Below are 57671 nucleotides of genomic sequence, written 5' to 3'. Positions count from 1 at the left end.
GCCCTGGTCCGTTCCGTCTGTGGTATCGGTGCCATCTGTGGCATCGGTACCGTCGTGACCGCCATGATCCGTACCATCCGTGGTATCAGTCCCGTCTGTGGAGTCAGTACCGTCGTGATCCGTACCATCTGTGGCATCAGAGCCGTCCGTGGTGTCGGTACCATCTGTCGTATCGGTACCGTCGTGCCCGGAATGATCCGTATCATCTGCGCCGTTTGCCGGATGCGTCAGGCTGTCGCCCGAGATAACTTCGGTCGACCCATTTGTATCGGGACCGCTCCATTCCAATCTGAGGACCTGTTCGCCCCAAATCTCGAAATACCGGATTTCGATGTCGTGTTCGCCCGCTTCCAGATCAAGTGTGACCGGGACGGTTACGCCAGCATGGGCGCCGTCATTGTTGATAACCTGCTCACCATTCAGATAAAGTGCAGAGCCATCATCAGACGTCAGATAAATCGTGTAAGTTCCAGCCGCTGCCACATTCAGTGTGCCAAAATAACGCGCCGCGAACTCATCCTGCACACCGCTCTCCCAGAAGGGGTCATTTGAGCTTTGGAAGTTCAGTTCAGAAACGGAACCAGTGGCATCAGGCGTCGCATCGAAATCGATATCCGCAAGGCTCCAAGCCGCTGTTGGCAATACGAAATACTGAGCGGCAAGACCTCGATTTTGCGTCGCCTGATCGTCCGTGGTGTCGGTACCGTCATGCCCACCTTGATCGGTGCCGTCTGTCGTATCGGTACCGTCTGTGGCGTCTGTACCATCCGTGGTGTCGGTGCCGTCATGCCCACCGTGATCGGTGCCGTCTGTCGTATCGGTACCGTCTGTGGCGTCAGAACCGTCCGTGGTGTCGGTACCGTCATGCCCACCGTGATCGGTGCCGTCTGTCGTATCGGTACCGTCTGTGGCGTCCGTACCATCCGTGGTGTCGGTACCGTCGTGCCCACCGTGATCGGTGCCGTCCGTTGTATCGGTACCGTCTGTGGTGTCAGAACCGTCCGTGGTGTCGGTACCGTCGTGCCCACCGTGATCGGTGCCGTCCGTTGTATCGGTACCGTCTGTGGTGTCAGAACCGTCCGTGGTGTCGGTACCGTCATGCCCACCGTGATCGGTGTTGTCCTGATCCGCATCGGGGGCAGCAGCAGGTTCGCCATGACTCAAGCTGTTGCCACTAATCGGCACTTTGGCACCATCCGTATCCGGACCGCTCCACAGCAGCCTCAGCGTCTGTGCACCTGAGTATTCGAAATACAAAAGCTCAAGATCATGGGATCCCGCGGTCAAAAACAGAGTCTCTTGGATTTCGGTGGTCCCGTGACGTCCGTCATTGTCGATGATCTGCACGCCATCCAGAGACAAAGCTGAACCGTCATCCGATTCCAGATAAATCGTGTACTCGCCCGCCATTTCAACGTTTAGCTGGCCCGTTATCTCTGCAGCAAAACGGCTGCGTGGGCCATCTTCCCACCACGCCTTTCTGCTCTTTTCATAGTTAACCTCGGTCAAGATCTGTTCAGCAATCGGGTCAGCGTCAAAATTGATCTGATCCAACGTCTTATCCCCACGATTAATCTTGACGAACTTAGCTTCAAGACCGGGATTAGTCGTCACCTCGGCTACAGTATCCGGCGCAGCCTCTGCGCTGGCCGCTACGCTGTCGGTGCCCTCATTTGCCGCGTCGGTATCCGCCGGCAAGGAATAGTTAACTACACTGGAGTCGATCAGTTGCAGTTCATTGTCAGTATCGGGTCCGCTCCATTCCAGCTTTAGCGTTTGCGCACCGCCACTTTCAAAGTAGCGGACTTCAATTTCATGAGCACCCGAGCTCAATTCCAGCGAGACCGGAACCAGTTTTGCGCCATGGTTACCGTCATTGTTGATGACCAACTCGCCATCAACATAGAGCGCCGAACCGTCATCCGACGTCAAATGGATGGTGTAAACGCCATCCTCAATCACATTGAGGCTTCCAGTATAGCGCGCGGCGAAGGAATCCTGAGGTCCCCCATCCCAAAAAGCGTCATAGGACCACACCGCATCCAATTCTGTTGCGATCTCGACCGCATCGGGCGATCTGTCAAAGTCAATTTCACTCAGGCTGGAAACCCAATTAGGCAAAACGTAATATTCTGCGACGAAACCCAAGCCTTGAGTTGGGATCCCGAAATTCCGAATATCGATACTGCTCATGACGTTATCCTTGGTTCAGGCAACAAAAGCCGAATTTGGCTCCAATTGATGTGGTGGCGATTACGGGGTACGGAGACACAAAGGCGAAAGTGCGGCGGGACTCTGGCAAATGAACATATCCACGGCGGAATTGTGTCCATTCTGAGTACTCTTTTGATAAGGAATAGCTAATAGCCGCGAAATCGCAGTCATTGTTTTAGGGGCCTTTGCCCAGCTGCAAGCCATCTCTCACACATAGTCCTATTGTGCCCAGCGGTCCGTAACCCCCGGGAATCATGGTCGTTTAAACGCAACGAAGTACTAGTTCACCATCCCTGAACAATGGCATACTCAGGGGGCAAATTGCCCACAACCCAGAAATACTGAATGCCATAAACGCAAGCGGTACATTGCCGAGCGCGCCCAATTTTCCGCCGAATTTATGCCCAAGACGCCGATTTTTCCGTGCGCACAGGCCGTTTGACGCCTATTGCCGCCCAAATTTCATTAATTTTTTCATAGAATCTTCATGTAAGTTGGCAGCAATACACTGCTCAACGCGGGAAACATGCCCTAGCTTTTCAACTACCGGTTTTTTTGGCCCACTGCGTGACAACTTGGAATCGCTTTGTAAAAACCGCCGGAACAATAAACGTATTTTGGCCGCTCCAGCAAAAGCCAGCAACTAACAATAGACAACAACACATTGCTGAGCCATCAAAGGTCATTGGTTCAATAAGAGTGGAATAGTGTTTGTGAATTCCGAAATTGACATTGCGACACAACAAACAGCGCAAGGCCCGGAGTTTCTGTCGCTGATCAGTCAGCCAACAAAAACAGGACTTTTTGAAAGTATCGTCAGCTGCTGGGATAAAAGGCAAGGCTTTACGCTAGCCACATTGAATCTGGACCACATCGTGAAGATGCGTCAGATGCCCGAGTTTCATTCAGCCTATATTGCGCACACTCACGTCGTCGCTGACGGCAATCCCATTGTGTGGCTGTCGCGTCTGGCGGGACGATCCATCGAACTGATGCCCGGCTCAGACCTTATCGCCCCGCTTGCGCGGCTGGCCGCCGAGCACGACATATCCGTCGCACTGCTGGGGGCAACTCAGGACACGTTGGATCGCGCAGCGGACCAACTCGAAAAGGATAATCCCGGGCTCCGCGTCGTGACAAAGATTGCGCCCCCCTTTGGGCTTGATCCCGATGGGCCCGAAGTTGCCACCTATCTTGAAACAATCCACACGGAAGGTGCGCGCCTGTGCTTCTTGGCCCTTGGTGCGCCCAAACAAGAAATGCTGGCGGTCCGCGGGGCGCAGCTTGCACCAGCCTGTGGTTTTGTCTCGATTGGGGCTGGGCTTGATTTTATCGCAGGCAGCCAGACACGGGCACCGTCCTGGGTTCGCAAACTGGCCTTGGAATGGGTCTGGCGCATGGTTAGCCACCCGGTTCGTTTGGCAACGCGCTACGGACGGTGTTTGGTCATCTTGCCAAAGTTGTCGTGGCAGGCCTTGTGGGCGCGTTTCACGCGTTGAGTCTCGCGCCAGCGGACATTGTCTTGCTCAAGCCTGGGCAACCCCACACCTGCTGACAACAATCGTCAGTAGCCGTATTTATCCAGCGTTTCGAGATAACGGCATTTATTCAATACCACGCCCAAGAGATTGCAGCGTGCCGAAATCTCGTCCTTGCACTTCTCCAGCTCCTCAGCGGTAGAATTTTCCGCAGCGGCCACCAGAAGCACGCAGTCAATCTGATCTAGAAAGGCATATGTATCGTCGCAGGTCAGCATGGGGGGCGTATCGAACAACATGATGTCGGGCTGATACCGCTCTTCCATCCGATCAATGACATGGGCCGCATCTTTGTCCTGAAGCAACTCGGCTGACTCCGGAACCGAGTGGCTATTCAGAGCAAAAGCCAACTTTTCATCATAGCAAACGATGTGATCTTCTGGCTGACTTTCACCTTCCAACGCTTTAGCAAAGTGATATTCACCTGTTTGCAGCAACTTGTTAATCGATGGGCGGCGCAGGTCGAGATCGACCAATATCACCCGGGTATTTCGCTGACGCGCAAAGCTAAAAGCTAGATTCAGACACAGAGTTGTCTTGCCACAGGCAGAACCGGGCGACGCGATTGCGACCCGGCGCCAGTTATTACTTTGCATCTGATGCATCATACGTGTGCGCAACACATCGAAGGATACAGATTCTGTAGTCGCCTCGTGGCCGGAAATACGTGCCCGCATCAACTGCTTCGGATTCAATTTATACTTGGGCAGGTCTGCCCACAGCTTTTCCTTAAGTGAAGCAGGAGACCCCTCTGGCTGCAGTGTTTCGACCGGCGTCGGCGCGGAGGTCTGCTCCTTTTTTTCTGCATCAGAAACTCTCCGCGCTTCGCGGGCTTTCTGGATGGCAGTTTGAATACGTTCCATAACCTTCGTGTCCCGTTATCCCAAATTCAACCGATCAAGCAAATATGTCGCGCCAAGCTTTTCGGCGACCTTTTCGATAACAAGATCAAGTGGCAAGTAATATAAGTGAATGAGATACAAAGCCGCAACTGCACCCACGATCGGAAGGCACAGCCCAGCGACAATCATGCTGCGACGGATAGCGATCTCGCGTCTCGTCCACATATATGGCACAGTTCCAAAAACAGGTTCGCCAAGACGCGAGGATATATCGACAGGTCTGCGTACCGTCGAATTGAGGATCTCCAGTAGTACAAACAGCCCCCCTGCCAACGCCAAACCGGCGGCCATCCCAATGGCTGCAACTTTTTTGCGACTAGGTTCCGCTGGGAACGTCGGTACAGTGGCATGCTCTGTCACGGTGATGCGCTGGCCGCGGGATTGCGCCTCGATTTGATCGCCGGTGCGAGCCTCAGCGAGGCTGGCCGTCGCCTGAGTGTATTGCAATTGCAGATTATCATAGTCCCGCTCGAGCGTGCCAAGGGCAATCGCATTAGTTGGCGTGGCCTCGATGGATTGGGCCAGTAATTCCAGTTCGGTATTGATGTCGGTTTTTTGAGCCTCGATGAAATCGATCTGCCCATCGATATCGGAAACTTGGAGGTCGAACGCTGTGAAATTGGGTGCCGTTTCAGTGCCAAGACCCAATTGGATATTGGCCGCCTCCAACGCCGCGATCTGACCGTCCAGCGACCGAATGCGCGGATGATCAGATGAATAGATTACAAGAGCCGAGGCCCGCTCGTCCTGCAATTGCCGCAGACGGCGCTGTTCCGGCGTCAGGCTCTCACCGGCCAGGTCCGAACGCCCAGTCCGTTCGTAGACTTCAACAAGCCGGGAACGGCGGTCGCGCAGACCCGACAGTTCGCGATCCAACTGCAATATACGTTCCTGCAACGAGGACTGGCGTTCACGGCTATAGGTCAGGCTGTCCGGCAAGGCATCTTTATGCGCCTCTTTGAATTCAAGGATCTTGCGGTTTTGCTCTGCCATTTCACCATCCAAACGAGCCACCTCTTGCACAAAAAAGTCCAGCGTTTGCGCCGCAACACCTGTGCGCATTGCCACGTTCTCTTGCAGGATCTGCGTGACCAGTTCGTTGGTAACCCGGGCCGAATTCTCGGCATCCGGCGCCGCAAAAGATACTGTCACAAATGCGGCCTGATTTCGGGTATCAAAGGGTAACTGAAGCTCAATCCGTTCTTCCATATCCCAGACGATTTCGTCCGATGTCAAATTTGGTTGGTCGTCATGCACGCCAAAGCGGCGCGACAATTCCAGCAAATTGGCCCTTGCCATAACCCGTTGCTGGATAACCTGCAGAATTTCGACGACACTAGCCTGCACGGTTGTTGAGGCAAGATCTCCCGGGATCTGCGCAGATTCCACAACCAGCCGGGATTGGGCTCTGTAAACCGGCGGCAGCGTAAATGCCGCGTAAATGCCAGCAAGTGTGCAAAACACAATGATAGGGATAATGAAATAGAGCCTGCGCCACACCAAAGAAAGGTAAAACCGGATATCGTTCGTCATGATGTCAGGCCGTTTTTGTCCGAATCCAAACTCGCGGCGAAAAAGGCACCATCGTTTAGGACCATCTCTACCGTGTGCTGCACGACGCCTTTGCGGCCTCGCGTAAAGGCATAAACCATCGACAGATCGCAAAGCTGATTAACCAAACGCGGCACTCCTTTTGTGGACTCGTAGATCTGATCGGTTGCGGCCGGGCTGAAAAAATTGCGTTCGGCCCCTGCTACATCAAGTCTGTGTGCCACGTATTTGCGCACTGTTTTCTTATCCATTGACTTCAAGTGGAAACTCGACGCCACGCGTTGCGCAAACTGACGCATTTCTGGGCGACGGATGATTTCCTGTAGCTCGGGTTGGCCAACCAGGACCAACTGCAACAATTCATCCTTGTTTGAATTGATGTTCGTGAACATCCTGAGCTCTTCCAGCGATTCAGATGTCAGGTTCTGAGCTTCGTCAAATATCAGGATCACCCGGTGACCTTTGGCATATTCCTCGATCAAATGGGCCTGGAAATTGGCAAAGAGGTCGACATAGGTAGCATCAGCAGGGGCGGGCTGATCCAACGCCATTAAGACCCAGCGCAACAGCTCGCCACGATCGCCGTGGGCGTTTGAGATTAAGCCGATCTTCACATCACTCCCGACGCTTTTCAGAAGATGGTGCAACAGCGTTGTCTTGCCAGCACCCACATCGCCGGTAATCAGGGTGATCGGCGCTCGTGTCAGGATGCCGTACTCCAGCATCGTGTACGCCTGAAGATGAGCTTTCGACCAGAAAATGAATTCCGGGTCGGGTAACAGGGAAAAAGGCCGCTCGGTTAACCCGAAGTGAGCGGAGTAGATGTCAAGCGAACTAGAGTTGTCGCTCGGTGTTTGGCTGGGACGAATATTCAAATCCTCGTACTCATTTACTTGCGCCAACATATCCGAACTCTCGGATATCCCCATAGTGGTTCGGGAATTCAGACTTTTTAGCGCTATACTCTAAACTACAGCTATTATTTACTTACCACCTCTCGTAGCAAACACATGTGATTTAGGCCACAACTTAAGCGGTTTTTCGGGCAACGCGTACAAGACCAATCATCCTGCGGGGATGAGTATAAAGATATCAATCCCGAATCCCCGTCATTGTCTCATAATTCCCTCGCACTTCAGCATAGCACAACCCGAGTATGTGCAAAGTGAACGTTTGCTTCAGCATTTCAAGGGTTTTTGCGTCGCGAACAGACCATGACGCACCCTGGCAAAGCGTCGTAATGTGCCGTAATTCATTAGCAAAGGTTGCTTCACTGGCATCTGCGGTCAGACTCATCGACTGAAATGGCTGCAAATTTGTAGCCTGCATGTCGCGCAGAGCCGCTGAATTTAATTCTAATTCGCCAATGAATTATCGACGCCAATTGGAAACAATCGCGCCCGGATGCCGCTATTGTGAAGAACTCGAGTGCTCGACGAGTCAGCGCTCGATACAGTGTGAGAGTTGTCCGGGCTAAAGCTTCTGCTTAGCCAACTTGGTAGAATCTCCGATAAGGCGCTATCTGAATGGGGTTACCGGCCGGTTCTTTCTCTTTGACAGACCCGAAACCGGGGCATACTCCATTTGTGGCGGTGTCCGATTGCTCTGGCATCATCGTCAACGGGGCCCAGGGGTCAGCCATCTGGCTGGTGCAAGATTACCGGGTTCTGGTTTATTGTGTATCGCTGCGGTCCGTCCGCGATGTAAGTAATGAGTAAAAAGCCGATTGGAGACAATCTGACCATGGCGTTACAATTCAATACCGGCATTCTGGGACACTCTGGCTTTGTTGGTTCAACCCTCGCGAGAGCTCTGCCGGATGCGCATAGGTTTAACTCTCGCACCGTGCAAAACGCCGAAGGCCAGAGATTTGCAACGCTATATTGCGCTGCCGCGCCCGGCTCGATGTTTGAGGCCAACAAGTATCCGGACCGCGACGCCCAACGCATTGATGCATTGATCGCCTCGCTTTCACGGATGCAAGCGCGCAGATTTGTGCTGATTTCAACAATCGCCGTACTGGACCGTTTCGATGGCGGATATACTGAAACTAATGCAAATTATCAGGAAACCGTCGCCTATGGCGTCAACCGCAGAAGGCTAGAGCAAGCCTGTCAGGCCCATTTCCCGCAATGCCTAATCGTTCGCTTACCAGCCTTGTTCGGGCCCGGCTTGATGAAGAACTTCATCTTCGACCTGATGAATCCCATGCCCACAATGCTGAGTTCGGCCGCTTATGAAAAGCTGGAAACCCAGCTTCCGGCCTCATTGACCCCAACGTTAGGTAAAATTTACTCCGCCGATGATGCAGTTGGTATGTATGTGATCGATCGTGCTGCACTGGCAGCATTGCCGGATCGGGCTGAACTGACGGCCGAGGCGGATCACCTTGGCATTAACGCCGTCATGTTCCACAACTGCCAAACCACCTATCAGTTCTATGAAATGACGCGACTGAATTCGGACATCAACCTTGCGCTGGAGGCCGGGTTGGATGTTCTGCACCTTGCGCCGGAACCGCTTATGGCATCCGAAGTTCATCGCGCCCTCATCGGACGGAACATGCCCGAAACTGCCGGAAAGCTTCACCAGGAAGACATGCGCACTCAACACGCTGGGCTTTTCGGCCAAAACGGTCCATACAATCGCTCCGGCGATGATGTACTGGCGGCACTGACCAGTTTCTTCTCAGCCTCGATGGAAGGTTGAGCAATGCAATATGCCGTTTCAAATATCGCCTGGACCGCAGATGATCGCCGCGACGTCTATGCCAGGCTACAGGCTGAGGGCATTACTGGGCTAGAGATCGCCCCTGGCCTACTGTTCAACACTGCAGACGACCCGTTCGAGCCAACCGATGCCCAGATCGCGTCAGTTCGGGACGAACTTGAAGAATTCGGGCTGACACTCGTTTCGATGCAGTCTCTGCTTTTCGGAGTCGAAGGCGCCGATTTATTCGGCGAAGATACTGGACGGATGGCCTTTGAACGGGGATTGAAACGCGCGATCACTTTGGCAGGACAGCTCGAGATACCCAATCTTGTGATGGGCTCACCCAAACAGCGCCAGCGACCACCGGAGATGCAACCGGACGCTGCTGTCGACAGGGCCATCGATATTCTGACACCGCTCGCTGACGCCGCCGCAGCTGCGGGCACAATAATCGCGATGGAGTGCAACCCCGACGAATATGACACCAATTTCCTGATAACACCCGATGAAACGCTTGATTTCGTGAAACGCGCTGATCATGCTGCAATCATGCTGAATTTCGACGTTGGTGCGACGCTGCTGACCGGCACATTTGATCGAGTCAAGGATCAGTTGACTACGGCGGGCCCGATGCTCAGCCATGTCCACATCAGCGAACCTTTTCTCGCCCCGGCACCTGCAAGCCCGGAAGATGCGGCACTGGTGCTGAACACCCTGCGCACGCTTGGATACCAACGCGCGGTTTCGATCGAAATGCGTCGTCCCGAGGATGGGCTGACTGGTCTGGATACCGCGCTGAGAAACCTGTCGGCGGCACGTCATCTCAGCGGAGGCGATCCATGAGCGGACCGAAGCTGCGCGACGACATCCTGATATCAGTATGCTTCACAGACGCCTACGCCCCCGACACTGCGGTTCCGCATATTGCGGCGACTGCGGAAATATTAAAGAATAACTATCGCTATTGGGAAATACTCGTCGTCAACGAAACGGGCTACGATACCGCCTTGGAAGAGGCGCTGATCACGGTCCCGAATGTGCGCTATCTGTCGGTAGTACGCGGATTGGACAACAGTCAACGCCGGGTCATTGCCGCCTCGGAAGCGATCGGAGACTTTGTGGTAATCACCTCGGTGAACGAGGTGAACAGCTTTGACATTCCCGCAATGATCGACAAAGCACAGGACCGCAACGCCGTTGTTCTGGGGCAGCGCAAAGCCATGGTGATGGCCGAACCCTTCATCGCAATTCTTGGCCACGCCAGCGGGTTTCAGGCCAGCACCCGCGACATGCAGACCATTACGATACCGCGTACGGCTCTGAACCGGTTGCTCAACGATGCGAACCCTGTGCTCGCCCTGCGCTTTCCGCCTCGGGACAACTCGTTGACCGTGCTTCGACGCGCGCCCGACGTCAAAGGTGCCGCATCCGTTCACGAATCCACCTGGGTGGCGCGCACAACCAGCCGGTCTGACCTGCTACTGCGGATGGTGACTGAAGCGGGACCTTCACTGCTGAGTGCCGTGGCATTGTTTTCTGCATTCATGTTTGTCAGCGCGGTGCTTTTTGCGATCTATGTGGTGGTCATATATCTCACCAAAACGGATATCGCCGAAGGCTGGACCACCCTGTCGCTTTCGATTTCGGGTATGCTCGCCTTCCTGGGTGCCGCTCTGTTTGCGATTTGTGTGACCCTGCGCAAAGCGATGGAGATCATACGCGGCCGTACAGTCGACTATCTGGTGTCCGAGCGCAGCTCGGTTGATCTGTTTGAAAGCGTGTCTAATGCGCTCAATGTCGATACCGATGGCACCGAAAAGTATGAAGATCGGCAAGAAGCCCCAGCGCCCACCGCATTGGTACAGAAGCGTTCGGCAGGTGGTGCACCGTGACCTCGCCGCGTCGAGTCAAGTATCTGGTGATAGGCGGCGGGTTCTATGGTTGTTGCCTGGCCCTGTTTTTACGTTCCACAACGCGCGATGTCGTTCTGGTCGAGGCGGGATCCGAGATCATGACGCGCGCGTCGCGGGTCAATCAGGCGCGCTTGCACTCAGGCTTTCATTACCCCCGCTCGATGCTGACCGCGTTGAAATCGCGCAAGCTGTGCCATCGTTTCGCCAGTGATTTTCCCGATGCGATCGTATCCGACTTCCAGATGCTCTATGCCGTAGCGCGCCAACGTTCGAAAGTGTCCGCCAATCGCTTTCGCAAAATGTTCGAGAATATGAAGGCCCCGATTGCATTGGCATCCCGTCAGGAAACCGCAATGTTCGATGACGACCAGATCGAGGCGGTGTTTCGCGCGGATGAATTTGCCTTTGACTACTCTGTTCTGGCCAATCAACTGGCAGCCCGGATGGATGCGCTCAATCTCGATTTGCGGCTTGGGACCGAGGTCTTGTCCATCGACGACAACTCAGATGCACATGCAGCGGTCGTTCATTTGTCGGACGGCAGCGAAATTCTTGCAGACCAAGTCTTCAACGTCACTTACGCCCAGATTAACCACGTACTCAGGCAATCTGGGCTGCCTCAGGCTCGGCTCAAACACGAAATGACAGAGCTTGCCCTTGTGGATCCCCCCGACGAGATGCAGGGCTATGCGGTCACGGTGATGGATGGCCGTTCTTTTCGCTCATGCCCTATCCAGCGGCTGGAAAGTATTCGCTGACCCATGTGCGTTACACTCCGCATGTCAGTTGGACGGATCAATCAAGACCGGTTTCACCCTATGAAGCCTTCGCCCGGCTTGAGCCCGAAAGTCGACTCAGACACATGGTTCTGGACGCATCCCGGTATCTGCCCTGCGTTGGCGGCATTTCGGATGGAGAGTCGATCTATGATGTCAAAACTGTTTTGGTGAAAAACGAAGTCGACGACGGACGCCCAATTCTTGTTCACGAAGAACCGCGCGGTGGTCGAGTCACATCTGTGCTGGGCGGCAAGATCGACAATATTTATGATCTGTTTTCCCATCTACGCACCCAGCATGATGCGCTGAAACGAGCGGACTTTCGATATATCCTTGCGGACAGAGACAGCCATGTCACGGAAACGGCATGAGTTTCAGCGATATGGCGCCACGGTGGCGCTTGGCCTGATCGTCGATCTGGCCGCCGCGCGCAGTGCGTTGGCGATTGGTGTCCCGATTGAACTCGCCGCCGTTATCGGTGTGGCCTTTGGTGCGATCTTTAACTTTGTCGTTCTCGATCTTTGGGCCTTTGCCGGGCAAAAGGCGAAAGGCGCCGGCTCGCGACGGCTGCGGTATCTGGGGGCGCTTGGTGTCACCATGGCAGTTCGGGCCGCGGCGGTCTGGGTATTGGCCGCCCTGCTTCCTGCACAGACGGCGCCTATGGTGATCTTGTGCCTGGCAGTCGGCGTGTCTTTCACCGCCAATTTTTTGCTTTCAAAACACTGGGTTTTTCAACGCGACGATCAGCCCCAATCAACATCTGGAGAATGATTGGATGTCCCCCAATACCGACACCGAATATCAGGACGCTGTGCCATCGCTTGCCACCGTTGATGACGCGAGTTGGCAGGTGCCGGACTTCGATAGCCTAGAGTTGAGCCCGAAACAGCATGACGCTGTGCTGGTGATACCTGTCCTGAACGAGGGCGAGCGGATTCAAGGGCAGTTGCGCAATCTTGCCGCGCTAAACCACCCGATTGATATCATTATTGCCGATGGCGGATCTACCGACGGCTCACTGGAAGAGGATTTCCTGCGGGACGTGGGCGTACGCGCACGATTGAACAAAACCGGGCCCGGAAAACTCAGCGCCCAACTTCGCATGGCTTATGCGTGGGCGTTGAAGCAAGGGTACCAAAGCATCGTGACCGTGGATGGCAACGGGAAAGATGGCATGGATGCCGTTCCTCTGTTTTTGCAGAAATTGTCGGAAGGCTATGACTATGTTCAGGGCTCGCGCTATCATCCGGATGGCGCCCACAAAAACACGCCACTCGAACGTACGATTGCAAACCGCATGATCCATGCGCCGATGCTGAGTCTGGCATCGGGCTCGAAGCTGACAGACACAACAAACGGCTATCGCGCCTATTCTGCGCGTTATCTTCTCAATCTTGCCGTGCAGCCGTTCCGTGACGTGTTCAACGCTTATGAGCTATTGTTCTATCTCAGTGTGCGCGCCGGGCAGCTTGGGCTGCGTGTCACCGAAGTTCCGGTGTCACGCAGCTATCCCAAGAGTGGCAAAACGCCCACCAAGATCGCGGGGTTCTCCGGCAAGCTGAAAATACTGCAGCAAACCCTGGCCGCCGCGCTTGGACGGTTTACGCCCAAAAGCTGAGAGCTTCTGAGAAAGTGTCTGCCCCTCAGTCAATCAGTCGCATCAGTAGGCACCCCTTGTCACCGTCAACTGGGGTACGTTTTGTCTGATCGTAATCACGGTCGCCTCGTTCGTACTCTTTCAGGTCGGCGGCGATGATCTAATTGAGGCCAGGAGCCTGACTGAGTACAAACATGGGTCGCGCATCCCGTTATCGTCATCGCTGATGTTAGTGAAACAGCTCAGATCTGTACCGGTCGTAACCGGCCCGCTTCCCGATCGCAGCAGCGGACTACGCCTTGGCACGGTACTCAGGGCATTCTGTCATTACGGGGTGGCTTTGTTCCGGTGCACTCGGACACTACAGTGATCGATACATCGCTTTTAAATCGTTGACAAAAACGCAGACGATACAAACAACTGTATTAGCCCTACTGAGTTTAAACCTGTAGAACCGTGGAACGAGAAGTTTGAAATCATGGACATAAAACCTCTTGATATCCCTGAGATCCAGTTGATCACGCCAAGGCGTTTTGGTGATCATCGCGGCTTTTTTGAGGAAACCTATAACCGCGACAGCTTTGTCAACCATGGCATCGAAACAGTGTTCTTGCAGGACAACCACTCGTTGTCTGGAGCTGCAGGCACAGTGCGCGGTCTACATTTTCAAGCCCCTCCAAGAGCTCAGGCCAAACTGGTGCGCTGCGGACGTGGTCGGTTTTTTGACGTCACCGTAGACATTCGAAAGGGCTCGCCTACCTTCGGCCTGTGGGTTGGTGCGGAACTCAGTTTTGAAAATGGGCGGATGTTGCTGGTTCCGGTTGGATTTGCACATGGCTTCATGACTTTAGAGCCGGATACGGAGATCGTCTACAAGTGCTCAGACACCTACGCTCCGGAAACAGAGGGCGCCATTCGGTGGGATGATCCTGATATTGGAATTAGTTGGCCCCTCGATATGGCCGAACCAAAAATTTCCGATAAAGACAAAACAGCCCCATTTTTACGAGACATGGATTCCCCGTTTACGATTGAGGATGGTTAATGAAGATTATGGTCACGGGCGGCGCGGGTTTTATCGGCTCTGCTGTTATTCGGCGCGCGATTGCCGATGGGCATTCAATCGTGAATGTCGACTCTCTCACCTACGCGGCCTGCTTGGATAACGTCGCTTCTGTTTCAAATACGCCTGAATACGCGTTTGAACATGCGGATATCCGGGATGCGGCAGCTATGTCTGGAATTCTGCACCGTCATCAGCCTGACGCGATCATGCATCTGGCTGCCGAAAGCCATGTCGACCGCTCGATCGATGCCCCTGCGGCCTTTATCGACACGAATGTGACCGGGACCTATGTGCTGTTGGAAGCGACCCGTGCCTATTGGACCGATGCAGGCCGGCCCAACACTTTCCGGTTTCACCATATCTCGACTGATGAAGTTTTTGGCTCCTTAGGCGAGACCGGCTTTTTCACCGAAGATAGCCCATACCAGCCCAATTCGCCCTATTCGGCCACAAAGGCAAGCTCTGATCATCTTGTCCGTTCTTGGCGCGAAACCTATGACCTACCGGTGGTGCTGACCAATTGCTCGAACAATTACGGTCCCTACCAGTTTCCGGAAAAACTGATCCCCGTGGTGATCCTGAACGCACTGTCTGGCAAACCCATCCCAATATACGGGGCGGGTGATAACATCCGCGACTGGCTGCATGTCGAAGATCACGCCGAAGCACTGTTGCTTGTGCTGGAAAGAGGCAAACTGGGCCGCAGTTACAATATTGGTGGTGAGAATGAGATGACCAATCTCGATCTGGTCAGGATGCTCTGTACGATTCTGGACCGGCTGAGACCGGGAAAAGCACCCTATTCCGATCTGATCACATTTGTCACCGATCGCCCCGGGCATGACCGCCGCTATGCGATTGATCCGACCCGAATTCGAAGTGAGTTGAACTGGCGTCCGTCCTACACTCCGGAGACGGGTCTTGAGCAGACTGTGAAGTGGTACCTTGAAAATGACAAATGGCTCAACGCGTTGCGGACCCGAAGTGGAGTGGGCAAACGACTCGGGATTGCTCGATGAAAGCGCTGGTCTTCGGCAATCGCGGTCAGGTGGCGACAGAGCTACGCAGACGCGCGCGTTCGCATGGCGTTAGACTTGAAGCGTTGGATCGATCTCGGGCAGATCTGTCTGATCCAACAGCGTGCGCTGAAATTGTCAGCCGCACAGATGCTGAAGTGATCATCAACGCCGCCGCCTATACGGAAGTAGATCGTGCCGTGGAAGAACCTGGCCTGGCTCAGTTGGTTAATGGGGATGCACCGGGTGCTATGGCACACGCCGCTGCGGAACGGGGCCTGCCCTTCCTCCACATCTCGACCGATTATGTCTTCGATGGATCCGGCGAGTTCCCTCGGGCCATCGAAGACCCGACCGGTCCTCTGGGGGTGTATGGCCGAACCAAACTGGACGGAGAGCGCCAGATATCCGAAGCCGAAGGCTGGCACGCCATTCTGCGTACAAGCTGGGTGTTTTCCGCTCATGGTAAGAACTTTGTCAAAACCATCCTTCGGCTGACCGAAACCCGAAGCGAACTGACCATTGTTGCAGACCAGATCGGAGGGCCAACGCCTGCAGCTGATATCGCCGAGACCCTGTTGGCAATTGCGAAGGCTGGAACTTCAACCGAAGGCGGACTGTTTCATTATTCGGGTACTCCAAACGTTAGTTGGGCCGATTTCGCCCGTGAGATTATTTCACAAGCGGATCTGACGACTCAAATCAAAGATATCCTGACCGTGGACTATCCGACTCGGGTCGCCAGGCCCCTGAACTCGCGTCTCGATTGTTCTCGCCTAAAGGAAGTCTATGAAATCCCACAATCCGATTGGAAAGCTGGCCTGGCCCAAGTTTTGGCCGAACTGAATTCCGCAGACGACTGATATTTGAGAGGATTATCTATGCAGCGCAAAGGTATTATTCTTGCCGGTGGTTCTGGCACACGGCTTTACCCAATCACGATGGCGATCTCAAAGCAGCTGCTGCCGATCTATGACAAACCGATGATCTTTTATCCACTCAGCGTTCTGATGCTGTCGAACATCCGAGAGATCGCAATAATCACTACGCCGCAGGATCAAGAGCAGTTCCAGCGCCTATTGGGCGATGGTAGCCAATATGGCTTGTCCCTGACCTGGATCACGCAGCCCTCCCCTGATGGCCTGGCGCAGGCCTACATCCTGGCCGAAGGGTTTCTGGCGGGCGCTCCATCTGCAATGATTTTGGGTGACAATATTTTCTTCGGCCATGGCCTACCCGACCTTCTGCGTCTTGCCGATGCGTACGAGCAAGGCGGTACAGTATTCGCCTATCGCGTGGCAGACCCAGAGCGCTATGGCGTCGTTGATTTCGACGGAAACAAAGCGCGCGCCATCATCGAGAAACCCAAGGTGCCGCCTTCACACTATGCGGTTACTGGGCTGTATTTTCTGGATGCTGACGCTCCCGCCCGCGCGCGCCATGTCCAACCTTCCGCACGCGGAGAGCTCGAGATCACCTCACTGCTCGAGACTTACCTGGTCGAAGGGCGGCTGGACGTTCAGACCATGGGCCGGGGATTTGCATGGCTGGACACAGGTACTCATGGGTCTTTGCTGGATGCCAGTAATTTCGTGCGCACCTTAACGGACCGGCAAGGCATGCAAACCGGGAGCCTGGATGAAATTGCCTGGGTGAATGGTTGGATTGATGATGAGGCCTTGGTCGAACGCGCAAAACTGTTCGCGAAATCCACCTATGGCGAATATCTTGAATTGCTTCTGAAATAGTGGCCGAGGAAACGAGAAGGGGTCTGCGGCTCCACAGCCTTCGACGGCTTGGGTGCTGATCTGAGGGCTGGCTGAGGTCGGCCTGATACGTCAACGGCAGCGTCGGTGTATCGCCGACATATGCTCGCCCCAATGCTGGCTCTCTGAATGCCTGAGTTGGTTAACTTTTGTCACTCGTTCGTCAGCTGTGCGAATCATTCCAATAGCCTCGTCTCGGGATCAAAACTAGCGAGCTACATACTGACGGCAAGCCACGCATAAGCAGAGCAGGGAATTGAGTTGCAACTTATAATTGTTTGCATTTCTACTGCAGGGAACAATGTCAGGTAATATATCCAATTGTGCTTTAAATATGGCGGAAAAAAGTCGATTGGGCCAAATTCACACTTTGAGATGTCGTTAGAAACTGTATAAACTTGTTCACGTACATAGGGCACAGTTTCGTAGTATGTAGTGCCAATAGCGTTCCGAGTGTGCGGGGATATTTTTGGCCCCATGGGTTGCTGCGTAATAGTGAAGCCGGTTTGGGCTTAAGGTTAAAGGTTGATATGTCTATTCAAGATACGAACATTCGCGCCGATGCCAGGACCTGTGGTTCTGTTATTCAGACCGGTCAGACAGCCAGAAATACACCTCAGCTCTACCGCAATGTGTTTAAACGCCTGTTAGACTTGGCAATTGTCTTGTTAGCTTTGCCAATAGTGGCGCCCATCATTCTGGTTCTGGCTCTCTTTGTTGCTCGCGATGGTTCAAACCCATTCTATGGACAATCCCGTGTTGGCCGCGATGGCCGGACTTTCAAGATGTGGAAATTGCGCTCGATGGTTCCGAACGCACAGTTGATGCTTGATGATTTTCTGTCAGCGAATCCCGCTGCCCGCCGCGAGTGGGACGAAACGCAAAAGTTAAAGGACGATCCCCGGATCACACCTTTCGGTAATGCGCTTCGCAAATCTTCGCTGGATGAACTACCGCAACTGTGGAATGTGCTGACAGGAGAGATGAGCTTGGTTGGACCGCGTCCAATGCTACCTGAACAGCAAAAGTTGTATCCGGGTGAGGCATACTTTTCGCTGCGTCCCGGCATGACAGGGTCCTGGCAAGTATCCGAGCGCAACGCCAGTTCATTCGCAAGTCGAGCCGAATTCGACACCTCTTACGCCAGAAATCTGAACCTTAGAACCGATCTGGGTATTCTGTATTCCACGGTAGGCGTAGTCGTCCGAGCCACAGGAATCTAGGCAACTTTTGCTTCGCTACAATGCAGTTTGTTCCGCGCCAATCTACGACTCCCCTAGGCTGACGCAATAAGCTTTCCTGCTTCAGATTGTAGAATGTTCGGAAACCATCGATCAGCCCTCCTCAACTTTGAGAATCCTTAGCCCAAGGCTCGAAAGCGGTATTTTCCTAGTGTTACAAAGTCCCTGCATCACAGTGATGGGGACCGTGTGCAGCAGAAGCTCAAAAAATTGACACGCACTCGCCACTTTCGTTTGGCAATATCTACAGTGCGACATAAACTCAAACCGGTTTATTAATGGATGGTTCTACAGTGAATACTTCTGCCAGGGACGGCGATATCGCAATCGTTGGCATGGCCGCGCATTTGCCTGGCGCGTCTTCGATTGACACCTATTGGTCCAATCTGCGCGAGGGGGTGGAATCGATCCGCCAACTCTGTAGAGAGCAGCTTATTGCAGACGGGGAAACCCCGCACCTGCTTGAGCGGCCTGACTATGTTCCCTCCGCCGCACCTTTGGATCGGTTCGAGGAGTTTGATGCCGAATTCTTTGGCCTCTCTCCGAAAGAAGCCGCGATAATGGACCCGCAGCACCGCCAGTTTCTGGAGGTCGCTTGGGAGGCGCTAGAAAACGCCGGCCACCCACCAGAGAATTTTTCTGGACCTATCGGAGTGTTTGCCGGTTGTGGGATGGGCAGCTATTTCTATTTCAATGTCTGTTCCAACCAGGATCTGGTTGATGACGTAGGCATGTTCTTGCTGCGCCATACTGGAAATGACAAAGACTTTCTATCGACACGGCTAAGCCACATCCTCGACCTCAAAGGGCCGAGTGTGAATGTGCAGACGGCATGCTCGACCTCGCTGGTTGCGGTGCATTTCGCGACCCAGGCTTTGCTGACCGGTGAATGCGATATGGCGATTGCCGGGGGGGTCACAATCGAACTCCCTCACAATAGGGGTTATGTCTACAAAGAGGGTGAAGTGCTGTCGCCAGACGGCCATTGCCATGCATTCGATCATCGCGCGCAGGGCACGGTGTTTGGCTCAGGCGCGGGCGCTGTCATCCTGCGCCGTCTGTCCGATGCCATTGAGGATGGCGATCACATCTGGGGCGTGATCCGGGGCACGGCGATCAACAATGATGGCGCGGCCAAGGCCGGGTATCTGGCACCCTCCGTTGATGGTCAGGCAGCAGCGATTTCCGAGGCCCATGTGATGGCCGATGTTCAGGCCGACACGGTGGATTACATCGAATGCCACGGCACCGGCACCTATCTAGGTGACCCTATTGAAGTCGCCGCGCTGACGCAGGCGTTTTCGGAAACCACGCAGGAAACGGGGTTTTGCCGGTTAGGATCGGTCAAAACCAATATCGGCCATCTGGATACGGCCGCCGGAGTGGCCAGCCTGATCAAAACCTCGCTGGCACTGCATCACAAGCAGATTCCACCCAGTCTCGGGTATGAAAAGCCCAACCCTGCGATTGACTTCGAGAACAGCCCATTCCGCGTGAATGACACTCTGACCGATTGGGTATCGCACAAAGGCCCGCGCCGCGCCGGGGTGAATTCGCTGGGCGTTGGCGGGACCAATGCGCATGCCATTCTGGAGGAAGCGCCCGAGCGGGCTGCATCCGAGCCGTCGGATTGGCCGTTTCAAATCCTTACGGTTTCTGCGCGAGGCAAAAAGGCACTGGACGCCAACAGCACTGCTTTGGCTGAGCATCTGCGCGCCAATCCCGATCAGGATTTGGCCGACATCGCCTGGACCCTGAAAAACGGAAGACGCGGGTTCGAAAAGCGGCGCGTCATCGTCGCTGAAACCCATGAAGACGCCGCCACGATCCTTGAGGAAAATGATCCACGTCGGGTTTTCACCCATACGGTGATCTCGGACGCGCCTGAGCATGTCTTCATGTTCCCCGGCGGCGGTGCTCAGTACGCCGGGATGGCACGAGACCTCTATGAGACCGAGCCGGTCTTTGCCGACTGGATGGATAGGGGTCTGGATATCCTGCAGGCCAAGCTCGATTACGATATCCGCGCGATCTGGTTGCCCGAACCGGGTCAGGAAGAGGCCGCGGATGAGCGACTGAAAACGCCCTCGGTGCAGCTGCCGCTGATCATGATCACCGAATATGCGCTGGCGCAGCTGTGGATGGAATGGGGTGTTCAGCCCACCGCTCTGGTCGGCCATTCGATGGGCGAAAACGCCGCCGCTTGCGTGGCTGGTGTGATGTCATTCGAGGATTGCATCGGTCTGGTGCACCTGCGCGGGCGTCTGTTTGACACGGTGCCCGCTGGCGGCATGCTGAGCGTCCCCCTGCCCGCCGATGATCTGAGACCGCTGCTGGGAGACGAGCTTGATCTGGGCGCCGTCAACGCCCCGAGCCTGAGCGTTGCAACCGGACCTCAGGCAGCACTGGACGATCTGGAGGAACGTCTGCGCAATCAGGGTGTCGACTGCCAGCGTATACCGATTGATATCGCCGCGCATTCGCGGATGCTAGAGCCGATTCTGCAGGAATTCGGTGACTATCTGCGCTCGATCGAATTGAAGGCACCGCAGATCCCCTTCCCCTCGAACCGCAGCGGCAATTGGATCACCGAGGCCGAGGCCACGGACCCCGAATACTGGGTCGGCCATCTGCGCAACACCGTTCATTTCGCCGACTGTATCACCACGCTGTCTGAAAACCCCGAACGTATTTTCATCGAGGTTGGACCGGGCAAAGCGCTGGCTTCGCTGACCGGCCAGCATGACAAGGTGGACGCCAATCAGGTGATCGGCAGCTTGCGCCATCCGAATGATGACGTGGCTGACGATGCCTACTTCATGGCCATGCTGGGCCGTATCTGGGCGTTGGGCGGAAGCTTTGATTGGGGTCAGATCTGGGGTGAGGCACGCCGGAACAAGGTGGCCTTGCCGACCTATGCCTTCCAGCGGTCACCCTATTTCATTGAGCCCGGCAAAACCAAGGCGGATACGGCCAGTCAATGGCTGATGCGGACCGAGGATGCTGACGACTGGGGCTATCGCGTCGCCTGGACGCCAAAATACGCGGCCTGCGATGTCGATACCACCGGTAATCTTTCGGATGCGCCACAGGAAAGCTGGCTGATCTTTGCGGATGAGGCCGGGCTCTGCGTCAGTCTGGCTGCGCGGCTGAAGCAAGCAGGACACAATGTTATCACGGTTAAACCGGGTGATGCCTTTGTCCGCATCGATGATGATCACTACCAACTGGCGCCTGAGCGGGGGCGTGAAAGCTATGATGCACTGATGCGCGATCTGATCGCGCAGGAACGTATCCCGACCCGGATCGTGCATGGCTGGCTGTTGACACAGGAGGAAACCTTCCGACCCGGCGGCAGCTTTTTCCACCGCAATCTGGAACAGGGATTTTTCAGCCTGTTCTTCCTGGCGCAGGCTATTGGCGATGAAGACCTGCCGATGCCCCTGCATCTCCACGTGCTGAGTTCGGGCGCGTTGCAGGTTCGGGATGAGACCCTGCCCTATCCAGAAAAAGGAACCGTGACCGGTCCGACCCGGGTGATCCCGCGCGAATTCCCTGGCCTGACGTGCGCGTTACTGGATATCGACCTGCCGCAAATCTCAGGTAAACGCCGTCCGCCTTCCCTGCCGGAGGGCCTGGCTGATCAGATTCTCGAAGACCTGCTGGCCCCACCGGCTTCGTTCACCGCAGCAATCCGGTCTGGGAAGCGGTTTGAACTGGGGTATCGCCCACAGGTTCTTGCAGAACCCTCTCTGGATGACCTACCGCTACGCGATGGCGGTACCTACCTGATCACCGGCGGCTTTGGTGGCATCGGCCTGACATTGGCCGAGGCGCTCATTGGCAAGGTCAATGCCAATATCGTCCTGCTTGCGCGCGGTGAACTGCCACCTCGAGACCAGTGGGACAATGTGCTGAGCAACTCAGCCCCACGGGATAAAACCGCCCGCCGCATCCGCGCAATTGAAAAGCTTGAGGCAGCAGGCGGCAAGGTTCTGCCGATGTCGGTCGATGTCAGCAATGTTGAACAGATGCGCCAATGCGTTGAAATCGCAACACAGGAATTTGGCCAGATTAACGGTGTGATCCATGCAGCTGGCCTGATCGACGATGCGCCGATCATGACCAAGACCATGATGGAGATCGAGGATTTATTCACCCCCAAGATCCACGGGACACAGGTCATCGATCAAATCTTCCCGGACGGCGCGCTTGATTGGTTGGTTCTGTTCTCGTCCACCTCGACCGCAACGGCACCAGTGGGTCAGGTCGACTATGTGGCCGCCAATGATTACCTGAACGCCTACGCTCGCTCCCGCGCGGGTGGAAAAACGTGCGTTCTGTCGGTCAACTGGGGTATCTGGGCCGATGTCGGTATGGCCGCAGACGCGATGGAGGCCCGGAGCGGGTCCGTTGAGCCCGCACCCGTGACTTCGGCAAATATGCCGATGCTGGATCAGGCAAGCTTCGATGACACTGGCAACCGCCTGCTGAGCGCGACCTACAATGCTCATGATCGCTGGTTCCTGAATGATCACCGCACCAAGGCTGGCCATGCTTTGGTCCCTGGTACCGGGTATCTGGAGCTGGCCTCCGAGGCCCTGCGTGTTCAGGGAGAAACCGGTCCGTTTGAAATCCGCGATCTGTATTTCCTGCGGCCCCTGTCAGTATTGGATAGCCAAGATCAACAGGTCAAGCTTCTTCTGCCACGCAGCGATGTTGGCTATGATCTGACCGTTGAAAGCGGCACGGATGCGGCTTTCGAGCTCAACGCCCAGGCCCGACTGTCACTGTTGCCGCTGGTTGCGCCGAAGCCTCTGGATATCGCCGGTATAACGACCCGCTGCGGCACGGCACATCAAGCAGAAGGCACCGGGCGCCTGCGCTCCTGTCAGGAGGCGCATCTGAATTTCGGACCGCACTGGCGGGTTCTGACATCAACGGCCCTGGGGACGGGCGAAGGATTAGCCCATCTGTCTCTGCCAACCGAGCTGCAGGCGGATATCAATACAGGCTATCACTTGCATCCCGGCCTGATGGATCTGGCCACCGGTTGGGCAATGGAGTTGATCGAAGGTTATCAACCGTCTCACCTGTGGGTCCCAGTCTCCTATCGCTCTGTGCGCGTTTACAGCCCCCTACCATCAGAGATCGTCAGCTGGGTCCGAAATGCGGGCGACAATCGCGCCGAGGGTGAAACCGCTAGCTTTGATGTCACCGTCGCAGCGCCCGACGGTACAGTTTGTGTCGAGGTCGAGGGTTTCTCGATCCGCCGGATGGAAAGCGCCGCAGATTTTGCGTTTAGCGAAAACATCCCAGTGATCAGATCGGAACTGGATACTCCACCACCCCTGTCCCCGGCCGAAGAACGCCTGCGCCATAACCTGTCACAGGGCATTCCGGCAGCTGAAGGGCCGAACCTGTTCTTCAAAGCGCTGGCTAGCGGGCAATCGCAGGTAATCCTGTCATCGCTGGACCTGGATGGCCTGATTGCTCAGGCTGCCGACAGCGGTGCTGCTGCCGAAAGCACGGATCAGAAATTCCAGCGACCCGAGTTGGATTCTGACTATGTTGCGCCAGAAAATGATATCGAGCGCCGGCTTGCCGGGTTATGGCAAGAGCTTCTGGGCGTTGATGAAATTGGTGTTGAAGACAGCTTCTTCGATCTGGGCGGGCATTCTCTGATCGCCGTGCGCCTTTTTGCACAGATCCGTAAAGCCTACAACGTGGACTTCCCGATTTCGGTCCTGTTCGAGGCACCAACAATCCGAAAATGCGCCGATCTGATCGCCGCTCGCGGTGTGTCAAAAGACGGGGGCGACGGAGATACAGCGGAAACTGCTGCACCGGCCACACCGGAACGCCGTTTTAGCCATCTGGTACCCATGCATTCCGGCGAAGGCGGAACCAAGACTCCTTTCTTCCTTGTGGCGGGCATGTTCGGTAACGTGCTCAATTTGCGCCATCTGGCACATCTTGTCGGGACCAACCGGCCCTTCTATGGCCTGCAGGCCCGTGGCCTTTACGGGGACGAAGATCCGCACCACGATCTGCGCGAAGCCGCAAAGGATTACATCGCTGAGATGCGGCAGGTTCAACCTGCGGGGCCGTACATGCTCGGTGGCTTCTCAGGAGGCGGCATTACTGCCTATGAAATCGCGCGCCAATTGACGGAAGCTGGCGAAGAGATCGCTGCGTTGGTTATGCTCGACACACCATTGCCTGTGCGTCGTCCTCTGACAAAACGCGACCGCCTGATGATCCAATGGCTGGAGCTGCGCGACAAAGGCGCGAACTATCCAATCCAGTGGGCAAAAAACCGGATCGCATGGGAAATCGAGAAGCGCCAGCCGAAGGACGAAACGGCCGAATCCGGGCAGCAATTTCATGATACCGAAATCGAGGCCGCCTTCCTGGAAAGCGTGAACCACTATCCCTTGCGCTCCTGGGACGGCCCATTGACCCTTTTCCGACCGCCGCTTGTCGGCGAATGGGAAGTCGCGCCCGGTAAACTTGTTCACCATGAACGTTATTATCTGACCCATGACAATGACTGGACGCCCTGGGCCCAGAACATTGAAGTGTTCGAAGTGCCCGGAGATCATGATTCGATGGTGCTGGAACCGAACGTGCGGGTGCTGGCGGCACAGATGAAAACCTGCCTTGAAAACGCCGAACGCCAGATCATGAACCTGCGACCTACTTTGCAGGAGGCGGCAGAATAACCATGTCTGATCCCGTACTTCTGACTGTTGTCCTGAACTACAAAACGCCAGATATGACCTTGCGGTCCATTGATGCCGCAAGGAAGGCTATCGAGGGGATCGCCGGAGAGATCATCGTTGTAGACAATGACTCACAGGATGGGTCTTTCGAGGCCATCTCAGCGCATGTTCAGGAACACGGCTGGGATCAAGGCAATCGCGTTCGCGTCGTCCAATCGGGCCATAACGGAGGTTTTGGCGCAGGCAATAACGTTGGCATTCGCGCGGGCCTTTCGGATTGCAAACGGCCCGATTACGTCTACATCCTGAATTCCGATGCCTTTCCCGCCCCGAATGCCATCCGCATATTGCTTGATCATCTGGAAACCACGCCCGAAGCAGGTTTTGCAGGCAGCTACATCTTTGGCGATGACAACGTCCCCCACCTGACTAGTTTCCGCTTTCCTTCCATCGCAAGCGAGTTTGAAAGCAGCATCAACTTTAGTCCCGTCACCCGGTTATTCAAAAACCGGATCGTTCCCATTCCCATCCCCTCCAAAACCCGCCCCGTTGATTGGCTGGCCGGAGCGAGCCTGATGATGCGGCAAGGCGTTCTGGATGAGATCGGTCTTTTTGACGAACAGTTTTTTTTGTATTTCGAAGAAACCGATCTCTGCCTTCGCGCGGCACAGGCTGGGTATCGCACCGATTACGTGCGTACCAGCGAAGTAATGCATATCGGGTCAGTTTCGACCGGCATGAAAAACTGGAACCGGGTGCCAGACTACTGGTTTGACTCGCGCCTGCACTACTTTGTTAAAAACCACGGGGCCTTTTACGCTGCCTCCGCTACCTGCGTGCATTTGACAGGTGGCTTTCTGCACTGGCTGCGCTGCTTAATTACACGCAAGCGAAGCGGTGTGCCGCCCCATTTTTTGCGAACTCTTGCTTGGCATGATGTGTCCGCTTGCTTGCGCGGGCCCTTGCGCAAACGCAAACAGGACGCCCAGCCCAAGCCCGTTATTGGAGAATGAAGATGTCTTTCAGCACATTTCTGATCGGCCATGAATCCCTTGTCATTCAGTGCGGGGAAATGCTGCTGGAGGCAGGACACAACATTCAGGGTGTAGCCACACGCAACACAGATGTCGAGGCATGGGCCAAGTCGCACTCACTGCCCCTCTATGCGCCGGGCCGCGATTTGCCGGATCGGATCGAAGGGGTGTCTTTCGACTGGCTGCTCAGCATCGCCAATCTTGATCTGTTGTCGCAAACGCTGCTGAATAACGCCCAAAAAGGTGCCGTCAATTTCCATGATGGTCCGCTTCCACGCTATGCAGGCCTCAACGCGCCGGTATGGGCCATTCTGAATGGGGAAACACAACACGGGATCACCTGGCACATGATCTCGGGCGGCGTGGATGAGGGCGGGATCGTCGCCCAAAATCTGTTTGATATCAACGCCTCCGAGACCGCCCTGACCCTGAACACCAAGTGCTATGGTGCGGCGATCGACAGCTTTGCGGATGTGATCCGGGCACTGGAGGCGGATCACCCCCCTGCCCCGCAAGATCTGTCGCAGCGCAGCTATTTCGCCAAGAACGACCGCCCCGAGGCGGCGGCCCGGCTGGATTTCACAAAACCGGCGCAAGAGTTGGCCGCACTGGTCCGCGCGCTGGACCACGGGGATTATTGGAACCCGCTGTGCCGTCCGAAGGTTGAGCGCGATGGCCAGATCTGGCTGGTCGGCGCGGCCAAAGTGAGTGATCAGCAAACCGATGCGGCCCCCGGTACCATTCTTGCTAGCAGTTCTGAAAGCGTGACTGTTGCGACCAGCGATGGTGCACTTGAGATCAATGATCTGCGCAACACTCTGGGCGCGCCTGTGCCGATCGATGGCATTTTGAATGGTGGCAGCGCCTTGCCCGCATTGACCGCAGAACAGGCGATATTGATCAATCAGCATATCGCCGATGCTTTGTCATCCGAGCCGGAATGGCGCACACGTCTGGAAGCACTGCAATCCGTCGACATTCCTTTGGTCAACACGGCAATGCCGTCCGGTGCCCCCCGGTCACAAGCGCTGCATGTACCGGATGACCTTACAGATGGCACGGCCAAAGCTGCCCTGGCAGCCCTGATGGCGCGCCTCGGCGATAGCTCGACCCTCGACCTGGCACTGCATCTGAACAACGCGACGCCCTACCTCAACAGCTGGGTTCCGGTACGTTTTACTGCGGAACAGGCATTTTCAGAAGCGCAAGAGAGCTTTAGCCAAGCCATTGAGAACGCCCAAGGGTTGGGCCAGTTTGCCTGCGATCTTCCGGCACGCTTACCCGAGGCGGCGGCCCTGCAGACACCGGTGGTCGGATTGTCGGATGAGGTGTCCGTCGGGCTTGTTCCAGGTACCAGCCTGACCCTGGCCATATCCGGAGGGCAGACTGTTTTGTTCTCCGATAGCGGCCATATCTCCGAAGCGGCTCTGCATTTGTTCGCTGCCCGGTTGGAGAGTCTGCTTTATTCACTCTCTGATCCAGTCAATGCGCGCCTGCCCATTGCCGAGCTTCCCATCCTGCCAGATACGGAACGTGTTCAGATTCTGCAGGATTGGAACAACACCTCCACCGTCTATGACGAAATCACCTGCGTTCATCAGCATTTTGAAGCTCAGGTCGGACGCACCCCCGACGCTCCTGCACTCGTCTTTGAGAACCTGAGCTTTTCTTATGCAGAACTGAACGCCCTGGCCAATCAGGTTGCGCACGTCCTGCGCGAAATGGGCGTGGGACCCGACACGCTTGTGGGTCTTCATGTCAAACGCTCTCCGCTTTTGCTGATTGGTGCCTTGGGCATTCTGAAGGCGGGCGGGGCTTATGTCCCGATGGACCCGGCCTACCCTGCAGATCGAACGGCGCTTTACCTTGAGGACAGCGGCGCAAAGGTTGTTCTGACGGAATCCGCGCTTGCGTCGGCGCTACCGGATCACGGTGCTCAGGCTCTGCTGCTGGACACAGATACGCGGCTGGAAACTGCACCCACAGGTAATGTCGACAGCGGCGTGACCTCGGAAAATCTCGCCTACATGATCTACACTTCCGGCTCGACCGGGCGCCCCAAGGGGGTCATGGTCGAACATCGCAATGTGTCCAACTTCTTCACCGGCATGGACGACCGCATCAGTCGCGATCCGGTCGGGGTCTGGTTGGCGGTCACCAGCCTGTCCTTCGACATCTCGGTGCTGGAACTGTTCTGGACGCTGGCGCGCGGGTTCAAGATTGTTCTCAGCGATGACGAAAACCGCGCCCTCGTAGCCGGTGATACGGCCCCCGGAAAATCCATCACCGGCAAAGGGATGGAGTTCAGCCTGTTCTATTGGGGCAACGACGATGGCGTCGGGCGCGACAAGTACAAATTGCTGCTTGAGGGCGCGAAGTTCGGTGATCAGAACGGATTCTGCGCCGTCTGGACACCTGAACGCCATTTCCACGCCTTTGGCGGCCCCTACCCCAACCCGTCGGTCACCGGAGCCGCTGTGGCCGCGGTGACCGAGAATATCGGGGTACGCGCGGGCAGCTGCGTCGCGCCACTGCATCACACGGCACGCATTGCCGAGGAATGGGCGGTGATCGACAACCTGACCAACGGGCGCGCGGGGCTGGCCATTGCCTCGGGCTGGCAGCCCGATGATTTTGTTTTGCGACCAGAGAACACGCCGCCAGAAAACAAGCCCGCGATGCTGGAGGCGATCGGAACCCTTCGTCAGCTCTGGGCCGGCGAAACAGTGGAGTTCCCCACCAAAACCGGCGAGATGCACGGAGTGGTCACCCAACCGCGCCCGGTTTCCAAAAAACTGCCCGTCTGGGTCACCACTGCGGGCAATCCGGACACCTGGCGCGAGGCCGGGGCCATCGGGGCCAACGTCCTGACCCACCTTCTGGGCCAGAGCGTACAGGAGGTTGCCGACAAGATCGGCATCTACCACACCGCCCTGCGCGAAGCGGGCCATGATCCCGAAGACCACACGGTCACCCTGATGCTGCATACATATGTAGGTCAGGACCGCGAAGAGGTGCGCGAGGTCGCGCGCGAGCCGATGAAGGATTACTTGCGCTCGGCTGCCGGGCTGATCAAGCAATATGCCTGGGCCTTCCCGGCCTTCAAGAAACCGAAAGGCGTGTCGAACCCATTTCAACTGGATCTGGGCAGCCTGTCTGATGAGGAACTCGAAGGCATCCTCGATTTCGCTTTCCTGCGTTATTTTGAGGATTCCGGCCTGTTCGGTACTGTTGAGGACTGTCTGAACCGGGTTGAAGAGCTGAAACGCATCGGCGTGGATGAGATTGCCTGCCTGATCGACTATGGCATTTCGGTCGATCAGGTGATGGAGGGGCTGAAGCCTCTGGCCGAGGTGCTGCGCCTGTCCAATCAGGATACAGAACTGGCTGAGGATGACTATTCCATCGCCGCCCAGATCATCCGCCATAAGGTCAGCCATCTGCAATGCACCCCCAGCATGGCGCAGATGATCCTGATGAGTGACGAAGCCAGATTTGCCTTGTCCAAAATCAAACACATGATGATCGGCGGTGAGGCCTTGCCCGGTTCATTGGTCAAACAGATCAACAAGCTTTCTCCGGCACATATCGAGAACATGTACGGGCCTACGGAAACGACAATCTGGTCGACGACCGAAACTGCGACCGCTGGAGAGGGCGTGGTGAATGTTGGAACCCCAATTGCCAACACGCAGATCTATGTGCTGGACAAAAACAACACCCCCGTCCCCATTGGTGTGGCCGGTGAGCTTTACATCGGAGGCGCAGGCGTAACCCGCGGTTATTGGTTGCGCGAAGACCTGACCGCCGAGAGGTTTGTGTCTAATCCGTTTTCGGATGACCCGAACGCGCGGCTGTACCGCACCGGCGATCTGGTCCGCTGGCGGACGGACGGACGGCTCGACTTTCTGGGACGAGCGGACCATCAGATCAAGCTGCGCGGTTATCGTATTGAGTTGGGAGAGATCGAAAGCCTGCTGGATACACAGGCCGGTGTGCGACAGTCGGTTGTCATCGCGCGCGAGGACACGCCAAATCTAGTGCAACTCGCGGCCTATTTGACAGTCGATTATCCTGTGGATGAAAAAACATTGCGTCAGGCGCTGGCTGCGCAATTGCCGGACTACATGGTGCCGACACATTTCGTGACGCTCGACAGCTTCCCGCTGACACCGAACCGGAAAGTCAATCGCAAAGCCCTGCCTGCCCCTGTGGCGCTGAAACCCCGCGATGCGCAACCTGTGACCGAACCTGTCTCGGGTGGCTCGACAACACAGAAAGTTGCCGCAATTTGGTCAAGGATTCTGGGTGTCTCCGACATCAGCGGCAGGGACAACTTCTTCGATCTGGGCGGGCATTCCCTGCTGGCCGTACAGGCGCATCGCGAAATCCGCAAAGAACTGAATGTGCCCGGGCTCAGCATTACGGACCTTTTCCGGTGCCCTACTCTCGCAGCACTCGTCGAAACGGTCGAAAAGAAGTCAGGTTCTGGTTCGGCCGAGCCAAACCCGGCCCCACCATCACCGGAAAAAGCCAGCAGCCGCAGCAATGCCATGGCCCGTCGACGCGAAATGCGGGCTCGCAGAAGATCGGCGTGAACAGATGTGCAACTATAAAGGCCGAGATTCGTCGGATGCTCGGGCCGGATTTTGGTATCGGGGTTACCGACCCCAAATCTCCAAGCGCAGTTTTACTGCCTGAGGAAGAATCTGCGATCAAAGGTGCGGTCAACAAACGTCGATTGGAGTTTGCGGCCGGGCGTGAGGCCGCGCGTCGCGCGATGGAAGATCTCGACCTCACTCCGGGCGCTATCCCCATGGCCGCCGATCGCAGCCCGCTTTGGCCTGATGGAGTGGTCGGCTCGATCACCCATTGCAATGACATCTGCATCGCGACCGTCGCACACAAGGCTTCCAAACACGGTATCGGTATAGATATCGAACCTGACAGGCCTTTGCACCCCGACCTAGAAGAGGTGATCTGTACCCCGTCTGAACGGGCGTGGTTGGATACCCAAAACATAGAGCAGCGCGGACATCTGGCAAAACGGACTTTCTGCGTAAAGGAGAGTATATACAAAGCTCTCTACCCGCTGATCGGACAAGTAATCGGTTTCCAAGACGTGGAAATCCTGTTCCCGTCGCTGTCAGACAGTCCCATTGTGTTGACCATGCGTGATCGGACAACGAAGCTGAAGTTCAGGCATACAAGTCGAGCGCTCGGCAATAATATCTTTTGTTTCGCGGCAATCGACAACGCGGCTGCCGAATCCTTGCGCGGACTAGGGGGCGCCTCGTGATCAAACGATATATTCCCGCCAGTATCCTGGTGGCTGCGGCCACCATAGCCGGTGTTTTGCGCATTTATGGTGCAAGGCCGATTGATGTGCCCACTTTCGAAGCCTTGTACGACAGGCCAGGACCTGCGCCCACCATACCGCAGAACGTTTTCCATCTGGGGCATAGCCTGGTTGGTCCGGACATCCCTGAAATGCTGAAACAGCTGGCGGATGAGGACCACGACTACAGCAGCCAATTGGGCTGGGGTACACCACTGAGAGCACATTGGGATCCTCATGAAGCCATTAACGGCTTCGAATTAAGAAACACGCCAGCGGAATACAAAGACGCGAAACAAGCGCTCTCGTCGGGAAAATACAACACGCTGGTGCTGACGGAGATGGTCGAAATCAGGGCCGCCATCAAATACTTCAACAGCGCCGAACACCTTCACAAATGGATCCGGCTTGGCCGTCAATCCAATCCGGGCATGCGCATCTTTTTTTATGAGACATGGCACAACCTGGACGACAGGGAAGGTTGGCTGGATCGGATAGACAAAGATCTTGAGCGCTATTGGTTAAAAGGCATCCTGCGTGTGGCTCTTGGCTACGAGGAGACCCCCGCCCCGGTCTATGTCATTCCTGCCGGTCAAGTAATGGCTCGCTACGTGCGCGAAGTTGAGCGCCGTGGTGGTGTCGGGCCAATAACAAACCGAGACGACCTGTTCACCGATACGATTCACCTGAGCGATTATGGCACCTATTTAGTCGCTCTTGTCCATTACGCTGTGTTATATCAGTCATCCCCGGTGGGTCTGCCACATGCGTTGAGCAACGCAGACAATACCGCTGCAGCAGATCCCGGCCCCGAAGCGGCAAGACTGATGCAGGAGATTGTCTGGGATGTTGTGACCAACTATTCGCCCGCTGGGGTCGGTCGCAACTGATCCGCATTGCATATTTGGACAGATCACATGAATCATACGCGATCCGTGCCGCGGGAACACATCCGCGTGCCGGATCAAACTACCTTCTTGCCGACTGGGATCGCTCGGGACATGATCATGACCGATGTGACACCAAACCCTAAACCCTGCTGACGCCACGATCGGATCAATGCCTAATTCATTTGCCTATATAATGCTTTTGGTCTGGCCAATCATCATGGTCGTTTTGTTCAAGAGATTGCCCCCCCAGCGCGCACTGGTCATCTCGATTCTGGGCGGCTACGCAATATTGCCCACTAACACCTATTTCGACCTGCCGTTTGTTCCAACGCTGGACAAACACACTATCCCAAGCCTGACCGCCTTGGTGCTGTGTCTTACCATGGTGAATCAGAAAATACGATTTCTCCCAGATTCCCGCCTGGTCTCGGTTTTGATGGTTGGGTTCGTCCTAAGTCCGATTGTGTCGGTGACGGGCAACCTTGAACCGTTTTTTGCAGGACCCGTCGTGCTGCCAGGATTGTCCGCACGCGATGCGATTTCAGAACTTCTTAAGCATGTGATTATCTTGATCCCATTTGTTCTGGGCTACAATCTTCTCTCAACCCCCAACAACAAGCGGGAGTTTCTGACACTCTACATGACTATGGGTTTAATCTATTCGATCCCGATCCTCCTTGAAGTTCGGCTAAGCCCCCAGCTGAACAATTGGGTTTATGGGTTTTTTCCAGAACTCTGGGCGCAACAGATCCGATTTGGTGGTTTCCGCCCCAATGTGTTCCTCGGCCACGGGTTGTTAGTGGCGTCTTTCATCATGATGTCCCTCTTGGCAACCGCCGCGCTACTGCGAGGGTCGATCGGCAAAGAACGTTGGCGTAAGTTCGCTGTCCTCTGCTATCTGTTTTGCATTCTCATATTATGCAAAACGGTGGGTTCAATTCTGTTTGCCGTCTTGTTTGCGCCAATCGTACTGTTTGCCCGCCCACATGTGCAACGATGGGCCATGTTGGTCTGCGCCGCATTTCTCTTAACGTATCCAATCCTGCGTGCGGCGGATGCAATACCAGTTGACCAGATTCTTGACGTTGCCGAAATGATCCAGGCTGAGCGCGCCCAATCCCTGAACTTTCGCTTCGAAAACGAAAGGATGTTGCTCGAACGGGCTGCCGAAAAACCGTTTACCGGCTGGGGATTTTGGAATCGCAACCGGAACATGGATCTCGATACTGGACGTATTCTGACGGTCCCGGACGGGTATTGGGTTTATGTCATCGGAGTTCTGGGGTGGTTCGGGTATATCTGTATATTTGGTCTGCTGACTTTCCCCCTCCTCCGGCTATGGGCTAAGCGCAAAGAATGTACCGGTTCGCCGGATGAGTTTATTACGCACGGCGTTGCAATCATGATGAGCGTGAACTTATTGGACTTGATTCCAAACGCCCCCATTAACAATTTGACTTGGATCATGGCGGGTATGATCTTGGCAAAACCCACTGTTATTGTGCAGACAAATGCAGATGAACCCACCGAAACTGTCCCCCAGCCGGATCCAGCCAGTGTTACGCATGTACGCACGCCACGTGGACAGAAACAGGCTGGCGCCTCCGAACAACTGAAGGGCTTGCACAAGAAACGACAGCCCAGACAGATCAAAAACTAAAGGGTCGGTTATCAGCTGGGAACACCCGTGACGGGCACGTTAGATCCAACATTGTAGGTTTTTGTTTTTCTGGCCCGGCGCTGAGGTAAATTCTGGATGTCAGTGGACCGGCAAGCTTGGCCCGGCCACCAGATCACATGGTCGATCAACACGATGAGCTGAACCGGTTAAGGAACGGGCAAGGCGGTCATATTTCGTCAACACCACTACGTCACCGTCGCGGAGCTGATCCAACATCTTATCCAGCTCTGGACGTTCGGCTTTGGCTCCGCTTACTCTCTCAGAGAACAAGCGCTCCGCGCCCGCCTCAGTCAGCGCGTCGGTCTGAGCGTCAAGGTTCTGCTCTGTGGTTGATACGCGAGCATAACCGATGATCATGCCCCATGATGACAAAAACCTTCCAAAACCCCAAATGTTTTGTCACGGGTTTTTGGAACGGCTAACAACTTGATTGTTCGTGCAGAGATTGAACGTGACAAAAGCGACCGTTTAGGAACGGCTCCCATACATAGCCTTTGACTACTGCGATTAGAAAGACTTCCTCGGAAGCTACAAACGCATACCTGTACGACGCCACAACTCATCTTTGGCACCACGGAGCATTTCTTTTATAACTGGGGCAGCACCTTGATGAAAAGAATCTTGCCTTTCTCCAAGATTTGTATTGCTAGACTTCTGAATGCTTAGAACAGGATTCGAGACTAGGCAGATTTGATCAGTAAATTGCTTCCGAAAATGATGCAGCGCGCCGTCGATATACATTTTTCCACCCTCTGGATGTCCGGCCGGGCGCTCGCTTACCAATTTCAAATAATCCCTCAAGGGCTGTATTCCACGCTTGTGTACTGCGTAACAATGCGCCCATTTAAACCCGGCGGTTGTTTGGTAAACTGGTTTAGCCGAATTTCTGGGATGGGACGTCAAAAAGTGTCCGGGGAACCACATTGACCACTCGTGCTCTTCTACCTTCGATAGAAGGTAATCTTGGTAATAGGGTTGCCGCAAGCATGATCGAAATATCGCGTCATCTTCGAGCACTAAAATTCTTTCAAACCCATTACTATGCGCGTCTTCAATATTCTGTAGGTGACTGTAGAAGTTCCCCCGAACCCCTTTCGTTGGAAACCCACCAGCATCTTCACAGATGGGCGCTTCGGGGATGAACAGCTTGGAGCTAAGATCATGAACACCCAGAGCATTAATTTCAGCCCGGACAGAATCAAGCCTGTCGGGCCGTGATGGAAGATTAATGACGTATATTCTATCGAAAAAATCGCCAAATTTCTTAGTTACAACATGCTCTTTCATGGAGTGCCCTAGACGCCTGCGGCCCGATCAGGGGCCTTATACGCGTAATCCTTCCTGATCTTCCAAAAACCATTGGTATGTCTGTGCAATACCGTCCTCGAGTGCAATGCGTGCCTGCCATCCAAGTTTTTCTAGTCGACTAACGTCCATAAGTTTGCGCGGTGCCCCATCAGGCTTAGCTAGGTCAGTCACTATTTCATGTTCATATCCAATAATCCGAGCCACCGTATGAGCCAAATCTAGAATAGTAATGTCTGATCCAGAACCCACATTAATGTGGCTCTGCATCGGCTCGGTTTCGCTATTGTAAATATCCTGAGGGAGTTCAAGCACAAACAAGGACGCAGCGGCCATGTCATCCACATGCAAAAATTCCCTTCTTGGAGCACCGGTACCCCAGATCACCACCTGTTTTAAATCCGCTAACTTTGCTTCGTGAAACCGGCGCATCAAGGCGGGTAAGACATGAGCGTTCTCAAGGTGGAAGTTATCTCCCGGACCATACAAATTGGTAGGCATAACAGAACGATAGTCACGACCATATTGCCGATTGTAACTTTCACACAGCTTTATGCCGGCGATTTTGGCAATAGCATATGGTTCATTCGTTGGCTCCAACACGCCGGTTAATAATGCGTCTTCACTCATTGGCTGAGAAGCCATCTTTGGATAAATACAGGATGAACCTAATTGCAGCAAAGTCTGGACACCCGCAACGTGCGCTTGATGGATCACATTTGCCTCAATCATCAAGTTTTCATAGATGAATTGAGCGGGATATGTGTTGTTAGCATGAATCCCGCCAACTTTGGCTGCGGCAAGAATAACTTGATCGGGGCGCTCCTCCTCCATGAATTGCGCTACCTGCTCTTGATTTCGGAGGTCGAGTTCCGATGAAGTGCGCGTGATAAGCTCTATATTAGAATGTTTTCCGAGTGCACGAAGAATGGCACTACCAACCATTCCACGATGGCCTGCAACATAGATTTTCATCACCTAGCCCTCAAAACTCACCGGTAGCTCCATACCGTGCTCTTTCAATAATGCGTGACGGCGAGCGGTTAAGAGGTCTTCTGCAACCATCTCCGCACACATTTCTTGAGCAGTAATCTCTGGAACCCAACCTAGTTTTTCTCTTGCTTTAGTCGGGTCACCCAGAAGGGTATCGACTTCTGCAGGACGAAAATAGCGCGGATCAATACGCATGATGATATCTCCAGAACTCACAGCCGGAGCCAAGTCGGAGCGCGCCGAAACAACAGTCGCAATCTCTTCCAAGCCATTCCCAGAAAATTCCAGTTCAAGTCCCAACTCTTGCGCGGACCATGTGATAAAATCGCGGACCGAGTATTGGAGACCTGTCGCAATAACAAAGTCTACGGGCTCGTCTTGCTGCAACATCATCCACTGCATGCGCACGTAGTCTTTGGCGTGCCCCCAGTCGCGCAGGCTGTCAATATTGCCCATATAAAGGCAGTCTTCGAGACCTTGAGCGATGTTTGCTAAGCCGCGCGTAATCTTGCGTGTCACAAATGTCTCGCCCCGGCGGGGACTCTCGTGATTGAAAAGGATACCGTTGCAGGCATACATTCCGTATGCTTCCCGATAATTTACAGTTATCCAATAGGCGTAAAGCTTTGCTACAGCGTAGGGCGAACGCGGATAAAAAGGCGTCGTTTCACGCTGAGGAACTTCTTGCACTAATCCGTACAACTCCGAGGTCGATGCCTGATAGAATTTAGTTTTGCTTTCCAAGCCAAGAAATCGCAGCGCTTCTAGCAATCGTAGAGTTCCGATCGCATCAACATCCGCCGTATATTCCGGCGCCTCAAAGCTCACGGCAACGTGCGACTGTGCGCCAAGATTATAAACTTCGTCCGGCTGGATTTCATTCAATATCCGGGTTAAGTTTGAAGTATCCGTCAAATCGCCATAATGCAGTACCAAATTTCGATCAATTTTGTGAGGGTCCTCGTAAATATGATCAAGGCGGGCTGTATTAAATTGCGATGCCCGGCGCTTAATCCCATGGACCTCGTAACCCTTGCTCAACAAGAACTCAGCTAGATAGGAACCGTCCTGGCCAGTAACTCCCGATATTAGGGCTGTCTTTCTTTTCAATTTCTTCTCCACATCCAGTCTTGCGCATTTTGGCCGTCAGAAACGTCGGGGGTCTTTTCCGACTTCTGCTCTCCAAAAGCAATCTATCGCTTTCGATCTCACCGACGCCTGATTTGACCCCTGAGCCACGGCAGAACCTCGTTCAGGGCAACCTGCGGAGCAGGAGCTTCGCCGCCTTGAGCGAGAACCTGTCCGCGTCTAACCTTTGTTTCGTACTTTTTGATACGAGACAGGCGCATGGGTGTATTATGGCTGAGATCACTCGGAACTGCACGGGCTAGACAGAAGGCTATGCTTGGGTGCCGCCTTTCATGGGTCTGAACTTGTTGACTCGGCCCGCGCCCGTGCTGTCGACATCGGGCGCGCTTGATGTACATTAGATGCCCAGACGGGCAAGACGAGGATAGACTCTGCGGAAAACGACTGGGGGCAACCAGTTTTCCAAGATTTCGTGCCGGCGCGATTGGCGGTCGAACTGATCTTCGGTACCTGGGCGCGGCTTGAAAATAGTCGAATGTGCCTTACGGCTGGGGTCCCAGGTGGCCGTGTAATAATACAGCGCGATAGACTGGCGGGGTTCACCGTCGGGGTGGTTCACCTTCTCGGGGTTACCATGGACGTGTCGGATCCTGTCGAAAAACAGCACATGCGGTTAAAGGTCGGCACGAAGCTTTTGATCTTGGAGCTCATATCGTTGCTCCAGATCTCGAACGAACCACCCCATTCTTCACGCCAGTCATCGTTGAGATAGATCAGAACGTTCAGCCGGCGCTCGACAACCATTTTCTTGTGCAGGTTGAAATCTGCATGGATATCCAGATGCCCCCCGTTTCTTATCCGGTGAATGCCCGCGCCGAAATAGTAGGGGTCGGGAATCAACCCCTTGATTCCGGTCATTTCCTCCAGAAACAGAATAAACGGGCGGGAATTGAAGGCGTGGAACAGCTCGCGCGAATAGGTCGGTAGACGATCAGGATTGTACTGGGTTTTCAGGTTCTCTTGTGCCCGCTCAAATGTATCACTGTCTTCGCCTTCTTCCAGCGTGGCCACATCCCTCTGAACTCTGCGCAAAACCTCTTCGGGAAGGAAATTATCGATGCAAATATGGTTGTAAGGCTCACCGCTCTGATATTGTTCAGCAAAAGGGGCCGCAGCCGCGCGGGCATTGTCAACAGTGATACTCAGACGCTCAGGATCAATTTGATAGATCGCCATCTTCTTTTCCTATCTTAACAATAACGAAACTCGAATTACCGGCCAGCCTGTGCTGATATAGAGCAAGGTGGGTACAAAGGTGTTCTATCAGAAAAATGGAGGGATGCGTCCTATTCCGCAATGCGACATATCCATCCAGTTCCGACGAATATTCCAATGGGGTCAATGGGGCGCAACTGCAATAAAAGTTTCGCGATATGCAACAATCATATCCAAGGCCAAAATGGTGAGCTAAGCGAATCCTTACGCAGAACAGGGCGAATGTGTATCGGGTCTCCGGGATTTAAGGTCCGTCGCCAAATTGCGGTGGTATTACTCCAATTCTGCCCATATTAATTGCGTTGTAGTTTATGAGTTCTTGCCAGTCGAAAAAGAGTCATTCCTCTTTATGCCCAGGTTGTTCATTATCGGTACCGGTTACGTCGCAGATTTGTATCTGCGCTCGCTCAAACTCTACCCTGAGATCGAGATTGCAGGATGCCATGACCGAGACCCTGATCGAATGGCGCAATTTTGCTCGCACTGGTCGCTGCCTGCTATGGACAGCTTTTCGACCCTTCTGGATCAGCCCGCGCCAGGGGATATTCTGCTTAACCTAACCAATCCATCCGCACATTACGAAGTGTCGCGCGCGGGGCTGGAGGCCGGGTTTCACGTCTATTCGGAAAAACCGCTGGCGATGCAGATGGATCAGGCGCGCGCGCTGGCCGATCTGGCTGCCAGCCGCGGGTTGCACCTGGCCTCGGCGCCGTGCAGCTTTTTGGGAGAAGCCCCGCAGACCATCTGGGCCGGCTTGCGCGCCAATGTAGTCGGTCAGGTTCGCCTGATCTATGCTGAGATGGATGACGACTTCATATCTCAGGCCCCCCATCAGAAGTGGTTCTCGGAAAGCGGTGCTCCCTGGCCCGCCAAAGATGAATTCGAAGTTGGCTGCACCCTGGAACATGCCGGCTACTACTTGGCTTGGTTACTGCCGATGTTCGGGCCGGTCCGCACGGTTGTAGCGGCGTCAGCGGAGCTCGCAGACGTTTCGGATGTGACACCAAACGCAGCACCGGATTTTTCAGTCGGAACATTGTTTTTCGAAAGCGGCGTGGTGGCGCGGCTTACCTGTTCCATTCTGGCCGAGCACAACCACGAACTCAGGATCATCGGCGATGCCGGCGTGATAGAAATGGACGAGTGCTGGAACAACTCCGCGCCCGTACGTATACGCCGCCGTTTCTCCTTGCGCCGACGACTGATCAATGCACCACTGGCCCGACGGCTCCGGCTAAAGGGGCCGACCCATGCAAAGCTGGGGCGCAAAGGGGCTGCGGCAATGAACTTTGCCCTGGGTGTGGTCGAGATGCGCGATGCAATCCGCAAAAACCGCCCTTGTCGCCTATCCCCAGACCTCTCTCTGCATATGAACGAGGTCACACTTGCCTTGCAAAACGCCGGCGAACACGGTGGTTCAGTAGCGATGCAGTCCCGCTTTGATCCGGTGGAGCCCATGCCTTGGGCCGATAGGTTGGCCCGCTGAACCATGCGCGACATCTCAGTCATCATCCCTGCCAATAATGAGGAAGCCTATATCGGCACCTGCCTCGAAGCCATATTGGCGCAAGTTACATCACACCGAGCCGAGGTGATCGTGTCTGCAAATGCCTGCACCGACGCCACGGTCGATATCGCACGCAGCTATGCGGACCGGTTTTCCCAACAGGGTTGGCATCTGGTGGTTCTGGATTCAGACATCGGCGGCAAACCGGCAGCGCTTAATCGCGCCGACGAAGTGGCCTCGGGTAGCACACGGGTTTATCTGGACGCTGATGTTATCATGTCGCCGCCGCTATTGGACGGGCTGGCGCACGCGTTGAATCGTCCCGATCCTGCCTATGCCAGCGGTGACCTAAAGGTCAGCCCGGCGCAGAGCTGGATCACACGGGCGTATGGTCGGATCTGGACTCGCCTGCCCTTCATGACCGAAGGCGTGCCGGGTGCCGGGCTGTTTGCCGTCAACGCCTCGGGTCGCGCCCGATGGGATGTATTTCCACAAATCATCTCGGATGATACATTCGTGCGACTGCAATTCACCCCTGACGAACGCCTTCCGGTCGCCGCATCTTACTCCTGGCCATTGGTCGAGGGGTTTTCGGCGCTGGTGAGAGTGCGGAGGAGGCAGGACGCGGGCGTGGCCGAACTTGCGCGTTTATACCCCGGCATTCTGGAGCGCGAAGGCAAAGCTACGCTGACGGCAGGGCAACTGATGCGCCTCGCCTTGACCGATCCGGTTGGTTTTGGGGTCTATGTTACGGTCAATCTGTCGGTGCGCACTCGTAATGATGCTGCATGGAGCCGGGGTCGGTGAAGTGGCGCATGACCCAGATACACGGGGGCTCCGCCGCGAGACATTTTTCGGGCAGACATCTAGTATGCAGCCTAACAGTTGAAGGAAGCATCAGTTGATGACCCCGAATGAAGCGCAGTCACAGTCATGGGATGTGATCGTCATCGGTGCCGGGATGGGCGGTGGCATGGCCGGGCGACGCCTAACTGAACGCGGTCTTTCGGTACTATTTCTGGAAAAGGGTATTGCAGGTTACAGGTCTGATCGTCAATCGGGTAGCAACTCAAGCGATCCATTGACGCGCAGACTGCGCGGCTGGTGGCCAAAGCCGGTAGAAGCACACGATGGCGCATCCGTTTCGCGGTATTTCGCCCCACTAGGCTGCGGGGTCGGAGGCTCTTCCGTCTTCTATGCTGCGGCGTTGGAACGCCCCGAACCGCATGATCTGGACGAGTTGCCGGGCATGGATCACCCCACTGGAGGCTGGCCCGTAGGCTTCGACGCATTTCTACCTTACTTCGATCAGGCTGAGGATCTGCTTTATGTGCGCGGCGGCAGCGATCCGCTCTCGACCATCCCCTCGGTCAACCTGCGCCCACCCCCCGAATTCACCCCCGAAGAAGTGGCGATGATGGCCGATTTCCGCGAGCGAGGTCTGCATCCCTATTACTCGCATATTGCACAAAAAGGGCTTGAGGGTTGCATCAATTGCCTTGGCGGAAAATGTCCGCGAACCTGCAAGATGGATGGCCGCTCGGCCGGAGTAGAACCGGCGCTGGCCAGCGGCCATGCCACGTTGATAACCGAATGTGATGTCGAAGCGCTGGAAGAAGATCAGCCCGGCCAAATTACCGGCGTCCAGGTTCACCATGAAGGTGAGTGTCACACTCTGAGGGCTCGAACCTATGTTCTGGCCGCTGGTTCGTTTGGCTCACCCAGCCTGTTACTTCGGTCGACCGGGCAGTCAGCCGCGGGATGCGCCAATTCAAGCGATTGGGTTGGGCGCGGGCTGATGTTTCATATCGACAATTTCTTTGCCGTCTGGCCCCGGCGCGGGGTGAAACCCATCGGCAACAGCCGGGCCGTCTCTACCCGCGATTTCTATGCGGTGAAAGGTGAGCGTATGGGCCTGGCGCAATCCATGGGGTATGAGGCGAATTACGGCACCATCCTGCGCTTTCTGCTGATGCAGTTCGAACGCTCGCGGTTCGCCAAACACAAAAGGCTTCGACGCCTTCTGAACATCCCTGCCCTTCTGGCCGCCGGATTGTTTGGCAACGCCGACGTATTCGTCGCTCAGATGGAAGATTTTCCTGTCCGCGAAAACCGGGTGGTGCTGAACTCTGAGGATCCCGAAGTATTCACCTTTGAATACACCGTCGCGCGAGACGTCTATACCCGTCAAATCGGACTGCGCAGGGCGATCCGGCGTGCAATTGGCTGGTGGCGGATGATGTTCCTATCGATCAAGCCAATCGTCAATGTAGGTCACCCTCTGGGCACCCTGCGCTTTGGCACCGATCCAGCCACATCCGTGCTCGATCCCGATTGTAAGGCGCATGATCTGAAAAACCTCTATGTCGCGGACGGATCGTTCATGCCGACGTCCATGGGGGTTAACCCAAGTCTGACAATCGCCGCCAATGCTTTGCGGGTGGCAGATATTATCGCCGATCGCACGGACGGATCGACACAACACACGGAGGCCTCATGACAGATACAAGCCAGCAAATACGCGAGGGTATAGCCGTTGTAACCGGAGCCGGCGCGGGCCTTGGTCGAGAATTGAGCCGAAACCTGATTGCCGAAGGTGTTCGTGTCGCCGGTATCGGGCGCAGCCCCGCGCCGCTGTCGGATCTTGCCGTCGAATTGGGTAACGCGTTCATGCCAGTCACTGCTGATGTCGCCGACCCTGCAGCCGTCGCGCGGGCCTTTGAAGAAATCAAAGCCGCGGCAGGTGTGCCGACAATCCTGATCAACAACGCTGCAGTCTATCCTCGGCGGGACATTCTGGATGAAACACCAGAGAGCTTCATGCAATCAGTAAACATCAACCTGGGTGGCGTGTTCTATTGCTGCCACGCCGTTCTGCCTGGGATGGTCCAACGTGGTTATGGCCGGATTGTGAACCTTAGCACCTTTGCCCATATCGCGCCGGCTCCTACGGCTGCGGCTTATTCGATAACCAAGGGTGCGGCGCAGACTCTGACCAAATCACTAGTGGCTGATCTGGGCGACCGGTTCCCGGATATCGTCATCAATGACTGGATCCCAGGTGCGCTGAAAACACGAATGGGCATTCCTGACGGAATTGAACCGGCAGACGCCGCCAAATGGGGTGTTCGCCTAGCGCTGTGGCATGACCCGATGCTGACCGGGCGCCTTTTCGACCAGGACATAGAAATTTTGGAACCAATCTCACTGAAACGAAGGCTTCTGAATAAGCTCATAGGAGGAAAACGCGTACCACTGCGCCTTTCATGAAAAAGGCGCTGTTTCCGGCATTCATTTCCGAATGCTCTGATGATCTCAGAATTGAACTAAACAGCCACCCTACTACTGGAACCGGGCCTTTCGACTCACTCAATCGAACAACTTTTGGTAATCCGGCGTTGCAGCAAGAATGGGTTTTCGGCGTCCTGAATTGAAGATCACCAAAGCGCCCGTGATTCAATCCTTTTGCCATGAGGCTACAAGTTCCCGTGCCTCAATCATGTTGTCCTCGATGGAGCAATAGGTCCAACCTCCGTAACGTCCGATGGAATAAACACCGCGCGCGTTGAGTATTTCGTTCAGACGTTGAAACTCTGATCTGGCCTGCTGATTGATATGCACATAGGCCGGATCCATGACTAACGCGTGATATGATACCAGTTCGTGCCCGTCGACCAGGCCTTCGTTGGCCAGATCCTCCAGCACACGCGCTCGCGTACCTTCGACATCCACTTCCGCATCGCTAGCCAGACCAACCTCCACATAAAGGCTCATTCGATCGGCATCGAAGATGTTGTCATAGAATCCAACGCGGTAGAACACACGCTCACGATTAGGATAATACACCCAATGCACATCGCGCGGTCCCTTCCGGTCAAAGCCCAGGTTGAACACAATCACCTTGTTCCAGGTAAACGCCTCTTCCTCATGGTTCAGCCCTGCGATCTTGGCCAAACGATTGAATGGCGCGGATGAAACCAGCCGCTCGAAACCAATCTCACGACGAGTAGTGCGTGCAACCTTGCGCTCCAGATCAATCTCGATCAGCGCTTCGTTCAGGCAAATTGCGTCGGGGTTCACAGCGCTGGCTATTGCATTCACATACTCGATGGCGCCGCCTTCGGGATAAGTGAATGTGGCGTTGTAGCTCTGGTTATCGGGCGTCTTCATGTTTCGAATGATATCGTCGACATCCGCATGCGGAAAAAAGCGCCCCATAGCGTCCTTATCCAGCGAGCTAAGGTCGCATGCATAAAGTTTCTCGTTATAGGGCACGAGAAACTTTTCGCTGATGCTTTTGCCGAAGCGGCCATAGATCATATCCAGGAAATTGCCTTCCGCATTCTCATTGGGTTCGGCGAAATACAGGTCGTGCAAGCAGTCGATGAAATCTGCTTTTGGCAGTTGGTGGATGTTTTTCTGAAATGGGAAATCAATCCAATCTTCGCCATAAGCTATGTAAGACTTCTTTTCGCACGTAACGATCTGCTGACCCTGCATTCGTTCACGCAACCACGCTTCGATCTCCGGATTCTTGAAATGGAAAAAATGTCCGGAATAGTCCCAGACAAACCCATCCTGTTTGATGGTTTTGCAATAGCCGCCAATGGAGCTATCTGCGTCAACAACAAGGTAATCCGCATCACCTAGGGCGGCAGCGGTAGACAATCCGCTAATGCCGGCGCCAATGATCAATGTCTGGGTCTTTTCCATGGACAAATTCCTACATTCAAATGGATGGGGTAGTTGGCTCAGGCGCTGCGCCGGTTCTGAAAGGCTTGGATCGCTGCCTTGTATCCTTCGACGGTTTTGGTCGCGACCGCATCCGGGCTATAAAGCTCGTTGCAATCGGCCCAGGCCTGCCGCCCAAGTTGCACTGCGAGATCGGGATCGTCCAACAATCTCTGACATGCTTTGACCATAGCTTCCAGATCCTGACTGGGAATCAAAAGACCATTGCGTTCATCTTCTATCACTTCAGGAATGCCGCCCACAGCGGTGGTGACCAAGGGACAACCCAAAGACATGGGCTCCAACAACATATATCCCATTGTATCATATTGGGCAGCGATCAACGTCAGATAGTGGCTTGTCCTCAAAGCCATCAGATCTGAATGGGTCATCTGCCCTCGGTAATCGACCCGCTCGCGCAGCTCCGGTGGAAAGTTCTGCTCAAAGAATTCCTCAAAATAAATGGTGCCGCTCTCGTTTTGGATACCCTGATCCGGCCCGATGAAGGTGAGTGTCAGATCCGGGTTGGCCTCTGCAAGCTGCGCAAAAGTTCGCAGGACCAAGTCTCCACCTTTGATACTGTCGAACCTCCCAACGAAAAACATCTTGTTTTTATCGCAGCGATCAACTTGCCAGGTTTTGTTTTCTGAAGCCGAAACAATTGGAGTTGGAATGATGGTACTGTTCTCCAACTCAAGCCCATAGTGTTTCTTGACCGCATTCAACGTGTCGTTACAGTTTGCGGTAACATAGTGGGCAGATCTGATGGCCAACCCCTCATGCTGCGCGCGTCCTTCATTCATGGAAGATGCGGACATAGCGTCTTGGAAAATGCCGGTCAGAACGAATGGGCCGTGCAAGCGCACAGAAACAGGGACTATGTTTATCAGCGATACTTCGGCGCCCATACCGAAAGATTCCTCAACCTCGAAGACATCAATCCCTTTTTCATCAACCAGTTTACGAATGGCCAACGCGATCTGGGCCGAATGTCGCAGCGCATTATACGGGCGAGCGGTCAACTTTGCCTTCAATCGCTGCCAAACCTTTGAAAACAGAGGGATCTGGATCTCTTCGAGATCAATAGTATAAGGATCTTTCTCACCAAGGTCAGGAGTCAGAATATAAACTTCATGCCCAAAAGCCCGAAGCGAAGAGACGAGTTGCGATGTGTAGGTCACTATTCCTGAAGCGGCGCGCCCGGGTGGCCATGAAGAGACGTAAATTGCGATCTTCATTGGCTGGTCGGTATTTTCTTTCATATCCAAAAAACTGAGCAAACGGTTCTCTGCCCATCTCCTTTTCCGGGCCTAAACAAAATCTTTCAAAGTTGGAGCAACTACCACCGGGCGGCGGGAGCTGCGCACGTGGATGACTCGTAGCAGGGACTCAATGTCCATGCTAGATTTCAGTTGCAGTTGTCGTTGCCTGTGGCACAGTATCCACGCTGTATTCTAGCTGTAGTTGCAGTGATATGCAGCGAATTTCTCGCCAAGGAAAGCACCCCGGAAAAGGGGACAATTGAATAGGATACGAATTACTGTTGCAAAGGTTGGATTGGGAGATCGCGACGGCTTGTCCACACAGCCTGATCCCAAATAATATTATATCATGAAAAAGAACATTCTTCTGACCGGCGGTGCCGGATTTATCGGCTCGCACACCTATGCGGCTCTTGTGGATGCTGGTTACGCGGTCACCATTCTCGACAACTTCGAGAATGCGCGCCGCGATGTGCCTGATCGTCTGTCACAGATCACGGGCGAGGTTGTACCTGTAATCGAAGCCGACATCCGCAACTGTGAAGCTATACAGGCTGCCTTTGAGGCTCACGTTTTCGATGCAGTGGTGCATTTTGCAGCACTCAAGTCCGTACCCGACAGCGAGGTTGATCCTGTGGGCTACTATAATTCCAACTGCACGGGCTTGATCAATATCGTAGACGCAATGCTCGCAAATGGAGTCGAAAATATAGTCTTCTCATCCTCGGCTGCGGTCTATGGCAGTGCAGCCAATATGCCATTGACTGAAACCAGCCCATGTGCGCCGGATAGCTGCTATGGCGCCACCAAGCTTATCGGAGAGGAATTTTTAACCCGCGTTGCCAAAGCTCATCCCAACGTCAAAACCGGAATCCTGCGCTACTTTAATCCTGTTGGTGCACACCCTTCCGGACTGATTGGCGAAGACCCGTCGCAGCCGCCTGGCAATCTCGTTCCGGTGATCGCCCGCGTTGTGCGGGGCGAATTGGATGCCCTTTCCATCTTTGGTGGTGATTATGATACTCCCGATGGCACCTGTATCCGCGACTACATTCACGTCCTTGATCTTGCCCGTGGCCACGTGCTGAGTCTTGATGCACTACTGAACAAGGGTGAAAGCCATCTTGTAAATCTCGGCACCGGACGCGGGAACTCGGTTCGTGAAGTTCTGAATACCTATTCGGACGTGATCAGCCGCGATATTCCTCACAGTATTGTGGATCGCCGCCCGGGGGATCCACCCGCCTCCTATGCAGCGACAAATCGGGCGCGCGAAGTTATCGGCTTCGAGGCGAAACACAGCCTGAGAGACATGTGCGAAAGCAACTGGGCTTTTTCAGCAGATAAGCAAAGTGTGTTTTAGAAGGGATTTCTAAGAGTTATTACGGTGTGCTTCGTCTTCGCCAGTTTACAGCGCAGGATCATTCACGCACGGCCTTGTCTGGCTTCAAGGTGCGACCCACTAGCACGGTTGGACAGCAGACTGGACACCTCTGACTTAGCGTGACGGTTATCAGGAATAGACGACAGCGTATCTGATGGAAAAACGAGACGGCTTGATCGGGTGCCGATAAGATCCACTGAGTGCAATCTACCGCCTAGAGAACTACGTTCTGTCTTCCCGCTCACTGTTTGTCGCGTGAGGTTTACCGATGCTTCCTTAGTCAGAGAGCTTAACGAAACAAAATTTTCCGCTTTCACTCATTTACAAAGCCAAGATTGGAACTGACGACCTAGTACCGTTTTCTGAATTGTAAGCTAGATCTAAGTTATAGCGTCCCACAGTTCGGCCATTCCCCATCCAACCCCAGCACCGACCAGTACCAAGGGTACGAGCCGGATTTCATGAAGAAGTGAAACCCAGTTTTCGCGGCGTCCCATAACCAACAACATCGCTACTTCCGGAATGCGATGTAGTGCAACAACGAAAAGCGCGACAGTTGTGGACTTAAAAATCCAAATCGCGATGAAAAGTCCAATCCAGACAGACGCCGCGCTCACCAAGCTAAGAACCGTCATCTCTCGAAACCGACGTTTTGCGCTGTAGGCCTCACGCAACAAACGTGGCCCGATTAGGATCAGGCCAACAGACAGAATTTGAATCATCCCTGCAACATCCGCATATCGGTCGTCGTAGATTATGTGCACCAGAGTCGGTGCGAGCGTCATCAGCGCGCCCGCTCCGAACATTGCCAATCCGTCAAACAGAATGCGGTAACGATAGTAGCGGTGGCGAAGGGATGCTGACTCGCCATCTTTGTGCAATGCCGTGAAAACCTGTAGCCCCATCTGAGCGTGCACCGTGTTCAGGAACGTCTCCAGCAGGTCAACGATCTGGCGGGCAATATAATAGAAGCCAAACGAACTTGCCGACATTGCAAAGCCCAGAACAAAGCGATCAGCCATCACACTCACTGCAGTCAGAGCAGAATGCCCGATGATCCACTTACCGCGCTCGATGATCACACGAAAATCCTGAATGCTCCAGTTCAACCGCATCGGAGGACCGATAAACATTGTATAGCTTAGAACGACTGTAATGAGCGCGCCCGCGAGATTGCCCAAAACCAGCGCCCAGATACTACGCAACCAAAAAGCCAGTCCAATGGTGATGATGGTTGTCAGAACTACCCTGATCAGTGTCTCTTTGCTGACCTGCCGAAACTTCATCTCGCGCTCGTAAACGAACTTTGCTGGCGAAGCGAAACCACTGATGATGGAGAACCCGCCGATTGCGGCAATTGCTAAAGGCAGCGTCGGATCTCCATAACTGGATTGGGCATCAAACAGCTCTGCCTCCTGGCCCCAGGCGATTCCAAAACCCAGCAAGAAGCAGACCAACAGGATCAATACCCCGCGCAAAATCTGCGCCGTCCAGCAGGATCGCAGGAACCCGTCATCCAGCTCGCCCTCGCGGGTCAGGATAAGCGACCGCACCCCCAAATCCGAAAACATCTCGAGAACGAACACAAAGGTCATGACAACGGCAAAGACACCAAAAATCTCGGGCGTCAGAATGCGGGTCAGCACAATGGTCGAGAGTATCCGCGCCATCACTTGCATCGCGAAGACCATCGTCGACAAAGCCGCCGAAGCCATAATCTTACGCCGCAGACTATCGCGATCGGACAACAGTCCGGATATGCGCTGGGTATGGAACTTCATGCCATTTCCGCCACTGCCTGACCCCGTCGCATTCTACAACTCGAGCAGGTTGACTTGGGTGTTGCCTATCTGGCCAAAGATATCCCGAACCAACTCGGGTACAAGCACCGCTTTGACGCCACAAAATGCTATTTCAATGGCACTGGTCTGGCCGGTACGAATTTGGTTTTTGAACATTTTCTCTTCAACACAAATGGCTATTTATATTCAATGATCTCCATCGGCACAGCCCGCCTTCTTCGCCAAACATAAGTCAACATCCCGACGACATTGGGCAGCTTGGACAGGGTTATGAACACTGCCTGGTGGAGCGCCGACCGACTAGACAGTCCTTCGTGCCTCAGCCCTAGCGTGGTACGTAGATAAGACAGCACATAAACGGCCAGAACCACGACAGTAACCCACTGTGACACGAGCAACCCACCCAACGCGATGATCGGCAAGAAAGCCCCATAAAACCAAATACGCATGCGTCTGCGAACAAAATACTCCGGGTGAAACTTTCCCACATGCGCAAAGCCGTGACCCGCACGCACAGCACGACGCCACCATTGCCAGAACCGGGTCATTTCTACGTCATGTTGGGTCATGTTCAGAGGTAGGCGCTCAATTTTCCAACCGGCCTTGAGCGTACGCAAACAGAATTCTTCGTCTTCTGAAGCAATAAACGTATCGTCGAACCCACCAACCTCTTCAAAGGTTTGAGCGCGCACCATCATATCACCGCCGCAGGTCTGGATCGGGCCTGCGGGACGATGCCACTCGAAATCGCAAAGCGCGTTATAAACGCTGGCGTCCGGGAAAATTTCTGCTCTCCAGCCTGTGACGATGCCAAGTGCCGGATCGGCTGCAAGCGCTTCTGACGCGGCAGTGATCCAACCTCCGACAATTGCGCAATCGCCATCGATAAACTGAACGAAATCGAATGAAGTACCTGTTGCCTTCAATGCCGCATAGCCGACATTTCGCGCCCTTGCTGCGGTAAAAGGTTTGGTCAAGTCCAGCTCAACCACATGCACCCCGGCCTTGTGGGCTTGTTGCACGCTATCATCAGCCGAGTTTGAATCGACATAAACCACGGCGGTCACCTCCCTTGGGATTGAACCGAGGCAGCGAACCAGACGCTCTCCCTCATTTCGACCGATCAGGACCAGACCAATGGTCGAATTGGAAACATCATTTTGCATCACAAATCTCCGATTGCTCCGAGGTAGCGGTCTGAAAAAGTCGTGCCAAGCGGCAGGCTTCGGTCTGCTGATTGAAATCGGCGGTCACCTTGGCCCGACCCGCTTGCCCCATTCGCGTCCGCGTCTCCGCATCGTCCAGCAAATCGCGCAATCGCTCGGTCAGTGCATTCACATTGCCCGGCGGCACCAGATAGCCACTGACGCCATCCTCAACCAGTTCAGATATCCCCCCCACGCGAGTTGCCAACACCGGCAGACCGCTGGCCATCGCCTCCATCAAGGTCACCGGAACGCCTTCGGCAAAGCTTGGCAAAACCAGAGCGTCAGCTTCAGACAAGATTTCTGCTACCTGGCTTTGAGACATATAACCCGTGAAATGCACCACGGAGTCCAACCCTAGACAGTGCGCCCGCGCTTCTAGATTGGCGCGTTCCGGCCCATCCCCAATCAATGTCACACGCAGTCCGGGAAAGTTCTGCGCGATTTCTGACAGTGCTTCGAGCAAAACCGGCACACCTTTGACCCCTGCCAACCGGCCAACAAAGGCCAGATGAGGGCCCTCACGATCCGCGCAGCGGGTGGCCAGGTATTTCTTCGGGTCAATCCCGCAATGGATGATATTGAGTTTGTCCCAATGCTGTGGATCCGAAAAAATCATGCACTGACTGCGGCAAAAATCGCTGATACAGGCAACAAATCTAGCCTCGGCAATCTTGGCGTCGATGCGCCAATGCTTCGGCTCGAAGAAGATATCCGGCCCGTGGATCGTAAAACTGAAGGGGATCCCGCTGATCTTGCTAGTGAGCATTGCCACCGTGCAGGTTGCCCCGGCGATGTGGTTATGAATATGCCGCACGTGACGGCTCTTCAGATGATCGGCCAATACGGCGGCCTCGGCGAAATAGAAGAGCTGATACAGCAGCCCCCTTATACCCGCCGACCGGGTTTTGAGCGCCAGTTGCAATGCCGATGCATATCGACCTGGCGCTTGCAGCAACGCTTTCAGATGGCATCGGATCAAATGCAAAGGAGATTTCGCTGCGGCGATTACGTAAAAGGTGTTCTTGAACTCCTGCTGTTGTTCGAGGCCAACATGGTGTTCAGCGCCCGTCTTGCGGATTGAGCAGGTTTCCACTCCGATCCCTTCTGCTCGAAGCGCAAAGATTTCGCGCTGGATAAATGTATCGGTCGCGCGAGGGTATTCACCCGTCAGATAGGCGATGGGCGCTGCAGGGCTCATGATGTCTGACTTTCAATCTGCGCCTGGCGCATGACCTCAGCGAAAGGCGGTTGCGGCGCGATATCGAGCTTTGCATGCAGCCGGGTTGTATCAAAGCGCAACGGCTTCATCCGCGCGTGCAGAGTGGCGGGGCGTAGCAGCCCAGGCAGCTTGTTTCCCAGCCCCGGAATCTTACCCAACACAGAACCCACAGCGCTGAAAAGACGCCAACTGACCGACAGCACCGAGCGTGGCCACCCCCCCTCGCGCAGTGCTGCGACATAGGTGGCCCGGTCCGGCCGGTCGTCATCTATAACGTTGATAACACCGACCTTTTGAATCGGGGTCTCTGCAGCTTGCACCAAAGCCTGCGCGGTGTGTGCAACATAACTGACCGGGACCTCTCCGGCGCGCTCCAAACCGATCAGGATCGGCCCTACAGGATAACCCAGATGACCGTTCCACAACCGGCCCGGCCCGAATACTGCTCCTGGCCGCATGATCCACAGATCGAACTTCTGCGCTTCGGCAACAGCACGCGTCCGCACCTCTTGCATCAGCTTGGCCTGACAATAGGCGTCACGCATCTGTGGTGCTACCTCAAGCGGGCTGTCCTCGGTGAGGACCGCACCCGCTGCCAATGCCCGACCGTCATATACTGACATCGAACTGACGAGCACCAGCCGTGGCCCTGGGGTGCGGGTAGCCATCGCGCCAAGTATCGATTCGGTTGCAGTCAGAGTCTCACGGATCTGTCGATCAGCCCTGCCTCTCATTATTGCCGCCGCATGAATAATAGCATCCACGTCGGACAATTGTTTCGTCAGCCTGTCCTGCGCATCAGGTTGTGTCAGGTCCAACCTCATCACGGTGATGCCGGAATCAGTGTTCCAGGCCCCGGGCTCGGTTCCCTCAGAACGCATCAATGCCAGCACCTCGTGACCAGCGGCGCGGGCTGCATCGACCGTGTGACGCCCAATAAATCCACCTGCGCCGGTAATCAAAATCTTCAGACCAGACATGATGTTATCTCCATCAGGGCGCCCCATGGAGTATCATTCTAAAACAATTTCTTAACCGCACAACACCAACAACCTGACAACAAAGAGACCAATTCAAACCCTTGCGTAAACCGAGAATCTGTCTTTTTCGAGAGTTTTATGGAGTAAGCTTAAAAAATTCGCATGGGGACGCCCGAATCTTGGGCTCAGGGCCGACAACTGATAGATGACGGGTGCTTCGAGCGTGAATGCCGTGAGGAACTCCCTGGACGCCCGCCGTATCGGGTTGCCACTCACCGCCAGTCCTTGAATCTACCAAACACCATCTCATTTCGGTTGCACCAATAGAAGCGGCGTTTCCAGTGTCAGACCAATTTCGCGCGTTGCATCGGCCTGGGAGGCAAGCACGTACCAAATTGCCTTTCAACGCTTCATTGAACCAATCTGCGGTGCACCATAATCGCAATGCAGTCTTTCAATCTTCGACGAACTGCCAAGCATAGCCCGTGCAGCGATGAAATCGCCAACCCGTTCGGTGACCTTTGAATGGCTGCAGCGGCAACCAAAATCACTAGGAACAGAGAGAGGAATCTAGCCCAAACCGACTGTCTTTTGACAATGCAACCATCCCTGCAAAATGTTTTGAATTTGGTCGTGGAACTCAACACGCACCAGGAATTCGCTTTGTTGCAACGAACGCAGTGTTAGCAAAACGCCTTCCGCGGCTCCCTGAAGGCCACCTACAATGTACGTTAATTCACCTGTTGGGCTGACAATTGATCGACGCCGCTATCTTCGACCAAAACGGCGCGACGCAGCAGAACGGCACACAGAATAAGTCCAACAAGGCCACCGGTTGCCGCATAGGTGATCATCGCGAAGCCCAATGTCGCACCTGAAATGAGAGCAGCACCGCTGAATGCCACCCCAGCCATCATACCAAGCAAGATTAGTCCGACTATCATCACACCCTTCATCCCTCAATGCGCCCCACGAACGGTGCAACTCGGCGCCAGATCAGCAGATGATAAAGATGTGTCACAATGATGTCCCATCCCCACATGAACTGAAACCAATCAATTACCGATCACGTTAGACAGGTCTAGTTATCAAAGGGTAACTTCGACACAGTCCGCAAGAAATCGCGCAAAGTGGGTTGAAAGCCAAGCGAAATATGGCTGAAATAGCGTGGTGCATGTTCGGCACCACGTGATTGCTGCCGCAAGTCAGGGACAGAAGAGAATAATGATGAAATCAGTTTACGCATTGCTCGTTTCGGTGGTTATCGGCCTTTTGGCATTGCCAGCGGTGGCGCAGGGATATCGGTTTCAACCGGGTGACACTCTGCGCGTCGAAGTATTGGAAGACGAGACCCTGAACCGCGACATTCTGGTAGCTCCTGACGGTCAGATTAACGTTCCGCTGGCAGGTTCTTTGCGGGCTGGAGGTCGGACGGCCGAACAAGTGCGATCAGAATTGTCCGAATTGCTGGCACCTAACTTCGCTTCGCCCCCTAATGTCTTTGTGTCTTTAGGGGAACTCAATGTCCCGCGAGAGCCGCTACCCCCGCGCACGATTGACGTTTATGTCATCGGCGAAGCTGGATCGCCCGGCAGGCACGCTCCTGTGCGTGGTACAACACTTTTGCAATTCTTCGGTGAGATGGGTGGATTTTCTAGATTCGCCGCCACAAAACGGATAATGCTACGTCGTACAGACAGCGCAGGTAAGGAAACTGTTTACCAGTTTAACTATGATGCGATGTTGGACGGCACAGGAACAGGGGGATCGACGAGGCTGGCCGACGGTGATGTGATTGTAATCCCACAACGGCGCTTGTTCGAATAACCCCTAAAAAGGGGCAGGGCAGTGAAACTAAAGCTTGGTTTACAAACAGCACTTTGTGGTGCTGTTTGTATGTCGGTAAACACAGGTAACCGTGCAATCGCTCAGGGTGTTGAGTTAGACCCCGGCGGGCCGCAAATGACCTTTGGCATTGCTCAGCGTTTTGAGACAGGTCGCAATTTGACACTTGATGTCCCCGAGGAAGGTCATGGATCAATTGCCTCGACAATCCTGTCTTTTGGGCTGTCCAGTGAAACTCCTATACAAAGCCTGAGTCTGGATGCCGTTACCGCCTTGCGTTTGAGCGACTTGCCCGATGAAGGCAGCGATGTTGATATCGGCGATTCCATCTTTGATTTTGGTTACATTCGAGACGGAGCCAATGCGGGGCTCGACTTCGGGCTCGACTTTTCAAGCTATGATATTGGGCTCTTTCGGTCGCTCAATGACTTTATAGATGAAGATGGTGTAGTCGATTTACCTTCCGACTTTGGCGATTTAACGGGCGACGGGACTCGCAGGGAATTAAACTTGGCCTTCCAAATGGACTTTGGTCGTCAAGATTTGGTCAACTATTATTTCCGCATAGACACGCAGAATCTTGACTACGTAGATCAGACAAGTCCGGATCTATTCGATACTGATGTAATTAGCGGCGGTGCGGGCATTGGCTTTATCCTGTCACCGGTCACAACTGCCGCGATTGATATCAGCGCAGAGCGATACGAAGAAGATAACCCGGATCAGACTGACCGGAAAACCAAAGATATTGTTTTTGGGTTGTCTCAGGAAGTCACCGAACGGTTGCGGTTGGACTTCGCGTTAGGGTACGTGGATATCGATGAGCGAGAACTGATTTCCGGCGATGACTCTGCCTCTGGCCTCATCGGAGGATTTGGTGCCGAGTATGATATGCCTAATGGCGCAGTGTTTTTCGATGCTGAAAGCGAGTTGGCGTTGGCTGGACGCCTTAATTCATTCCGTGTCGGTCGCAGCCTTGAAGTGCTTGGCGCTGAGCTCTCGGCCAGCTTGGGTGTTGCGCATACAGATGGTGGAAAAACAGAACCAATCGGGTCGTTGACATACAGTAATGAATTTGGCGACAACGAACTTCGAATCTTCTTCGATAGGGATATCGTCATCACAGATGACGAGGTATTTCGCGACGAATATATTCTTGACGTCGGCTATATCTGGGGCCTTGGACCATCTTCACGTTTCGGGCTTGGTGCAACGCAGATTTTCCAAGATTCTACTGAAGTAGATCCTCGCGTTGAACGGACAGACTTGAATGCCGTATACAGCTACGAGCTCGAGTCTCAATGGATTATAAATGCCGGTCTAAACTACAGTGTCCGTGATGAAGAGGGCCTTGGCCGAGCTACCAGTCCTCTGGCGTTTTTTCAGATTGGTCGAGAATTCGCTTGGCGGCCGTGATCAGCTTTCACCGTCAACTGCATAGGTGGCCTTGCCAGATATTCGGATCCACCATAGTCATCGGCTGCAGTTGTTAATACATATGTTCTGCATTACCGCCATGGTGAATCTCTGCTTTGGCTAATGTTCAACTGGGCCTGTTGATCTTGCAAAGATACATTTATTCCATTCCCAAATTTCTCTTATGGATGTTCACACTCTATATCGTGGTGCTTGCGTACCAGGATTTTCTGCTGGGTGGGAACTCCTGGAAACAGGGTGACTGGCTTATCAATAGCGTCGATACGACCGTGCGTCGGGGGATAATGGGCTCATTACTGCTACGAGTCTCTCAGACCTTTTCCATTGACGTTGTGCTATTGGTAGTGTTGCTGCAAATCTCCCTACTGTTGGCCGCGATGGGTCTGCTCACCCAATCAATCAGAAGATCCGATACACCCGCGACCATTTGGCTTCTGATTTTGTCGCCGGGCTTTTTCATCAGTTTCTGGTCACTTGATGATCAGGGCGGCTTGCGAAAGGAGCTGATCACCTTTCTGGCATTTACCCTTTTGCTGTTTGCCACCAGCCGCCTGACACCCAACAGGATTTTGATCTACGTTTCGGCATTCGTATTCGGCTTTGCTGTTCTAAGCCACGAAGGCAACCTTTTCTTCGCCCCCTTCTTTGCGTTCTGCTATTATCTTCTACTATCTAAATCCGCCATTTCACTGGGCGATTTCATCGCTCTTCTGGTAATCTTGGCCGGCGCTTGCCTAACTGCCATAGTCGTCGCGTTCGGCTTCGACAAAGTCACCGATTACATGATTGTCTGCAGACCCGTGCTAGCAGCCGGTGCCGACGCCGAATTGTGCGAAGGGGCCATCAAAGCACTTGAAATTCCTCTAAAGGAATACCTGACAACGACTTTCTGGATGCTCCTGTCACCCCGAATCCTGTCCTTCGCAACCCTATACGCGCTGACTGCGATCCCGATCATCATAATAGGAAAGCACCTGGTTGGGGCGAGATTGTTTATAAAACCCTACTTGGCCTCGGCGTTACTTTTCCTGCCGCTCTATGTCGTCGCGGTGGATTGGGGCCGATGGGTCAGCTTCCATACAACCGCCGTAGTCTTCACGTTGTTGATCGCCCTAAGTCTAGGCCACCCGAAGGGGTCATCGCCGCGGGAACTGCCACCGCGCCCTTTCCAGTTCTTAATGATTTTTTTCCTGTTCTGGGGGTTCTCACATTTCGTGGACCCACTTTGGGGTGGCATGGCTTGGAAAACATTTCAGGGCATGTGGCATTTGGATGGTTTTGACTAGGGTCAGGGTTCATAGCCAATAGATGACGGTTGCTGCGAGCGCGATGGCATAAAGGAATACTTTGGGGCAGCGGTCATAGCGGGTTGCGACGCGCCTCCAGTCCTTGATCCTCCCGAACATGATCTCAATCCGGTTGCGGCGTTTGTACTTGCGCTCATCATATTTGCCCGGGGTCTTGCGCTGCTTACGGCCGGGGATGCAGGCGCGTATCCCTTTGTCTTTTAACGCTTCTCGAAACCAGTCGGCGTCTTAGCCGCGATCCCCGAGCAGCCAGTCGACTTTTTGGGAGGCTGCTGAGCAACGCCCGCGGCCCATTATTTTTGGCGGCCATGTTGGTCGCCGTTCGATGTGCTTTCAGGTAGGTCGCGTCGATCATCACGGTCTT

The 57671-nt window shown here is 54.5% G+C and carries 44 protein-coding genes and 1 pseudogene (1 of these 45 running past the window's edge); 27 read left to right on the top strand and 18 right to left on the bottom strand.

Going from position 1 to position 57671, the window contains the following annotated elements:
- Positions 1 to 2193 carry the beginning of a PA14 domain-containing protein gene (locus tag ACRZ91_RS19345; RefSeq protein ID WP_480907917.1) on the bottom strand. The gene continues 2757 nt to the left of window position 1, outside the view, so the window shows 2193 of its 4950 coding nt (coding positions 1–2193); its start codon is at positions 2191 to 2193; its stop codon lies beyond the left edge, outside the window.
- A gap of 728 nt (positions 2194 to 2921) precedes the next feature.
- Between ACRZ91_RS19345 and ACRZ91_RS19340 the strand changes: the two genes are divergently transcribed.
- On the top strand, positions 2922 to 3713 hold the full coding sequence (locus ACRZ91_RS19340) for a WecB/TagA/CpsF family glycosyltransferase (protein WP_480907915.1): 792 nt from the start codon (positions 2922 to 2924) through the stop codon (positions 3711 to 3713).
- A gap of 65 nt (positions 3714 to 3778) precedes the next feature.
- On the opposite strand, the gene ACRZ91_RS19335 is transcribed toward ACRZ91_RS19340, so the two are convergent.
- Genes ACRZ91_RS19335 through ACRZ91_RS19325 form a run of 3 tightly spaced genes read right to left on the bottom strand, consistent with a single transcriptional unit; the run spans position 3779 to position 7110 of the window.
- The gene (locus ACRZ91_RS19335; protein ID WP_480907914.1) at positions 3779 to 4615 is read right to left on the bottom strand and encodes a CpsD/CapB family tyrosine-protein kinase; all 837 of its coding nucleotides are present in this window, start codon (positions 4613 to 4615) and stop codon (positions 3779 to 3781) included.
- A gap of 15 nt (positions 4616 to 4630) precedes the next feature.
- A complete protein-coding gene (locus ACRZ91_RS19330) occupies positions 4631 to 6187 on the bottom strand; it encodes a GumC family protein (RefSeq protein WP_480907912.1) in 1557 nt (518 codons plus the stop codon).
- Positions 6184 to 7110: an ExeA family protein gene (locus tag ACRZ91_RS19325; protein WP_010442181.1), complete on the bottom strand. Its 927-nt coding sequence runs from the start codon at positions 7108 to 7110 to the stop codon at positions 6184 to 6186. The genes ACRZ91_RS19330 and ACRZ91_RS19325 overlap by 4 nt, the downstream gene beginning before the upstream one ends.
- 805 nt (positions 7111 to 7915) lie before the next feature.
- Here ACRZ91_RS19325 and ACRZ91_RS19320 point away from each other — a divergent pair.
- The 18 genes from ACRZ91_RS19320 (at position 7916) to ACRZ91_RS19235 (ending at position 33942) form a co-directional block, all read left to right on the top strand.
- Positions 7916 to 8914: an NAD-dependent epimerase/dehydratase family protein gene (locus ACRZ91_RS19320; RefSeq protein WP_480907910.1), complete on the top strand. Its 999-nt coding sequence runs from the start codon at positions 7916 to 7918 to the stop codon at positions 8912 to 8914.
- Positions 8915 to 8917: 3 nt separating this feature from the next.
- Positions 8918 to 9760, top strand: a complete 843-nt coding sequence (locus tag ACRZ91_RS19315) for a sugar phosphate isomerase/epimerase family protein (RefSeq protein ID WP_480907908.1) — start codon at positions 8918 to 8920, stop codon at positions 9758 to 9760.
- Positions 9757 to 10809: a hypothetical protein gene (locus tag ACRZ91_RS19310; protein ID WP_480907906.1), complete on the top strand. Its 1053-nt coding sequence runs from the start codon at positions 9757 to 9759 to the stop codon at positions 10807 to 10809. Before ACRZ91_RS19315 ends, ACRZ91_RS19310 begins: the two co-directional genes overlap by 4 nt.
- A complete protein-coding gene (locus tag ACRZ91_RS19305) occupies positions 10806 to 11588 on the top strand; it encodes an FAD-dependent oxidoreductase (RefSeq protein ID WP_480907904.1) in 783 nt (260 codons plus the stop codon). Before ACRZ91_RS19310 ends, ACRZ91_RS19305 begins: the two co-directional genes overlap by 4 nt.
- Entirely contained in the window at positions 11555 to 11980 is a 426-nt protein-coding gene (locus ACRZ91_RS19300; RefSeq protein ID WP_480907902.1) for a hypothetical protein, read from the top strand. The genes ACRZ91_RS19305 and ACRZ91_RS19300 overlap by 34 nt, the downstream gene beginning before the upstream one ends.
- A complete protein-coding gene (locus ACRZ91_RS19295) occupies positions 11961 to 12380 on the top strand; it encodes a GtrA family protein (protein WP_480907900.1) in 420 nt (139 codons plus the stop codon). The genes ACRZ91_RS19300 and ACRZ91_RS19295 overlap by 20 nt, the downstream gene beginning before the upstream one ends.
- Before the next feature lie 4 nt (positions 12381 to 12384).
- Positions 12385 to 13227: a glycosyltransferase family 2 protein gene (locus tag ACRZ91_RS19290; RefSeq protein ID WP_480907898.1), complete on the top strand. Its 843-nt coding sequence runs from the start codon at positions 12385 to 12387 to the stop codon at positions 13225 to 13227.
- A gap of 457 nt (positions 13228 to 13684) precedes the next feature.
- A complete protein-coding gene (gene rfbC / locus ACRZ91_RS19285; protein ID WP_480907896.1) occupies positions 13685 to 14251 on the top strand; it encodes a dTDP-4-dehydrorhamnose 3,5-epimerase in 567 nt (188 codons plus the stop codon).
- The gene (rfbB, locus tag ACRZ91_RS19280) at positions 14251 to 15291 is read left to right on the top strand and encodes a dTDP-glucose 4,6-dehydratase (RefSeq protein WP_480907894.1); all 1041 of its coding nucleotides are present in this window, start codon (positions 14251 to 14253) and stop codon (positions 15289 to 15291) included. Before rfbC ends, rfbB begins: the two co-directional genes overlap by 1 nt.
- Positions 15288 to 16151 carry a dTDP-4-dehydrorhamnose reductase gene (rfbD, locus tag ACRZ91_RS19275; RefSeq protein ID WP_480907892.1) on the top strand — a complete coding sequence of 288 codons (864 nt, stop codon included), beginning with the start codon at positions 15288 to 15290 and terminating at the stop codon, positions 16149 to 16151. Before rfbB ends, rfbD begins: the two co-directional genes overlap by 4 nt.
- Positions 16152 to 16169: 18 nt before the next feature.
- Positions 16170 to 17036, top strand: coding sequence for a glucose-1-phosphate thymidylyltransferase RfbA (gene rfbA / locus ACRZ91_RS19270; RefSeq protein WP_480907891.1), 867 nt, complete (start codon positions 16170 to 16172; stop codon positions 17034 to 17036).
- A 548-nt stretch (positions 17037 to 17584) separates the two neighbouring features.
- On the top strand, positions 17585 to 18277 hold the full coding sequence (locus ACRZ91_RS19265) for a sugar transferase (RefSeq protein ID WP_480907889.1): 693 nt from the start codon (positions 17585 to 17587) through the stop codon (positions 18275 to 18277).
- Between the two features lie 296 nt (positions 18278 to 18573).
- Positions 18574 to 25020 (top strand): type I polyketide synthase, encoded by a 6447-nt coding sequence (locus tag ACRZ91_RS19260; protein ID WP_480907887.1) that lies wholly within the window; start codon positions 18574 to 18576, stop codon positions 25018 to 25020.
- Between the two features lie 2 nt (positions 25021 to 25022).
- Positions 25023 to 26033: a glycosyltransferase family 2 protein gene (locus ACRZ91_RS19255; protein WP_480907885.1), complete on the top strand. Its 1011-nt coding sequence runs from the start codon at positions 25023 to 25025 to the stop codon at positions 26031 to 26033.
- Between the two features lie 2 nt (positions 26034 to 26035).
- Positions 26036 to 30652 (top strand): MupA/Atu3671 family FMN-dependent luciferase-like monooxygenase, encoded by a 4617-nt coding sequence (locus tag ACRZ91_RS19250; RefSeq protein WP_480907883.1) that lies wholly within the window; start codon positions 26036 to 26038, stop codon positions 30650 to 30652.
- Positions 30649 to 31353, top strand: coding sequence for a 4'-phosphopantetheinyl transferase family protein (locus ACRZ91_RS19245; RefSeq protein WP_480907881.1), 705 nt, complete (start codon positions 30649 to 30651; stop codon positions 31351 to 31353). The genes ACRZ91_RS19250 and ACRZ91_RS19245 overlap by 4 nt, the downstream gene beginning before the upstream one ends.
- A complete protein-coding gene (locus ACRZ91_RS19240; protein ID WP_480907879.1) occupies positions 31350 to 32282 on the top strand; it encodes a hypothetical protein in 933 nt (310 codons plus the stop codon). Before ACRZ91_RS19245 ends, ACRZ91_RS19240 begins: the two co-directional genes overlap by 4 nt.
- Before the next feature lie 169 nt (positions 32283 to 32451).
- Complete coding sequence (locus ACRZ91_RS19235) at positions 32452 to 33942, top strand: O-antigen ligase family protein (RefSeq protein WP_480907877.1); 1491 nt, start codon at positions 32452 to 32454, stop codon at positions 33940 to 33942.
- Positions 33943 to 34041: 99 nt separating this feature from the next.
- Here ACRZ91_RS19235 and ACRZ91_RS19230 read toward each other — a convergent pair whose 3' ends face one another.
- From ACRZ91_RS19230 to ACRZ91_RS19210, 5 genes are all read right to left on the bottom strand, one after another.
- Positions 34042 to 34320 (bottom strand): recombinase family protein, encoded by a 279-nt coding sequence (locus ACRZ91_RS19230; protein WP_480907876.1) that lies wholly within the window; start codon positions 34318 to 34320, stop codon positions 34042 to 34044.
- A 171-nt stretch (positions 34321 to 34491) separates the two neighbouring features.
- The gene (locus ACRZ91_RS19225) at positions 34492 to 35250 is read right to left on the bottom strand and encodes a hypothetical protein (RefSeq protein ID WP_480907874.1); all 759 of its coding nucleotides are present in this window, start codon (positions 35248 to 35250) and stop codon (positions 34492 to 34494) included.
- A gap of 36 nt (positions 35251 to 35286) precedes the next feature.
- Positions 35287 to 36243: a GDP-L-fucose synthase gene (gene fcl / locus ACRZ91_RS19220; protein ID WP_480907872.1), complete on the bottom strand. Its 957-nt coding sequence runs from the start codon at positions 36241 to 36243 to the stop codon at positions 35287 to 35289.
- 3 nt (positions 36244 to 36246) lie between these two features.
- The gene (gene gmd, locus ACRZ91_RS19215) at positions 36247 to 37383 is read right to left on the bottom strand and encodes a GDP-mannose 4,6-dehydratase (protein ID WP_480907870.1); all 1137 of its coding nucleotides are present in this window, start codon (positions 37381 to 37383) and stop codon (positions 36247 to 36249) included.
- A 582-nt stretch (positions 37384 to 37965) separates the two neighbouring features.
- Entirely contained in the window at positions 37966 to 38586 is a 621-nt protein-coding gene (locus tag ACRZ91_RS19210) for a 2OG-Fe(II) oxygenase (protein ID WP_480907868.1), read from the bottom strand.
- Positions 38587 to 38974: 388 nt separating this feature from the next.
- Between ACRZ91_RS19210 and ACRZ91_RS19205 the strand changes: the two genes are divergently transcribed.
- The 4 genes from ACRZ91_RS19205 to ACRZ91_RS19190 all read left to right on the top strand — a co-directional run bounded on the left by ACRZ91_RS19205 (position 38975) and on the right by ACRZ91_RS19190 (position 43402).
- Positions 38975 to 40111: a Gfo/Idh/MocA family protein gene (locus ACRZ91_RS19205; RefSeq protein WP_480907866.1), complete on the top strand. Its 1137-nt coding sequence runs from the start codon at positions 38975 to 38977 to the stop codon at positions 40109 to 40111.
- 3 nt (positions 40112 to 40114) lie between these two features.
- Entirely contained in the window at positions 40115 to 40939 is an 825-nt protein-coding gene (locus ACRZ91_RS19200; protein ID WP_480907864.1) for a glycosyltransferase family 2 protein, read from the top strand.
- Between the two features lie 97 nt (positions 40940 to 41036).
- The gene (locus tag ACRZ91_RS19195; RefSeq protein ID WP_480907862.1) at positions 41037 to 42632 is read left to right on the top strand and encodes a GMC oxidoreductase; all 1596 of its coding nucleotides are present in this window, start codon (positions 41037 to 41039) and stop codon (positions 42630 to 42632) included.
- Positions 42629 to 43402 carry an SDR family oxidoreductase gene (locus ACRZ91_RS19190; RefSeq protein WP_480907860.1) on the top strand — a complete coding sequence of 258 codons (774 nt, stop codon included), beginning with the start codon at positions 42629 to 42631 and terminating at the stop codon, positions 43400 to 43402. Before ACRZ91_RS19195 ends, ACRZ91_RS19190 begins: the two co-directional genes overlap by 4 nt.
- 186 nt (positions 43403 to 43588) lie before the next feature.
- Here the strand turns inward: ACRZ91_RS19190 and ACRZ91_RS19185 are convergent, their stop codons facing one another.
- Both ACRZ91_RS19185 and ACRZ91_RS19180 read right to left on the bottom strand, forming a co-directional pair.
- Entirely contained in the window at positions 43589 to 44845 is a 1257-nt protein-coding gene (locus tag ACRZ91_RS19185) for a protoporphyrinogen/coproporphyrinogen oxidase (RefSeq protein ID WP_480907858.1), read from the bottom strand.
- Between the two features lie 38 nt (positions 44846 to 44883).
- Positions 44884 to 46101: a glycosyltransferase family 4 protein gene (locus tag ACRZ91_RS19180; RefSeq protein ID WP_480907857.1), complete on the bottom strand. Its 1218-nt coding sequence runs from the start codon at positions 46099 to 46101 to the stop codon at positions 44884 to 44886.
- A 373-nt stretch (positions 46102 to 46474) separates the two neighbouring features.
- Here ACRZ91_RS19180 and galE point away from each other — a divergent pair, with 373 nt between their 5' ends.
- Positions 46475 to 47488, top strand: coding sequence for a UDP-glucose 4-epimerase GalE (gene galE, locus ACRZ91_RS19175; protein WP_480907855.1), 1014 nt, complete (start codon positions 46475 to 46477; stop codon positions 47486 to 47488).
- A 401-nt stretch (positions 47489 to 47889) separates the two neighbouring features.
- On the opposite strand, the gene ACRZ91_RS19170 is transcribed toward galE, so the two are convergent.
- From ACRZ91_RS19170 to ACRZ91_RS19145, 6 genes are all read right to left on the bottom strand, one after another.
- Positions 47890 to 49290: an oligosaccharide flippase family protein gene (locus ACRZ91_RS19170; protein WP_480907853.1), complete on the bottom strand. Its 1401-nt coding sequence runs from the start codon at positions 49288 to 49290 to the stop codon at positions 47890 to 47892.
- Between the two features lie 33 nt (positions 49291 to 49323).
- Entirely contained in the window at positions 49324 to 49467 is a 144-nt protein-coding gene (locus tag ACRZ91_RS19165; RefSeq protein ID WP_480907851.1) for a hypothetical protein, read from the bottom strand.
- Positions 49468 to 49487: 20 nt separating this feature from the next.
- A complete protein-coding gene (locus tag ACRZ91_RS19160; protein WP_480907849.1) occupies positions 49488 to 50477 on the bottom strand; it encodes a glycosyltransferase family 2 protein in 990 nt (329 codons plus the stop codon).
- Entirely contained in the window at positions 50467 to 51717 is a 1251-nt protein-coding gene (locus ACRZ91_RS19155; protein ID WP_480907847.1) for a glycosyltransferase, read from the bottom strand. Before ACRZ91_RS19155 ends, ACRZ91_RS19160 begins: the two co-directional genes overlap by 11 nt.
- A complete protein-coding gene (locus ACRZ91_RS19150) occupies positions 51714 to 52718 on the bottom strand; it encodes an NAD-dependent epimerase/dehydratase family protein (protein ID WP_480907845.1) in 1005 nt (334 codons plus the stop codon). Before ACRZ91_RS19150 ends, ACRZ91_RS19155 begins: the two co-directional genes overlap by 4 nt.
- Before the next feature lie 731 nt (positions 52719 to 53449).
- A complete protein-coding gene (locus ACRZ91_RS19145; protein ID WP_480907843.1) occupies positions 53450 to 53662 on the bottom strand; it encodes a hypothetical protein in 213 nt (70 codons plus the stop codon).
- Between the two features lie 280 nt (positions 53663 to 53942).
- On the opposite strand from ACRZ91_RS19145, the gene ACRZ91_RS19140 reads away from it, so the two are divergent.
- The 3 genes from ACRZ91_RS19140 (at position 53943) to ACRZ91_RS19130 (ending at position 57286) form a co-directional block, all read left to right on the top strand.
- The gene (locus ACRZ91_RS19140; protein ID WP_480907841.1) at positions 53943 to 54545 is read left to right on the top strand and encodes a polysaccharide biosynthesis/export family protein; all 603 of its coding nucleotides are present in this window, start codon (positions 53943 to 53945) and stop codon (positions 54543 to 54545) included.
- Between the two features lie 21 nt (positions 54546 to 54566).
- Positions 54567 to 55979 carry a hypothetical protein gene (locus tag ACRZ91_RS19135; protein ID WP_480907839.1) on the top strand — a complete coding sequence of 471 codons (1413 nt, stop codon included), beginning with the start codon at positions 54567 to 54569 and terminating at the stop codon, positions 55977 to 55979.
- A 188-nt stretch (positions 55980 to 56167) separates the two neighbouring features.
- Positions 56168 to 57286: a hypothetical protein gene (locus ACRZ91_RS19130; protein ID WP_480907837.1), complete on the top strand. Its 1119-nt coding sequence runs from the start codon at positions 56168 to 56170 to the stop codon at positions 57284 to 57286.
- Between the two features lie 9 nt (positions 57287 to 57295).
- On the opposite strand, the pseudogene ACRZ91_RS19125 reads toward ACRZ91_RS19130, so the two are convergent.
- Positions 57296 to 57671, bottom strand: a pseudogene (locus ACRZ91_RS19125) (transposase); the annotation flags it as partial.

Source organism: Ruegeria sp. O11, from assembly GCF_056535285.1.
This window is presented reverse-complemented; position numbering and strand designations above follow the sequence as displayed.

Excerpts from the sequence above, each read along its gene's own strand:
- rfbB (WP_480907894.1), top strand. The coding sequence starts at position 14,251 with ATGAAGATTATGGTCACGGGCGGCGCGGGTTTTATCGGCTCTGCTGTT.
- ACRZ91_RS19330 (WP_480907912.1), bottom strand. The coding sequence starts at position 6,187 with ATGACGAACGATATCCGGTTTTACCTTTCTTTGGTGTGGCGCAGGCTC.
- ACRZ91_RS19325 (WP_010442181.1), bottom strand. The coding sequence starts at position 7,110 with ATGTTGGCGCAAGTAAATGAGTACGAGGATTTGAATATTCGTCCCAGC.
- rfbC (WP_480907896.1), top strand. The coding sequence starts at position 13,685 with ATGGACATAAAACCTCTTGATATCCCTGAGATCCAGTTGATCACGCCA.
- ACRZ91_RS19315 (WP_480907908.1), top strand. The coding sequence starts at position 8,918 with ATGCAATATGCCGTTTCAAATATCGCCTGGACCGCAGATGATCGCCGC.
- ACRZ91_RS19235 (WP_480907877.1), top strand. The coding sequence starts at position 32,452 with ATGCCTAATTCATTTGCCTATATAATGCTTTTGGTCTGGCCAATCATC.
- rfbA (WP_480907891.1), top strand. The coding sequence starts at position 16,170 with ATGCAGCGCAAAGGTATTATTCTTGCCGGTGGTTCTGGCACACGGCTT.
- ACRZ91_RS19250 (WP_480907883.1), top strand. The coding sequence starts at position 26,036 with ATGTCTTTCAGCACATTTCTGATCGGCCATGAATCCCTTGTCATTCAG.
- ACRZ91_RS19180 (WP_480907857.1), bottom strand. The coding sequence starts at position 46,101 with ATGAAGATCGCAATTTACGTCTCTTCATGGCCACCCGGGCGCGCCGCT.
- ACRZ91_RS19320 (WP_480907910.1), top strand. The coding sequence starts at position 7,916 with ATGAGTAAAAAGCCGATTGGAGACAATCTGACCATGGCGTTACAATTC.
- ACRZ91_RS19140 (WP_480907841.1), top strand. The coding sequence starts at position 53,943 with ATGATGAAATCAGTTTACGCATTGCTCGTTTCGGTGGTTATCGGCCTT.
- ACRZ91_RS19165 (WP_480907851.1), bottom strand. The coding sequence starts at position 49,467 with ATGTTCAAAAACCAAATTCGTACCGGCCAGACCAGTGCCATTGAAATA.
- ACRZ91_RS19195 (WP_480907862.1), top strand. The coding sequence starts at position 41,037 with ATGACCCCGAATGAAGCGCAGTCACAGTCATGGGATGTGATCGTCATC.
- ACRZ91_RS19160 (WP_480907849.1), bottom strand. The coding sequence starts at position 50,477 with ATGCAAAATGATGTTTCCAATTCGACCATTGGTCTGGTCCTGATCGGT.
- ACRZ91_RS19150 (WP_480907845.1), bottom strand. The coding sequence starts at position 52,718 with ATGTCTGGTCTGAAGATTTTGATTACCGGCGCAGGTGGATTTATTGGG.
- ACRZ91_RS19225 (WP_480907874.1), bottom strand. The coding sequence starts at position 35,250 with ATGAAAGAGCATGTTGTAACTAAGAAATTTGGCGATTTTTTCGATAGA.
- ACRZ91_RS19295 (WP_480907900.1), top strand. The coding sequence starts at position 11,961 with ATGTCACGGAAACGGCATGAGTTTCAGCGATATGGCGCCACGGTGGCG.
- ACRZ91_RS19145 (WP_480907843.1), bottom strand. The coding sequence starts at position 53,662 with ATGATAGTCGGACTAATCTTGCTTGGTATGATGGCTGGGGTGGCATTC.
- ACRZ91_RS19200 (WP_480907864.1), top strand. The coding sequence starts at position 40,115 with ATGCGCGACATCTCAGTCATCATCCCTGCCAATAATGAGGAAGCCTAT.
- ACRZ91_RS19185 (WP_480907858.1), bottom strand. The coding sequence starts at position 44,845 with ATGGAAAAGACCCAGACATTGATCATTGGCGCCGGCATTAGCGGATTG.
- ACRZ91_RS19290 (WP_480907898.1), top strand. The coding sequence starts at position 12,385 with ATGTCCCCCAATACCGACACCGAATATCAGGACGCTGTGCCATCGCTT.
- ACRZ91_RS19310 (WP_480907906.1), top strand. The coding sequence starts at position 9,757 with ATGAGCGGACCGAAGCTGCGCGACGACATCCTGATATCAGTATGCTTC.
- ACRZ91_RS19300 (WP_480907902.1), top strand. The coding sequence starts at position 11,555 with ATGCCCTATCCAGCGGCTGGAAAGTATTCGCTGACCCATGTGCGTTAC.
- ACRZ91_RS19190 (WP_480907860.1), top strand. The coding sequence starts at position 42,629 with ATGACAGATACAAGCCAGCAAATACGCGAGGGTATAGCCGTTGTAACC.
- ACRZ91_RS19130 (WP_480907837.1), top strand. The coding sequence starts at position 56,168 with ATGTTCACACTCTATATCGTGGTGCTTGCGTACCAGGATTTTCTGCTG.
- ACRZ91_RS19260 (WP_480907887.1), top strand. The coding sequence starts at position 18,574 with ATGGATGGTTCTACAGTGAATACTTCTGCCAGGGACGGCGATATCGCA.
- ACRZ91_RS19205 (WP_480907866.1), top strand. The coding sequence starts at position 38,975 with ATGCCCAGGTTGTTCATTATCGGTACCGGTTACGTCGCAGATTTGTAT.
- ACRZ91_RS19335 (WP_480907914.1), bottom strand. The coding sequence starts at position 4,615 with ATGGAACGTATTCAAACTGCCATCCAGAAAGCCCGCGAAGCGCGGAGA.
- ACRZ91_RS19255 (WP_480907885.1), top strand. The coding sequence starts at position 25,023 with ATGTCTGATCCCGTACTTCTGACTGTTGTCCTGAACTACAAAACGCCA.
- rfbD (WP_480907892.1), top strand. The coding sequence starts at position 15,288 with ATGAAAGCGCTGGTCTTCGGCAATCGCGGTCAGGTGGCGACAGAGCTA.
- ACRZ91_RS19210 (WP_480907868.1), bottom strand. The coding sequence starts at position 38,586 with ATGGCGATCTATCAAATTGATCCTGAGCGTCTGAGTATCACTGTTGAC.
- galE (WP_480907855.1), top strand. The coding sequence starts at position 46,475 with ATGAAAAAGAACATTCTTCTGACCGGCGGTGCCGGATTTATCGGCTCG.
- ACRZ91_RS19230 (WP_480907876.1), bottom strand. The coding sequence starts at position 34,320 with ATGATCATCGGTTATGCTCGCGTATCAACCACAGAGCAGAACCTTGAC.
- ACRZ91_RS19265 (WP_480907889.1), top strand. The coding sequence starts at position 17,585 with ATGTCTATTCAAGATACGAACATTCGCGCCGATGCCAGGACCTGTGGT.
- ACRZ91_RS19155 (WP_480907847.1), bottom strand. The coding sequence starts at position 51,717 with ATGAGCCCTGCAGCGCCCATCGCCTATCTGACGGGTGAATACCCTCGC.
- fcl (WP_480907872.1), bottom strand. The coding sequence starts at position 36,243 with ATGAAAATCTATGTTGCAGGCCATCGTGGAATGGTTGGTAGTGCCATT.
- ACRZ91_RS19170 (WP_480907853.1), bottom strand. The coding sequence starts at position 49,290 with ATGAAGTTCCATACCCAGCGCATATCCGGACTGTTGTCCGATCGCGAT.